Raw genomic sequence first — 57,671 nt, 5'->3', positions numbered from 1 at the left:
GCGTTGATCGGCGCGATATTGATTGTCGTACCGATCTGGTTCTACAACGACTCCACGCCTTTTCCCGGAGCTGCGGCGCTTTTGCCGGTTCTCGGGTCGGCGCTGCTGATTGCGACGCCAAGCTCGATCGTGGCTTTTGCACTCGGTTCGCGGCCGTTCGTTTTTATCGGCCTTGTCTCATATTCCTGGTATCTGTGGCATTGGCCTCTTTTGAGCTTCGCCAGCGTCGCATCCGTCTGGCCATTGCCGCAATCGACGGCTTTGCTTATCGTTGGGATCTCATTTATCTTGGCGGTTCTGACGTATTATCTCGTGGAGAAGCCGTTTCGGCGCCCGGGTCTTTCCAATGGCCGCACACTTTGGCGCTACGCAACGGCCCTGGCGGTTTTCGCGCTTCCTTTCGCGCTGACCGCGCTACTGGCTGGCGTTCCACAGAGATTTGGTTCACAGGTTGCCAGGATTGAAGAGATCGCAGGCGGGCGTGAAGCGTGCCTCGTATCTTATGGTGCAACCGCCCCAGCTCTCGGCAGCAACTGCCAACCTGCAGGCAATACCGAGCCTGCGATAGCCTTGATCGGCGACAGCCATGCGGCTGCACTTGCGCCCGGATTGCGAGCCATCGCGCAAGAGCGGGGTTACCAGCTTTACGTCTTTACCAAAACATCCTGCCCGCCGCTGACAGACGCCACGCGCTATATGCCCAACCATCCGCTCCATGCTGCAGAATGCTCGGCTTATAACGCCAAAGTATTGGGTTTGCTGCGTGAAAACGATGCGATCAAGAAAGTTATTCTGGCCGGGTACTGGTCTGCTCCGATGCGTGAGGCAGAGACCGGTTCGCGCTATATCAGCCCGGGCGCCAATGGCGCAGAGCAGGCCGAAAACCAAAATGGGCCGACCCTGGAGTCGGCACTTGCATCGCAGGTCGCCCAATTGCGGGCCATGAACAAGGATGTGGTCCTTCTGCAAGACGTTCCACTGTTCAACTTTAACCCTGTCCGTGCCGTGCTCCAGCGTGCGATACCCTTCAGAGCGGCGTTTGGAAGATGGCTCGACGGCGATCGTGATCTGACACCATATGATGCTCCGATGAAAGCTGTCGCGAATTTCAACGATCCGGTCAGGGATATTATCGCGCGTGTCGCGGAGAAATCACCGCCTGGCGTGGCCCTGGTCGATCCTTTCAACGCGCTTTGCCCGGGAGCTCGGTGCAGTTTTTCCGCCGCCGACGGCGCGCCGTTGTTCATAGACAACCAGCATCTATCGACGGTCGGCTCGGAAGTTGCCGCCAGGGCAGTCCTTCCGGCGGATGACGAGGAGAAAATGAGGACGACGTCTTTCTCTGACAAACAGTCTCGGATGACTGGTATTGTGAGGCATATTGATACGCCGGTCCGCTGAACTCGCTTCAGCTCCTGTTTGAACAGTGGTGACCTTCACCTCTTCACATTCCGCAACGAATGCGCCCAAGCGCCGATTCAATTAATGCGCTGTCATCCGCGGCCTCGACGCCATGGGATCGACCAGTTGAAAAATGGGCGGCTTCCAGGGCGCTGGGAGCCGTGCGTCTAGAGCTTTTCCGGGTTAGATTGAAGCATTCTGTTGGCTCAAACGGAGTCGGATGGTCGACCGGCCGGCGCGCGTCGTAGCCCAGCTCTACGGCCAAGCCTGCCGGTCGATCAGCCGGCCCGTTTCAGCCAACCCGGAGGGCCGGGCATCTTTCGGCCAGGATCAGAGGCGATCGGCTCGGACGTACCGAGGGGTATGTCCGTCGCCAATCGCCTCTGCCCTGACGAAAGCCTGCTCCGGCAGAATGCTTCAATCTAACCCGGAAAAGCTCTAGGCATCGTGCCTTCCGAAAGATCGCTTCCAACTTTCAGGCCAAGGCGCTAAGCCGCAACAACCTTAGCTCTGAGGCTGATGGATTTGAGATGGCGCCCCAGTGGCTTTTCGATGAACGTATAAATCAAAGCACCGCCACCGGCAGCGATCCCAAAATAATCAAAACTTCTATCCACTGTGTGTGTTCATCGACGAGCCACCGCTCTTCATTCTGCTTAGCGGAAGCGAGACAACCAAGTATGGCCAGAGAATGACTGGCGCCAGCATCATTCCCGCTTCCATCATTGAGCCAACCACGATCAGAAGAATGATTGCAACTTCCTTGGAGTGTGTGGCACGAAGCTCGGTAGAACGTTGGATCGTTACTAGACGGCCGCCCAGGCGCTGAAGAATAAAGGCTGTCCAGGCAATCATGCCCGGTACCCCGATGTTGAGGGCAAGTTCCAAGTAGGTGTTATGGGTGGAGCGTGCGTCGAAGGTCAGCGAGACATATTGCTCCATAATTTCCGGCTGACGGAAAACGGCAAAACCGTAACCAAAAAGAGGGCGATCGTATACCAGAGGCAGCAATTGGTCCCAGATATTAGTGCGTCCGGAAAAGGTAAGGTCTTTTCCAAATGCGTCCGCAATCATTTGTGCAACGCCAAGATAGGCGAAGGATGCCGCCACTCCCAAAATAATGCAGAAGAAGAAAACAATGAAGGAGCGCGCCAGTGAGTTTCTCACGGTTTGCATCATACGTGAGCCGGCCAATGTGGCCACGCCGATAGCCACCATAACAACCGCAGTCGAAGATTTGGAAACAACGATGAGTAGGAGAGTACACAGCAACGCCGCCCAGCGTAGAAGTTGGCTATAGCGTAATGGTCCTCTCGGCATTCCCAGCGACAGCATGGTTATGAAACTGACGGCACAAAACTGACCAAGGCCGTTCTTGTGGTAGAACAGACCCTTAACCATGCCGGCATAGGATCCTCCCATCACAGCATATCTTGGCAAGGCCACGGTATACAGGATGTTCGCAAAGGCCGCGAACATACCAAAGGTCGCCAGAAGCCGGAAGGTTTCAACGCTGCCGTATCGATGCCGGTAAAGCAACGGCGCTACTGTCAGCACGGCGACGGCGGCAACGCCTCGCACGGACGCGCTAAAACTGATGGAAAGTCCAAGGGAAATGATTGAGAGTATAATAACGACGAAAACAAGAACCGGGATCCTACGAAAATAGGAAAGGAAACGGTTTGGTTCCAATACGAAGTAAAGGCCGATCAGCGGAATGAGGCTGTACAGCATCAGTTTCTGCGCAAACGGATCAACAGATGCATCTTCATTGAAGTTTGAGGGATAGCCGTACCACATCCCGGTTGTTCGCAAGAGTGTTAGATAGAACATTCCGGTGAGGAGCACGCGGATAAGCGTTTCCTTTCTGATGCCGCGACGTGGCCGCGGTCGGACGACTGGCCGCAGGATGACTTCCTGGTCCGAAAGATAAGAATGGCCGAGACTCATCCGAGGGTACTCCTGCAAACAGTATCAGAAAGCGGCATTGGGCCTGTATTCCTGGTATGCGTGTCCGAGAATTCCGTTCACCATGCCGGCACCGCGTAGTACATGGGTGAGTGCCCGCATGCCCCAATAGGGTGAAACCAGGATCGCCGGCAGCATGACCAGCCCAAGCATCACTCTCGTGGCGCCATAGGCCGCGCGATAGAGCCGGCGCTTGAGGTTGCCGTGCAGGATCTCGCTGACGGCGAAAGTGTTGCCGAGCCGGTATTGTCGCTGCAGCACCCATTTCCATGTCATGCGGCTGGCGGGAACGACATCATAGACCAGTGCCTTGTCAGCCCAGAAAACCTGCATGCCACGACGAATTGCCTGATTGAAGAAGAGATAGTCAGTGCCGCCGGTGAAGCGCATTTTCTCTTCGAAGCGCAGATTCCATGAGCGGATCAAGGGATAATCGAACATGACATTGTTCGAAGCCGCATAGCAAATGCGCTGACCGTCCTTGTTCTTCTTGCGCTCGAAAACCCTTGCCTTGATGAAATATTCCGGCGGATTCTCGGGATAGACCGGCTGGACCGGACCGTAGACGCAATCGGCGCGATTTTTCTCCCGGGTCCCCAGCATCGCATCGAGCCAGCCATCGACCGGCCATTCGTCATCGTCGAGAAAGCAGAAGAGATCGGTGCCGGCAGGGGCTGAATCGAGCGCGCGATTGCGCGCAAACGGTATGCCCTGGTTCGGTTCGATGACATAGATCAGATCATAGGTGCCCGTTTGGCCGAAAGCCTCGACCGTGGCTCTTGCGCTGCCGGCGGCATCATTGTCGACGATCACCATCGTCAGATGATAGGGGCGAGCCGGATGCCTGGTCTGGCGTGTCATCACATCGAGCAGCTTGGCGATCCCGTCCAGCCGCCGATAGGTCAGCACGCCGACGGCGATGTTCAACGGCGACGCGCCTGACGGATCAGTTCCGGCAGATGAATGCGGAAAAGTGTCCTGCTGGTTCATGACTGTCCTCTCCGCAGCATAGTGCCCAAACGCTTGCGCGCGGCCATCAGGGCCACTTCGTTGACGGCATCATCGCCGAACGGACCGCCGGCCACGGTGTTGCGAGCTTCGCTCCTCAGTTTCAAAAGCGATGTCGTTTCGGCAATGCCTCCGGCGACCAGGCTCTTACCCAGCGCATGCAGCCCATCATAGCGGCGCGCCAGCTCCAATCCTGTGGCGATCATGATCCGTGGGCGCAGTGTTTTTGCCCTGCTCGTGCCCGTATAGCGGTTCGAGGCATGAATGCGCTGAAAGGTCAGCGGCGTTTCGACGATGGCTCCGCGACCAAGATAGGCGGCTGCAAACTTGATGTAATTGTCGCTGAGCACGACGTCGTTCGCGACGGACATCGGCAGGATCTGGGACAGGAGGTCGCGACGGAAGCTCAAGCCGGAGGTCGGCACCGGAAGCGAGGGAAAGCTGCCCCTGCGCAGGGTGTCCCGTTTGTCGAACAGCGTCACCTGCAACTTCGCGGGAGGCTGGTCGTCTTCGTTGGTCGTCACGCGGTCGAAACACCAGTCGATCTCGTTGCGGTCATAGACCTCGACAATGCGCGCGAGTTTGCCAGGCAGAAACGCATCATCGGCATCGAGGAGAAAGAGGATATCGCCGCTTGCAGCCGCAAACCCTGCGTTGAAGCTCGAGGCCTGGCCACCGTTTTCCTTCAATACGGATCGGATCTGCTCGCCGTAGGAAGCGAGGATCTCCCTGGAATCATCCGTGGAGCCATCGTCGACGACAATCACCTCGTAGTCGGGATAAGTCTGCGACAGGACACTGTCGATGCATGGGCGCAAGAACTGCCCGTAATTGAAATTGTTGATCAGCACCGAAAGTTTCAAATTACCGTCTCCTGGGCCAATCGATCACCGCCCCAGCGGGGCGTATCGGCGAATTCCGGCACGATAGCCGCGCATGTAGTAGTATTTCCAAATCGCCCAGAAACGCTTCTTCGACCGCGGCAGGAGATAGAGGAGGGCTGCACGGAAAGCCCACTGTGCACTTTCCATCCAGGTCGGCAATGGAACGCCGCTTATCCTCACGCCTTCCGGCACCTCATCAGGAAAGAGCGCCGGCATGCCGTAGCCAAGCCGCTCGCCGCGTTTCTGCACCCAATTCTCGGTCACGCTCGACGCCGGGATCCAGTGGTGAACCACGGCTTCGGCGCATCGATAGGATTTGGCTCCACCCGCGGCCAGGCGGATGATGATTTCAGCATCTTCACCCATCGCGAACATCTTTCCCGGAAGAGGGCCGATGTCTTCTCGATAGCGTACGCTCGTCCCCAGCAACTCTCGCCGAACGATCGTGTTCGGGCCCCAAACCTTTGTCGGATCGCACGGTCCGCTTTGTGTCTCATCGACGATCGCGAATGTCGATCCCATGGGAATCCAGTCGATAAAGCGATCCTTCGGCTCCTCCTCCCAATCTGGAACGATTCTGCCGCCGAAGACGCCATAGCTCGGATGGGCTGCGGCACAGTCGACGATCGCTTTCAGCCAATTTGGTTCGGCGCGGATGTCGTCATCCGTAAGAACAACGAGATCCCCCTTCACCCGATCCAAGGCCAGATTCAGCGCGCTGGACTTTCCCGGCTTGCGCTGCTGCAGGATGGTGATCGGAAGTTTTTCGCTATACGATTTCAGAAGGTCGAACGTATCGTCCTTGCTATTGTTGTCGACAGCGATCAATTCCCATCGATCATGGGGAAGCTCCTGGCTCACCAATGAATCCAAAGTATGGCGCAGCCGGCGGCTGGCGCCATTATAGGATGAAAACAGCACGCTGACGAAAAGATCCGACATCAGTTACCAACCCTTTTGGTGAAGTCGAAAGAGGAAAGCCTCATGATTTGACTGCCTATACCTATTGGACGGATCGGTTTGCTATGCGGGATTCGACCGCGCCCCACCGAAGAATTCGCGCCGATAACCGCCGCCGAGAACCCTCAGCTTGCGAAAATTGCGCAACAACCGTCGCGGCTTCAGAAGTACGCCACGATTGAGAAAATACTGCCGCATCAAGCTCGGCGCGCGGCTGTGCGATCCGCCATGGGCGACCCGGTAGACTGCTCCCCGGAAAGGCAGTTTGGTCAGGGGCGCTCCGCGCTGGGCAAGAATGCCCGCAATGCGGACGTGGCTGCCCAGCATCGACTTGATCCAGTCGAGAGAGGCGTCTTCAAACCGCTGCGGCAGTTCATACAGATCGCCGCGAATGATCAGCGAGGTGCCGCAGAGATGGCTGAAGTCATCATGGCCGAGCAGAAAATTGCCGCCGTCGTCCCAGATGTAACCGTTGTCGATCGTCCATCCGTTGGCATCCCGGTTTTCCGATACATATTGCACGATCCGGGAGCTGACGAAATCGTCGTCATCGACAATCATGAAAAAGCGGCTGTCGGCCGCGGCCAGCATGCCGCTCAGAACGCGCCGGCCTTTGTCGGCGCGGAAGGCATCGAGGAAGTCTTCCTTGCTGCCCTTTCCGAGTTCGTGCATGTCGTTCGGCGGAAACGTCACACGAACGGCGGAAAATTTCTCCGGCAGATCAGGCAGATCGGCGCCTTCGTTAGCTACGATGATGCCGCGCCAATCGCCATTGGTCTGATTGGAAATGGAGGCCACGGTCTGGCTGAGATTTGCCTTCAGCTTGCTCCAATCGCGCGCGTTGTCCTGATGTCGGACCGGGATGATGAAGGTGACAAGTGGCATCGAATTCCCCCTTAAGCCCGCAGGCCCACAGCTTCTTTCTCAGCGACGCGCCCCTTGGCAGCCTGCTGGCGCGCCCACTCGATTCCGTCTTCGAGCGATGTCGCTTTGTAGGAAAGGTCGGTTCCGCCGGAGAAAGCATTCATGAAGCGACGGATCTTTCCATAGCTGTTGTCCAGCACCGCATGCGGACGGCCGAGCAGCAGCGAGCAGATATGAACGTGCAGACGGTCGGTCACGATAGCGCGGGCGCGCGAAATCTGACTAATGCCACGCTCGAAGCGGTTATGAGCCGCAGCATCCAACCTGCGCAAGGCAACTTCGCTCGGCTTCAATGCGAGATAAGCCGAGGCTACGCCCAACTTCTTGGCGATGTCCACCTTCCTCTTCGATTCCGTAATCCAGTCTTCCACAGGAATATCGGAAGGAATCTTGCGATCACCTCCGCCGACGCGTTCCGCATCCTCCCGCAACATGGCGAGGACGGGAATCTGCGTTGCCCTTTCCGGCAGCGGGCCGATGGCGAAGGCCATATCCGGGCACAGCCGCACGATGCAGTCGAAGTGCTTCTCGGAAAACTCCTTCGATTCTTCATCGCGCACCAGCAGTACGAAATTCTTGTGGCGTCCGATGGCCTTTTTGGACTGCTCGATGCGCTCGGGCGAACTGTAGTGGATCGATTGCGGGAACTGGACGATCTGCCGATCCGGGAAGCGTTCCATGATCATTTCGCGGAAGTCCTGGTGGGCGACCCAGATATCGCCGAAATTGCCGCCGCCGTGAATGAAGATCGGGCCTGTGGGCACGCGACGTTTCAGTTCGTCGGCGGAGAAGTCGTAGAGCCTGGAAACATAGTCCGGGCGCTTGCCGAAGCGGTCCCTGAGATAGGCCATCTCTCCCAGCCAGATCGCCGAGTCGCCGCAATTGCGGATGTCGGGAAAGTCGAGAATCGCAAGCGGTTCATCGCGCGAGACATAGTCCTTCAGGCAATCGTGGATCATGCCGTTGAGTTTTGCGATCAGCTCCGGTCTGGATTGGCTGGTCATTCTGCCTCTCTTGTTGATGTTCGTTTAACTTCACGCCGATTTGGGTACGGCAATACGTTTTGCTTTTGACAGGAACTTGACAACGATACGCTGAACTTCAGTTTCCGGGCCATTGGGCTTCTTCATCGCCACCCAAAGAGTAAAGCTCGATCCGGCGTAGATGATGCCGCCCGTGATGACGAGGAAGGCGAGATAGAGCGCCAGATGCAGCTTGTCTGTAGGCATGCTCAGAATGTGCGACAATCCCCAGACACCGGCGGCCATCAAGGCGACGCTGGCAAGCGCGCGGAAGTTGGCCGCGAGCTGCTGGAAGAACGGCAGATTGATCAAGCGCTTGACGAGAAGCATGTTGACCACGGTGGAAATCAGGCCGGTCAACACCCGGGCATAAACGACGCCCGGAAGCCCGGCCATCATCAAGCCGGCGATGATGATGGGGATGCGGACCACCAGCATCTGCGTGTCGCGGATGAACAGCATCTTCGTATGGCCCTTCGCCATGCCGAGCGGCTGGACGAGCGAGCCGAGGGTCTGCAGGGCAAAGACCGATGCGAGCGCCTGGACGATGAAGATGGCGGGAATCCACTTCTCTCCCAGGGCAAGCCGCATCATCGGCTCGGCCACCACGGCCATGCCGATGCCCGCCGGAAGCGCCACCGCCGCCAACAGCGCCTGCGCACGCTGATAGGCTGCGATCAGCCGGACCGGATCGTTGCGGACCTTGGAGAAGCCCGGATAGATCGTCTGGTTCAAAGGCGCCGTGGCCTCGCGCGTCGGCAGCGTCGAAAGGGTGTTGCCGACCGTGTAGTGGCCGAGCTGCGTGGCGCCGAGCAACTTTCCGATCAGCAGATATTCGATCCGCCAGTTCAGTGTGTTGACGATCTGTCCGGCCGTCAGCCACACCGAGAACGAAAACAATTCGCGCGCGTGCCGGAAGGTGATGCGCGGCCAGAACGGCAGGACGGTGTAGGAAACGATGATATTGGTCACCTGATAGGCGAGGGTGCCGATCACGAGGGCCCAGTAACTCTGATAGATGGCCGCAATCGCCACCGTCACGATGAAGCCGACCAGCTTTTGCGAGACGTTGAGGACGAATTCCTGCCAGAAGATCAGATCGCGCTGGAGCATGACACGGCGTGGATTGGCAAGACCGCTCAGGAGCAGGCTGAAACTCAAGGCGAGCATGACGCTCGTCAGCCGCGGCTCATCATAAAATTCGGCGATCGGATAGGACGCGGCGGCAAACAGCAGCGCCAATATCGCGCTTCTCGTCACGCTCAAGGTCCAGACCGCGCTGAAGTGCGTTTCGCTGGGCGACTCGTGGCGGATAAGCGCCTGATTGAGCGAGAGTTCGGTGACCGAACTCAGAATGACCTGGATCGTCGTTGCAATAGCGACGAGACCGAAGTCAGCCGGCACCAGATACCAGGCGAGTACGAAGGTGCTGAGCGCCGAGAGCCCGTTGACGATGGCGCGGGACAAACTCAGCCACATGCTGCCTTGAATCAGCCGGTCGGTAACACTGCTCATGGGCGAACGGCTCCCGAGGTCGATGACGTTGACCATTTCAGCGGGCTGCAGGCCCATCCGGAGTGCTTCTTGCCCTTGCGGGAATGGAGAGTATTGGCGGAATTAGAAAGCATCATGCCTTATTGCCTCGTCACGGGGTCTGCGACATCAAAGGGCGCTGGCCGTCTTCTTGGAAAAATCCTGCTTCAGCCGATCCAGCTCGACCAGCATTTTCTCGTGGGCTCTTACGATAGCCTCGTCGGAGCTGAGCTGTCCTGGCTTCTCAGCCACCCGCTGCAACGTCTTGACGGTCGAGCCGAAAACATAGTTGCCGGTCAGCTGCCGGATGCGGCGGTGACGGAACGTGATGTTCTTCAACAGGTATGTGTTTTTCCGCACCAAAGATGCGCCTGCTTCGACGAGGTTCGAGGGGCCGATCGGATCGAAATCGATCTCCAGATCGAGCGCACTCGCCCAGTCATGCCACTTGGCGCGATTGCCCGGCGCGATCGGCCGGATCGCCCGCCACGGAACGCGCAGCGCATCTGATATAATGCAGCCATGCATTGCTTCGGAGACGACCTTCTGCGATGCGCTGAGTTCGGTCAGAACCTTTTCCACCGACCAGCGGGGATCGATATAATGGATGCCGGCGAGGTCGCAGACCTTGTCCCAGCTGCCGTACATGGCGCTTTCGTAGTGCGGCATAAAGGAGACGGGGTAGCGCTTCTCAACGCTCTTCGCATCCCAGCAGCTGCGCGTCAGGATGCCCGAATCGCCGATGGCGTAGCTCGGATCGATGCCGAGGACCTCGGCGGTCTTCTTTCCGCGCACGAAGTAGAAGGTCCAGTTGCCATCGACCTTCGGCGCGTTGGTGTAGCCGCCATAGCCCGAGCCGAAGACGATCTTCTGTATGTTCGGGTCGAAATTATCGTAGAGGATCGAACCGATGCCGAGAAAGAGCTGGCTCTCGTCGTCATTGAAGAAGCCGGGCAGCAGACGTTCCCAGAGCCAATGGTTCAGTTCGTCGCCGAAATTCTCGTGTTTCCCGCGATAGGCAAACATCTTCATCGTGCTTCTCCAGTCGGCAAGTGCGTCACGATCTGCGTGACCGTTTCGTCCTCGCGGGCCATGCGTCCGTAACGCGAAATGATCTTGATGTCGCTGCGGATTATCTTGGCCGGGTTGCCGGCCACGAGCGAGCGCGGCGGCACGCTCTTGGTCACCACCGAGCCGGAGCCGATGACGCATTCGTCGCCGATCTCCACGCCGGGCAGGATGATGCTGCGGGCGCCGATGAAGCAGCGTTTGCCGATCCTCGTGTGAAGGTAGAGCCCGCGTGTGAGGTCGTGGGTCAGGATGGCGGCTTCGAAGGCGACATAGGTTTCGGCGCCGATATGCAGTCCCTTCGGATTGGTCTTGTCGAAGCGCACGCTGAGTGAAAAGCTGGCGGTCGGATCGATGTCCATACCCCAGAATTTCGTATAATAGAGCCACTTGGCCTTAACGATCCCGTTCCGCAGCGGCCGAAATACGTTCAGTCCCCACTTCGGCTTCTTTCCTGTCTGCACCATCAAGTCCGACCCCGGCTGGAAAATTGGTCTAGTACGGAACTGTAATAGTCCTCTAGCATCCCCGTTTGACGACGTATGTCGAAGCGCTCGGCCACCAGAAGCGGTGCCCGCGCGCTGAAGGCTGTCCACAGGGACTGGTCGTTGAGCAGCCTTCCGACCGCTTCCGCCATGCCCGCGACATCCCGCTCCTCCACGAGATAACCAGTTTTCCCCTCTTCGATCGCTTCGCCCACGCCTCCCGAGCGGAATGCGACGACCGGAGTACCGACGGCTTCGGCCTCCAGATTGGCGAGGCCGAAGGCTTCCGCGTGACCATTGTCGAGCGTCACGCTGCCATGAAGATAGAGTTCCGCACTGGCGAGCAGATCCCTTATCTCTGTCTGCGACAGATTTTCATGGATCGTGACGCTTGGCAAGGAACGGCGCGCCAAGGCCTCGATTTCCTCCTTCAATGGTCCCTGTCCGACCATGACGAATTCAACCGGGGTGCCGGCGGCCGCCACGCGTGAAAGCGCGTCGATCATGAAGCGGTGGCCCTTATAGTCGACGAAACGGGCAATGGAAACCACCAGCCCCTTTTTTCGTGGACGCGGCTCCATTTTGAAGAGATCGAGATCGATGCCGATGTGATGGCGAAAGACGCGGTCGGCGCGGAAGCCGAGCGCCAGCAGCCGCTCTCGGATGAAATCGGAAACGGCGATGTTCCAGCTGTTCCAGCCTGCCATCTCGCTCCGGCCCTTGGCGAAGAAACGCACCTGATTGAAGCCCCCCGGTTTTTTCGGATCGCCGCGATAGGTGGCGTCGAAGCCATGAAACGTCGTGACGAGCGGCTTGCCGGCGGCGCGCGCGAGCGGACCGATGACATAGCCGTTCTTGCCGAAATGGGCATGGACAAGATCGGCTTGGCTGATCGCGGGAAAGAGAAAAGGCAGGCCGACCTGCGGGATTTTCAGAAGCAACTCGCCGGCCCGCGCAACGGGAGACCGACGAATGTCATGAACCGGGACAGTCGATTTTTTTGTATGGGCGGAAGAGATTCGCGAACCGGCAAGAATTTCAGCTTCGAAGGAGCGAAACGCCACTGCCTGGTTGAGAACAAATGCCTGGCTGGCAGGCAAAAATTTTTCCACGTAAATAACGGCTTTTCTCATGAATCTGTTCGCGTCTCCACTGTCTTGGCGATCACATTGCCTCTATTGCCCGCTTGATGCCGTCAATCGAACTTCTCGGATCGTTGTTTTCGTCGTAAAGATTAACGCGCTTCGTGCATGCCGCGCCGGGGTTGGTGTCCTTCTCGTCAAGCCCGCCATATTTCTCCGACATGCCCCAAACGGTGGCGCCTTTCAAGTCACCACGCTCGGCTGCGATGGTGATCACGTCACCGAAAATCTCGGCATAGGAGACCGGCGTGGAGCTTTCTTCGCGGTTGAGGAAATGGCAGGACGCATCGAGTTCGGTGATAAAAACCCCGACACCCATATCCTTCAGTGTTGCACAGAATTGGCCCATTCCCTCCGGATCGATCCGATCGAGACCGGGGCGGAAATGCGATTGCAGCCCGACGGCGCCGATCGGCGTCTTTCTGGCGACGAGATTCTCGACAATCTTCAGGATGCGTGCACGCTTCTGTTCGAACACCTCGGATTTTTTCTCCAGGTGCGTCTCGTTGAGAACCAGCATCGCGTCGGGATTGGCCTCGTGTGCCATGTCGAAGCTCATGCGGATATAGTCGTCGCCAAGAAGGCGTCGGAAAACGCAGTTCCGCAGATCCGGCACATCATATTCCAACGGCTCGTTCACCACATCCCACGCATCGATCGACTTCTTATAACGAGCGACAATCTGTTTTATATGACGGTTCATCGCCGCCCGAATGGTCGCAGCGTCGGTGATGGCGGACACCCAGTCGGGCGTGCGATACCAGACAAGCGTGTGTCCATAAACCCTCATGTTGTTTTTGCGTGCAAACGCAACGATTTGATCGGCGGGGCCGAAGGAAAAGACGCCTGGCATCTTTTCCGTTGCATTCCACTTCAGCTGATTTCGCGGCGTTACCGAATTGACGTTGTCGATGTAGATCTGCGACGCGATCGGATTGCCTACATCCTCCGGATCGATCGCCGAACCGAATCGAAACGATTTTCTGTCGGCCAGGGCGCGCAGCCCCGCGGACGGCGGCACCTGCGCCAAAGCCTGACCCGCGCGGGCATATAACAGGGCGAGCGGAACGGAGGCGAGGAAACGTCTTCTATTCATTCTTTCTCTCACTGTTGGCTGTGTTTAACGTCTTCGGCGGAATCGAAGGGCCAAGCTTGCGGATTACGATCCGTCGCGGCTTCGATCTTAATTAATACATCGGCACAACTTCCGATGTATTCTCAGCGGCGTGGATGACGACGGCAATTTTAGACTTCTCTGCGTAATCCAAGATATTAAACCGCTGCGGAGGGAGCTCGTTATGGAAGGTTGGTTTAACTATCTGATGAGCTATGCCGCTTTTTTTATGGCGACTGTTCGCAGCGGCGTATCCCCTTTTGACGACCGGCAGTTCGCGGCGTTTGTTCTCGGCGTTGTCGGCACCATTCTCATCCTGTTCGGCGCGCTCGTCAGAACCTCGTTGCGATTGCGTCGATCGGCACGCGTCGTTCGCTCGCTCAACGACGAACTTGCGCAGGCTATTCAGGACCTCAATGTAGAGCGTCTCTGGCGTCTGGCCGGCGGCCGAACGGCCAAGTCCAGACAGCTTGACGGAGCTTTACAGGATCCTGTCCCGGCATCACGGTGATGCAGGTCGCATCGCCTGAAGTGCGCCGCATGCGGCTCTAATTGCGATTTACTGCCGGCGGCTCTTGATGGGGAAGTTCCGGCTGCGTGCGGTTGGCCGCAATTGTGGGCTCTGGCACGGGAAGCCATGTTCTGCCGGAAAAGTAATTCCTCGCCCTTTTTTGGGGGCCCGACGTTGCATCCAGCGAGAGGGTAAAATTGTAGCGCTGCGGATTGAGCACTTCGTGGGTGAAGGCGATGTTGGCTCCGAAGCCGTCTTCCTTGACATCCTTCAGGTTTTTGATCGCATTCAGGGTCTCATGAAAATCGAGCCATTGCGGTTGACGCAGCATGGTTTCGAAAATGCGCAGGATAGCCGGATCGAGCTGGCCATTCTGATCCGTTCCGGGGTTGACGATCTTCACGCGCATACTGCTGATCGTGCCGGCGGCATCGCCACGAACAATGACGAAGATGGAATTCGCAAGCTGATCCTTTTCACGCTTGGCGCTGTGCTCGTAAACGCATTCGAACGTGTCGGCATTGAAGCTGGCCGCCGCCCATTCGCTGGTCTGAACGCCCGCTTGACGCAGCGCCGCGCACATTGCAGGCCCGGATATGCGCCATGTGCGCAGAAAGGCCGACGCGGTCTGTGCCACGGGCGGTTCGGTGGCATGCAGGGGAAGCTTATAGACCGCCGGCGGCGCCGGTCTTGCTGGAGCTTTGGGCGGCGGCGGCTTAACCTCAGGGGGGAAAAGGTCGAAGCCGAAATAATGGCCAACCGCCTTTAAATGTTTCATGTCGTTGGACAGAAGCACCGTTCCGATGACCAGCGAGAGGGAAATCGTCAGCAACAACCAGAAGGTCACGGGAATCCGCGGTTTTCCTGCCGGCTGTTTCGCATATGCGGGCGACGAATTATCGGGCAAGCTTGTCTTCTCCGGCACGCGAGAAGGATTTCGTTGGTCTGTCTGGATCCCGTCAGTATACATGATCCGGTTAAATATCTTTTGGCTTCGTGTCTGCAACCAGGGCCCTTTCATCCGCGCCCTCATGAAAAGCGCGCGATCGGTTCGCCGAGAGCGCTTCAGCAGCATTTCAGCCGAGAATTTCCAATGAAGCGTTCGGCAATTCGGCGAGGGGTATTCGCTGATCTTGCCGCTTCTGTGGTCACGTAAAGGGGCGTCGTCCAAACTGGATTGAAATAAATTCGAGTTTTTTGAAAAGATTGTTGAATTGACATAAGTATTTTCATCCACAGGTCGAGAAACTGAAGATATTCAGTGTAATTACGGGGGGAGTGCACTCAAGTTCTGCCATTCTCTCGCGCATGGCGTTTAAATTTTTGTGAGAAATTTCAAATTATGCTTCCAAAATATTTATCGGATGACGACTTTCGGCGAGTTCGATCAAATTTTCGACGTATTAATCGATAGGGATTGCGCTGCAACAGCAGAAAGGAGAGACCATGTCCATCGAGCTAGACGCAACCACCTACGTTCACGCCAAGCCGACAACTGCACATTCCTACATCTTGCCCAAGATCTTCGATGTGCTGGAGGATCATTTCGATGGTTCTGCGAAAAATGACGTCTTCGATCTCGGATGCGGCACCGGCGGGGCCGCCGCGGCTCTTACGAAAGCAGGATATGATGTCGTCGGCGTCGATCCCTCCAGCGACGGAATCGGCAAGGCCAATATCCGTCATCCCGGACTGGCGCTGAGCGTCGGCTCGGCCTATGACGACCTGGCCCGGGATTATGGCAGTTTCAGTGCCGTTATCAGCCTGGAGGTCGTCGAGCATGTCTACGATCCGAAGAGCTTCACCTCGACGATGTTCGATCTCGTCAAGCCGGGCGGCATCGCGGTGATATCGACGCCCTATCACGGTTATCTGAAGAATCTTGCACTGGCTGCGACGGGAAAAATGGATGATCACTTCATGCCGTTGAAGGATCATGGGCATATCAAGTTCTGGTCGAAAAACACATTGCGCACACTGTTGCTGGAGACCGGCTTCGATAACGTCCGTTTCGAATATGTTGGAAGAATTCCTGCCTTTGCCAAATCAATGATCGCCGTCGCCGACAAGCCGCTTTAGACGGTCGGCGCGACATTGCGCCGTTCGCCGCAGTAGTCCGGAGGTTGTTTCTACTGCATGCTGTGGTGAAAAAAACCGTGATGAAATATTTACTTTTAGTTGCATTCTTGCTTAAACTCTCCATTATACAGCGGGCGTATTGATGAAGCGGGAGACTTAAGCAGATGAAGGCCAAATCGCCGAATTCCATCGATGTCTATGTTGGCAACCGCGTGAGAGTTCGGCGAAAGACGCTCGGCATGACCCAGCATGGTTTGGCCGAACTTCTTGGCATCACTTTCCAGCAGATTCAAAAATACGAAAAAGGAACGAACCGGATCGGCGCCAGCCGCCTTCAGCGCATTTCCGAGATCCTTCGCGTGCCGGTCGGCTTCTTCTTCGAGAACGGCGGTTCTGGGCCGATCGAAGGCGAGACGAGCGAATTGAACAAGTTTTTATCCTCGAAGGAAGGGCTCGCGCTCAATAAAGCGTTCATCGCCATCGAAGATCCCAACATCAGGCAGAAGCTGGTGGCCTTGGCCAAAAGTCTGGCGATGACGGGATTGCCCGACGTCGATAGCGACCTGCAGGATCCGGTTGTACACAACTGAGGATGGACCGTGCTTCATCTGCAGACATTCGGCGATCTGCGGCTGACTGAGTCGGATGGCGAGCCGGTTCGCTATCCGGTCAAAGGTCTGTTGATGATGGCCCACATCTATGCGGGTGCGAGCCATGAACTCAGCCGTTATGAGCTGGCCCAGTTTCTATGGAGCGACGTTGAGCCCGAATTGGCGCGGCTCAATTTGCGCAAAATGCTGTCCCGCATCCGCGAGATGGACTGCGGACGCACCGACATAGCTTTCGATTTCACTGCCACGACGGTGTGCCTCAACAAGCAGGTGGTTTCCAGCGATCTGGATGTCTTTCGAGCCGGCGGCCCGCCGCTGGATCGATTACAGGCGATCGCCGAAACGACGCAGCGCGGCTTCATCGGAAATATCAAGCCGGCGACAAAGCAGATAGATGCTTGGATCAGGGCGCAGCGGGACGCCCATGCGCTGCAATTGCGTCAAGCATTGCTGGAGGCGTTGCCTGATGTGCAAAAGCCGGGCGCGGCGCGCATCATTTCCAGCGCCGCCCTGCAAATCCTCGAGCGGGATCCGAATGACGAGCAGGTCAGGGCATTGCTGCATCGGCTATCCGGCAGCGCATCGTTCGGCGAGAGATTGCCGGAGAGCGGCGGCCAAGCAAGGGTGGAGGTGAAGCGTCCCGAGCCCGGCAGCCAGTCGGCCGATATCGAACGCATATCGCCGATCCCGCGGATCCTTCCCCGTCTGGTGTTGCTTCCCCCGACGGCGAAGCACGCCGATGCCGGACTTGCACTTGCCAATGCCCTGATCGAAGACGTCACAATCGAACTTTGTGCGCTTCGGCATATTTCCATCGTCGCTCCGCATACGGCCGGACAGATCCGCCGCGACTCCGAAAAAGCGGCGGTGGTCGCCAAGCACTCGATCACGTATCTTCTCGACACCCGATTTTCCGAAGAGGGATTGTTCGCCCAGCTGATCTATTTCCCCACGGATGAGATCGTCTGGGCCAATCGCTTTAAGATGAACCCCGATATATTGCCGCGTCACAGGCGGGTTATCGCCCAGCAGTTGACCGAGTCGGTGGCGCGTGAGCTGGCTGAAAACGAGGAGGAACGGCTACGTTTCGAAGCCAATCCTGAGGCCTATCACGCCTATCTCGTCGGCTCCAGCCTGATGAGCAAGCTGACACTGCCGCATATCCGCCGGGCAAGGAAGGCGTTCAAGCAGTCGCTGTCGCATAGGTCGGATTTCTCGCCGTCATTTACCGGGCTGGCAAGAACTTTCACCAGCGAGTGGCTCGTAACGGCGCAGGGAAACAATGAACTGCTGCACCTGGCGGAGCAGCATGCGCTTCGCGCAATCGAGCGAGATCCGGGATCGGCGGCGGGCCATCGCGAGCTCGGGGTCACCAGACTTTATCTTGGTGATGTGGATGCCAGCGTCGCAGCCCTTCATCTGGCGGAAGAGCTCAGTCCGCATTTTGCCGATGTCATCTACAGTCATGCCGACACGCTTGTGCATGCATCCCGCCCCGGCGACGCGCTCGCCAAGATCAGAAAGGCAATTTCGCTCAATCCGATCGCGCCTGACGCCTATCTCTGGTGTGCCGCGGGAGCAAGTTTCTTCCTGGAACAGTATGAGGAGGCCATCGCCTATGTCGAGGCGATGAAAGACAAAGCGCCGGCCCATCGTATCGCCGCGGCCAGTTGCGCAATGATCGGCGATCGAAAACGGGCACTGTTCCATCGGCAGCGCGCCGAAAGCATCAATCCGGTATTCGACGTCGAGAAGTGGCTCGCCATCGTTCCCTTCAAGGAGCACTGGCAAAAAGAGCTATATCGGGAGGGCCTGTTGAAGGCTGGTTTTTAACAATAGCTGAGGGGCATACCATGGCGAAAGCTGTCATTATAGGAATACCGGGCGAGGAAGGGCTTTGGCTCGCCGATCTCGATGCAGGCACCGTCAAACCGCTCAATCCGACGGGGGAATTGGCGACTGCGAGCAGCCTGCGCAAAGCTGGCGGCATATTCGTGAAGGGCGTCGATTTGGCCGTTGCCGTTTCGTCGGCGCAGATCGCGCTTTCCGGTCATGTCGACGGCTGAGCCCGCATTCTGACGGACCGGTCCACATATCCCGACAGGATCATATCGCCGCGGGAAACTCTTTCCCGCGTCGAGCCTTTTTTAGCTCGGTTCGGCATAACAAGGGTTGCACGACATACCGGGCTTGATGACATCGGAATTCCCGTCTGGTGCGCCTATACTCCGAATTCGCGCTCAATCGTGATTGCTCAGGGAAAGGGTCTGACCGACATCGACGCCAAAGTATCCGCCGTCATGGAAGCCGTGGAACGGGCAGTTGCCGGCGACCCTTTCGTCGATCTTGCCCGCAATACCTCGTTCGGTCTGCAGGCGATGGGGCACAAGATCGATCCGCTGAACTGCCTGATCGCCATGCATAAACCCGATCTCGGGCCGGACGAGGAGACGGAATGGGTGGCCGGGATCAATATCCTCACCGGCGAGACGATTCATATCCCTTTTGAAGCGGTGCTGCTCGACCGCACGCGCGATGCGCGATACTGGATGTCATCTGACGGCTTGGCATCGGGAAACAATATCGAGGAGGCCGTTTTCCACGGTGTGCTCGAGCGGATCGAGCGTGATGCGCATGTGCTATGGCAGGTTGGCGCGGAAAGGCATCGTTATGCCGGCTGCGTCGACCCCCGCGGCTTTCAGGACGATGCACTGACCGGGTTGATCGACAAGATCGAAAAATCAGGATTGGCGCTCAGGCTCTTCGATATCACAAGCGACATCGCCATTCCCTGTTTCACCGCCATTCTGGGTCCCTGTGATTCCGTTCCAGGCCAGCGGGATCGCCACAGCGGCAGGGACATTCGCCTTGTCGAGGTGACCGGCGGTACGGGAGCCCATCCGTCTCCCGTGCGCGCGGCCATCCGGGCGGTAACGGAAGCCGCGCAATCCAGACTCACCTATATCAGCGGAGCCAGGGACGATATTTCTCCCGCCACGTTCTCGAGATCCTTGCCGCCGCTGATGCGGCGAGCCTTCGACGCAGTTCCCGTCTCGCCGGCTGCCGGTCCTGTCCGCCACCGAACGTCAGGACATCGGGATCTGGCGTATTTGCTGCAGCATGTGCTGGAGGCTTTGCGCAACAAAGACATCGGTTCGGTCATCGCCGTACGCCTCAGCGACGACACGCTTCCCTTTGGCGTCGTCAAGGTCGTTATCCCCGAACTCGAAAATCCGGAAGGGCTGCGTGCTCGCCAGTTTGGAACAAGGGCGCTCGCGAGAGCGATAGGCTTTTGAAGGTCATTTTCGCGGGTCCCAGTCTTCCCGATGCAGCCTCACTTGCCGGCGAGGGGATACGCGTCCTGCCGCCCGCCACGCAGGGCGATGTTCTGGCTGTGGTGGAACAGGGTGCCAATGTCATCGGCCTGATCGATGGCGGTTTCGAATACGCTGCACCGGTCTGGCATAAGGAAATTCTCCATGCTCTTTCGCTTGGCGTGACGGTCCTCGGGGCGGCAAGCATGGGCGCGCTGCGCGCTGCGGAATGTCATTCATTCGGGATGATCGGGATCGGCCGCATTTTCGAAGACTATCGCACGGGTCGGCTGGTCGACGATGCCGCCGTTGCGCTCGTGCACGCGCCGAGCGCGCTGGGCGGCAAGCCGCTGACGATACCGCTCGTCAATGTCTGCGCTACGCTCGATGCCATGGAAAGGAATGACTTGCTCCCAGATCAACTGCGCCAAGTCATCGAAGACGCCGCGAGTGCAATATTCTTCAAGAGGCGAACGTGGCGGGCAATCGTCGAGCAATGCGCTGGCGTAGCCGAGCCGGATCGCCCGCACCTTCTGGCCACCCTCGTGTCGCATTCCGTTGATCAAAAACGCATCGATGCACTGGAATTGTTAAAGGTGGTGCAGTCGACCGCCGATATTCGCGTGAATGCCGATTTGTGCTGGAAACTGCGCGAAACCTGGTTCTCCACACCGTCCGCATTGTGAAGCAAAGACGACGATCGTCACCGAGAGTTGTGTCACGCTTTTTTCACGGGCTCGACCACGTCAGCCCGCGTATCATTCCTTCCATTCGTTGGAGAAATGGGCATGGGCGTGACATCGACTATTAAACTAGATGGAGATCTAGGGGCGAAAGACGCTCTGGACGAACTGGTCGCACTGGCACGGATGATCGCCTATGCGCGACAGGTTGCTCAGGATGTCAAACTGCAATTCGCGACGAATTGCCTCGACCTTGCTCTTGAGGCGGTGAAGCAGGAAGTCGGGGAGGGGCTGACCAGAGAGTTGGCCGAATTGAGTTCTCCGGTTCCCCTGGTGAGCATAAAAAGTCATTAGAGCGGGTGCGTCCTATCGGACGCACAAAGGACGCTTTAACAACACCCTGATCTATGAATCGCGCTTTCCGAAAATCGATTGCGGCTCCGGGCCGATGTGCCGGGCGGCGCCTCGCTGCTTCAAAACTTTGGATAACCCGTGAAAATTAACGTGGGCTTCGAGGTTATGGGCGCCTTGTACCGGTGATGGGTCGCGAATAGTGGGGCTTGATCGATTCAAAAGACGGGTGCTGCCGGGGAATACGAGCTGCCCTGCAGGCCCAATGTATCGGCAATCATCTGAATTGTTGGCTTCGAAGAGGTCCCCGGCATTTCGCGGGCCGCCGGACGCTCGTTCAGAACTTATTCGACGCCCTGCATAAAAGATAGGTTCAAATGAATGGTAAGCGGTTTCGTTGACGTTGTCTCCGGGCAAGGAGACGGCGACGATTCTCGTTTCAGCGGTCGTCTGCCGACCGGCCAGCCTGGCCGATCCCTGATCTCAATGGGTCAAATTGCGCTTCTGTGCCAGCAGTAAAATGTAATCGTCGGCAATGTCCGCTATGGCCATTGCGACTTCCGCCGGATCGCACCCCTCGACCTTCGTGTTTGCAATGAACTGATAAACCGCCTTCTCAATCTGTTTCCGGCAGATCATCACGCGTTCATCATAACCAAATTCCGGAATCTGCGATGCCATATCACTCATCAGGTCGGCTCCTCACTACTTGCAGTGACCATGACACAAATTATAAGTTGAGCAAGCAAATGCTTTATGAACGGTTAATTCGACGGCGGGTGCGACCATTTCGACACAGGTTTGGCCATAACCGGACATTCAGCCCGTTGAGTGAGGTGAGGTCTTTCGTGCTGGAGGGTTCATCGTTCCATGTCGGGGGAGCCGCTCGACCGAAGCTGGTCGTCTCCTAGGCTGCGGCTTGTCATTCCGAGGGTCTCGGATCATCAGGAGAACTTGTCATGATCAGTCGAAGGCTGCCCTTGTACCGGTGTGGCCAGTGGCGTGATGAACTGTGATAGTCCTTTGATTTGCCGGCATATTAAAGTTTCATTCGTCTCCAGATCATCATTCGTTGATGTGAATTGCGTCGCCAGGTCTTTGGAACCGGCCAGTCCGGACACTGTCGGGCAATCGGTCGTGGCCGCCTCGTTTACAATGCCGGCTAGTCACGCCGCTGCCGACAAGGCAAACGGAAATAACGTCGGCAGTTTTACTCTTTTCTGAAAGAATTCATCCCTGTTGGCTGCGGGGTACAAAATTTAACAATCCCATGGATGAGTAAAATATTAATAAAAATTTACCAAAAGGTAAAAATATCTATTTCATGTAAAAGTTGTATTTAAATATCTATTATAAGCTGAATGAGGTTTTTCTAATAATTGCTGTAGGATGTAGTGACTGAAAAAATAGTATAGACAATGTAACGGACTATAATAGATAATAATATCGCCTGCATGACGACTTCTTGCTATGTGCCGGGGTCGCTGAGTGGAAGCATTCGGAATTAATTGCAATGTTGGCCGAGACGATGCGTTGTAAAACGGGAGCCTTGGTCCTGTCGATATCGCGGATTTCTCGTCGTCCAACGCAGGATTCACTGTTTATTCTGCGCCAACCTTCGCAAAGTTTGAGGACCCGCCGGGGTGGTGACGGGTCCTCGGATAAGATTGCCTGCACAGTACGAAGATATGATTGCTGTTAAAGTCGATGCTGTCACGGATTATTGTTGGATAGTTATGTTTTTCCCACAATTTATTGTCTTCTCGTTATGCCAACGTTTGTATTTTTTGAAGTTTGTACTTCAAAATAATGAGATGGTCGCCAGCGGAGTGGAAAGTGCCGGCCTTCCGAAGCATTTTCGTTCTCTCTCGATTGGCGGAGATTGCTCTATCTTCGCGAGGTCGCAACGGACTCTCCGCCGCACCGGTCGATCTTCGATAAGCGCCGGAACAAGGCCTTCGTCCGGAAGCGTGACCATCCGCCGACCAGCGGGATAAGGGGATCTAGTTCCTCGAATTTCTTAAAATACTTCTGCTTTGATTGCCTGGCCGGCCGGACTTTGGCCAAAGCCCTGTTTGTGGCTCTGTTGGCTTTTGAAAAGATCAGTTTGATTATGACGGCCACAGCAAGCAGGGGGCTATGATGATAGATGTGCCTAAGCGAGGTGGCGGCGCTGTGCCAATCTTTCAACGCTGCAAATTTTGAGAATGCATAAAGGTGAGCCGAGGTGTGGGCGCAGCTGACGACGAAAGCGGGAAGTTCCGGGTTGCGGGAGACACATTGCTCGGTCACTGCCAAAAGCGACCGCGCCATTCGAGACCTGTCGGCAGACATGGCTGCGGAATGAACGCGATAGCCCACCAGACCGAGTGGCACCGCCTCGATCTTGAAATGCTCGGCGGTGCGGAGTTCGAAATCGAAGTCTTCGCATCCTCCAATTCCTCGATCGGCATAGCTCGGATCGTAGCCGCCGATTTTGTCTATGACGGCGCGGCGCACCATGAAGCCGCTGCCATTGCCGACAAAGCGGAAGACGAGGTGGCGAATGAGGATGGATTCCCGAGCGTTGAGCGAAGAGCCGGACTTCGTGCAATATCCCTCGGAATCGACGAAACGGTGAAGGGCATATACTGCACCCCACGCGTCCGGCAGGGGATGGAGCGCTGACAGCATCCTTTCGACATAAGTGGGGTGCCATAGGTCATCCGCGTCGATGAAGGCTATATAGCTGGACCTGGATGCCTCGATCCCGGCATTGCGCGCCGCGGCTACACCGCGATTTTCGGTCGACAGGATCGTGATCCTCGGATCAGCTGCGGCGAACTCGCGACAGATCGATGCGGTATCGTCGGTGGAGCCGTCGTCCACGACGATGATTTCGAGTGCCGAATGGGTCTGGTCGACAACCGATCGAAGTGTGGCGGCGATGAACTCTTCGGCATTGTAGGCAGGGATGACGACTGCCACCGTCAATCCGGATAGAGGCTCAGCCGCCATAGAGCAACCCATCCGCTGTTGTGGCCGGACGCAGGTCGATCCGGTTCTTCATCAACCTTGCGACCGACGGGCGATGGCTGACGACGATCAGGGTCCGGCCGTCATATTCCCTGAGCAGTAGGGAGAGCACGCGCCCCTCCGTCTCCTCGTCGAGTGCGCTGGTCGCTTCGTCCAGGAGCAATATGTCGGGCCGACCGGCCAGCGCCCGCGCCAGACCGATGCGCTGTCGTTGCCCACCCGAAAGCCGGATCGCTTCGTCGCCCAGCCATTCGTCGAAGCCGTAGGGCAGATTCTCGATGAATTCGGTGGCGCAGGCCATATCTGCCGCCCAGCGGACATCCTCCTCAAGGATGTCGCGACGGAAGCGGATATTGTCGAGGACGGAGCCATCCATAAGCTCGACGTCTTGGCCCGAGACCGCGAGCAGGCGCAGCCAGCTGGATCGCTCGATAGTCGAGAGGTCCTTGCCATCGATCGTGATCCGGCCTTCGGTCGGCTGAATAAGGTCGAGGAGCATGTTGATGATCGTCGTTTTGCCGGAGCCGCTGGGTCCGGTCAGAGCCGTGGTCTCGCCTGCCCTGATCGAGAAGCTGGCATGACGCACGGCAGGCACTCTGGCCTCTTCGTAGAAGAAGGATACATCGTGGAAAACGATCTCCTGTTTTAGATGTCGCAGTTCCTCTCCGCCTGCAGTTTTCCTGGCGTCGTCCTGTTCCGCGATCAGCGCGAGCACGTTTTGCAGTGAGGCTTCGATTTCATGCAAGCGCAGCAGCTGGGAATCGAATTGCTTGATATGTGGCTGGAGCCTGTAAAGAAGTATCGTGGCAGACAGGGCGGCCCGAAAATCGACCGGCAGGACCTGCGAGGACAGGATGATCGTCAGGATCACCCCGAATGTCAACGTTTCGCTCAGAAGCGACGTTGCTGCCCCCATCCGATCCGAACGGCGCCAGGTTTCCCCCACTGTCTTGGACAAGGTTTCGAAAATACCTTTGTGGTCGTCTTCCAGACCGAAGCTCTTCACCGCCTTTAACGTCTGCAATGTGGTCCAGCTCAGATGGGTCAATTCTTCCAGAGCCGAAAGACTGGCGGCGCCAAGACGGCGATAGGCAGCTGCAAACAAGCCGAGGCTGAGGTTATGGACGACGCCGAACATCACCGCGAGCACAGCAATCGGCCATGCCATTACGAGCATTCCGACCCCGAAGATGATGATGGTCCCGAGACTGATTCCCAGGCGCACAAGGCCGGTATGAGCTGAGGCCACGGAATAGGATTCGGTGGCGATGACATTGATCAGATCGCTGCGCTCATAGCGTTGAAATCGCTGGAAGGGGATCGTCAGAATCTTTGCATAAAGACGGTGACGAATACTCTCGCTGATCTGATGGCTTACGGTGCTTGCGATGATGTCGTTGACGAAGCCCAGAATGATCCTCAGGATGATCGCGCAGATCAGCACGGCGACTAGCATCGACTTCGTGATGGAAGATTCCAATCCGCCAAAGTATGCCGGTAGCCAGGCGACGGACCCGGAAGCAGGGCTTTGTTGGCTGAGGGCAAAAACGAGGCTGACCAGCAAGGTTATCCCCACCATTTCCGATAGCCCGGTCAGGATACCGATGACGATCAGGACGGAGGTTTTCAACCGGAGCGAGGGAACGAGCTCCAGAAGTTCGCGGAAACGCGCTGCGACAATAACGTTGAAGGCGCCCCACGACCTGCGGAGAACGGGTTTCCGTAGCGTCATCATAAATGATCCATCCGGGACTTGATGAGCTCGCCTGTCCTTATTGTCGGCGTGGCTGCGACAAGGTCGTAAAACGACGTGCCGCTGATGGGGAGCGCCACGCTTTTCGGAGCCGCCCCTTTCGGCCACGCGTGCGACCTACGACGTATCCGTTTCAACAGTTTCCTGCGCTGCCGCTTCGCTTGGCCCCACAGATGCCTGACAGCCTGGCCGACAAGCCTTGACGGGAATCTCCTGACAAGGAGAGACGCCACTTTCCTGACCTGCCCGTAGTTGCCGCCGGCAAACGCCTTCTTGAAATACCAGCACGCCGTGTGGAATTCCGCCCGGGTGGCGGCGGCGGCAAGATCGGGATGGCGCCGCTTCACGTCTGCCATCACCAGAGCGTGGGATTTCAGCATGCGCGAGGCGTTGCTCGACATGTTGCCTGCGGTAAAACGATAACCGGTCAGGAAATCGGGAGCCACTGCAAAGGGTAGTCTTTCAGCCAATGCGAGATAGAGCTTCAGGTCCTCGCATCCCTCGGCTCCCTGATCACGCAGGGCAGAATCATAACCCCCGCATGCCAGGACTTCCGCCCGCGGCATGAGGGGGGTGCTGCCGTTGCCGATGAAATTTTCCCCGACCAATATTTCGAAGACATCGCCCTCATAGAGCACGGGACCCGAATGGCTGAAAATCACGTCGTTCCCGTCGATTGCCGCGTACCAGTTGTAGGCGACGCCGTGGCCTGTCGACAATTTCCCGAGCGCGCGGACTTGCATCTCGATTTTTAGAGGGTGCCAGAGGTCATCGGCATCGATCGGTGCGATGTAGCTGCCGCGGGCCTCTTCTATACCGTAGTTGCGGGCAAGGGCGACGCCGCCGTTTTGTTGGCGAAGGACACGAACGCGCGGGTCAGAAAGGCGATATTGTGTCGCCAGTTCGAATGTTTCGTCCCGCGATCCATCGTCCACGACGAGTATCTCGAGGTGTTCATAGGTTTGGGCCGAGACGCTTCGCAGCGTTTGCACGAGGGTCGCTTCCGCATTGTACGCGGGAATGATGACGGTCACCAAAGGAGGGTCAATGATCATGGCATTATCCGATAAAGGCGTTGGGATGACCCATCAGTTCGGCAAACGCCGTGATGGGTAAATCGCCGCGTACCTCAAGGCGCGGGAGTGACAGCAGCTTGTCCGAAAAGCCCGCTTTTGCAGGCCTGGTGGTGAAGCCAATTTGATATCCCGCCTCGGCCAGAATTCCGGGAACACGGAAATCGGTGCAGCCGAAGGGGAGAGCGATAGATGTCGTGGCCGCGCCGAGCCGGTTCTCCAGCGTCTTGCGAGAATGAACCGCTTCGGCCAGTAGCGTGGCGTTATCCAGCGCACTCGCCGGCGTGTGGGTTTCCAGATGAGACCCAAATCGGATGCCCTTTCGATGGAGATCCTCAATGTCGTTCCAAGACATTAGGGGGGCTGGCTCACCGTAAGCGGCATCCCAATCCGATCGGCCGCCCACTTTGTCCGTCACGACGAAGACGTCGGCGCTGAAGCCGTTCTCTACAAGGATGGGATAGGCTTCGGTAAAAAAGTCGAGATAGGCATCATCGAAGGTCAGGACGACCGGCCGCCCCTGTATCGGCTTTCCCACCTGAAGCAGATGGGCCAGCGCATCGGCCGTCAGCCCATAGTAGCCCTGCCGCCGGAGAAACTGCATCTGCTGGCGGAACATCTCCGGCGCGATCCGGAAACGCCGCAGCCGATCGGGACCTTCGCGCGCGATTCTGTGATACATCAACACCGGGATCGAGGTCGTCACTTCGTTCGACCACGCCGCCGCTCGTTCGACACCGGCCGGTCCCCAGATGATGTTTTTGGCCACCTCCGTGTCCAATGGGACACCGTGCCGTTCAATCCGGATTGTGTGTACGGACGTTTCACGCTTGCGGAACCGATGAATGGCGTAAAGCTCGGTCTCGATCGTTTCTTCCAGGGTAAGGTCCGGCAGGTTCGAAAAGACTTTCCTGATGGTGCCGACACCGAACGGATTGTCCCAATCGAAACCGGTCCTTTCGGGCTCGTCTCGCCGGAGATGGGCGTGAGCGGTAATCAGACAGCCGCCTGGCTTCAGTGCTGCGGCAATCTTTCGGCAGACCCGCTCCAAGACCTGTTCGTCATCCATGTAATAGAGGACTTCCGAGCAGACAATCAGGTCCTGTCCGCCAGGAATCTCGTCGCCTGCGAAGTCCAGGACACGAAACTCGGCATTCCCCCACTCTCGGCACCGCTCGGATGCTCTTTCGATCGCACGACGCGAGATGTCCGTTGCCGTCAGCGTCCCGACCTTTTGCGCAAGCTTGGCGGAGAATATCCCCTCCGCACAGGCAAGTTCCAATGCCTTGCCTATCCCTTCCGGGACAAGGCCCAGCGTCTGCTCGTATTTGACCTGTTCGTAGATCGACACGTAGTTCCATGGGTCGGGATGCTCAAAGACCCGTTCCCAATATTCCTCTTTGGAAGCGGCCTCTGACAAAAGGGCTTCCTTTCCCGTTTTTTTTCCGCGGCGCTCGGCTAACACCGCGCCATGCAAGCGCTCATTCTGCCAATCTGCCTTCGAAAGGCGCTGGTCATCCGTTTCCCCGTCGCCTGCCAGAGATTTTATAAGAGCTGCGTCGCGCGTTGACTGGACAAGGCGGCCGAGGCGTCCCCGCCGTCGTCCTCCCCGACGAAGAATCCCAAGGAAGCCTCTATAGTTACGCAAGGTTTCGAATAACCAGTGGCGCGCATAGGCGAAGGTCCTGGGCGTGGGCAGCCGACCGCCTGCATGCATGTCCCGGACGATCAGGCGAACCAATGCGCCGACCGACAGATCTCCCCATAGCGGCCCCACGTGGGCACCGATATGTTTCTGTCCGGACGAAAGCTGCAGTACCAGCGTATCGGCGTCGACGGCCTTGGTAATCTTCGCGAGCTTGTTGACATCGACGCCCACAGCCTGGACGCGTCCGAGCTTAAAAGAACGCGAGACGGCTTCTGATGAAAGCCGCCAGGCAAGAAGCTGCTCTGTCTTTCGTGCGGTTCCGGCCAGCGAATGGCTTTCGATGAGGGCGAGGAGCCGCGCGACTGCCGGTGCCCACGAGTCCATCAGGTCGATCAAGGCGGCAGTATTCTCAACCGATTGGCCCGTCTGCAACCCATGAAGGATGGCCACTGCCATCATGTCTTCGTGGCCCGAGCCATCGGGAAATTCCGGCAGAAGCTCGGCCAGGTCCTTGGGATCGGTTTCCGCACAAAGATGCATCGACGCGATCCAAATGAAGACGCGAAGCTGGCTAAGGGCCGGCTTCGGCCAAGCGTCGTCCTCGCCCTGCGTCGGCAAGCTCCGCTCAACTTGCAAGGCCCGCGCCCTTTCCGTCACGACAATCGCGTCCCGCATCATCCTGATTGGATCGGACGACAGAGAGCCGGCCTTCATGCGATAGAAGGCCAGGCATTTGTCCACCCGCTGGAATCGAGCCCCGGCGAACGCCATGCGAAGCCAGAGATCCCAGTCCTCGCAGGTTTGTAATGTGACATCCATGCCGCCCAGTTCCGTAAAAAGGCGCTTGGGAAAGACTGCCGTATGAATGGCCAGAGCGCAAATTGACGAAAATTGTTGGATTGCACGATCTCCGGTAAGATCATGCGCCTGCTCGATCTTCTGCATCCGGCCGTCGGCCGTGACGCGGCGATAGCTGCAATGGGCGATTAGTGGCTGAGACTGGTTGCTGGCGATCGGCAGCATGCTTTCGTTAAAGGCGGGATCCAGCCAGTCGTCGGCATCGAGCATGCAGAGGAGAGGCGCAGCGGCAAGCTGAGCGGCTGCATTGCGTGCGGCGGCGGCACCGGCATTCGGTTGACGGTAAAGCGTAATCCGCCCGTCCGCGTTGGCAAGGCTTTCAAGGACCTCCCAAGTCCCGTCGGTCGAGCCGTCATCCACCACGACCGCCTGCCAGTTCGATATCGTCTGATTTTGCAGGCTGCCCAGACAATCCGACAGCGTACCGGCGGCATTATAGGCCGGGATGAGAAAGGAGATCGCAGGTCTCGACGCCGTCACCATGGCTGCATTTTCCAGCGGCCGAGAAGATAAAATGCGCCCTGCAGGCTCCCCAGAACCTCTTCCTTCAGAAAGAAGTTGTCCGAAGTCGCTCCGCGTTCGAGCCGCTTCGCGAACCTTTTGAGATGATACCAGGGGAGCGACATCAGCATGCGGCGCAGATTGCCCAGCTTGCCGGTGTTCTGGTACTGGATCAGCAGCGCAGCGACATGGCCTTTCATATATTGATGGATCTGTTTTGCCAGCCCTTCCATGTCCTTGCGGTGAAAATGCCACGAAACCGCGGTCGGCTCGTAGCGGCAAGTATGGCCATGATGGAGAAGCCGATCCCAGAATTCGGAGTCGTCCGAACACCCAGCCGCCCCCGCGCCGAGTCGGACGTCGAATAATCCGCATTCATCGAACACTTTGCGACGAAACGCCTGGCTTGCTCCTGCGCCGACCATCGACATGGGATTTTTATGCCGCTTATGCCGGCGATAGAAGTGCCGATCGAAGTCCCTGCGCCGATAGCCTCGGCCGAACCCCCAGTGTCTTTCGAATATCAGCTGCGCGGGCGTGGAAAGCTCTCCGGGAAGGACGAGGCCGGTGACGCACCCGATTTCGGGCTGGTCGAACCCCTTCATCAGGTTCTCGAGCCATCGTTCGTGAAGCACCACATCGTCGTCCGTGAAGGCGACGAATTCCGTCGTTGCCGCGCGCACGGCAGCGTTTCGGGCATAGTCGAGGCCGATCCTATCCTCACGGACATAGGTGGCGCCGGCTGCCTCTGCGACACGACGCGTGCCATCGCCGGCCGATGCGTTGTCGACAACGACGATCTCGACCGGCGGAAGAGATTGTCTGGGGATGGATGCCAAGCAGCGGGCCAGCTCGTCGGGCCGGTCCTTGGTGCAGATCAGAATACTGACGTCGTTATTTTTGAGCGGGATTTGCGCGACCTGATGTGCATGCTCGACCGTCTCGGGCTGCACGACGCGCAAGGCGAGTGCGGCCGTGTTCTCTGGCTTGTCGACATAGGCCTGTCCTACAGGAATGCCATCCGACAGAAAGATCACCAACCCCTCGGAAAGGGCGGATGAGCCGGTATCGACCTCGGCCGAGGCGAGATCCAGATAGCGAATTGGTACGGGAAAGCGGATGTCCTTCAGATCAGCCGGAATTGGTTCTCGCATCAACGCTCTCTCGATCGCACCCTTGAACCTTGCGCATCGGCCCTAGATCGGGCTGATCTGACGGGCACGATGCGCCGGTTCAGAATATCGGCACCCTTCGCGCGTCCGAAAGGCCGCGCGTCGCCCCAAGCCGTCAGCATCAACGATGTGCGCTGCGCAGCTGTGATGATTGCTTCTCGGCCTTCATTTTTTCCCTGAACCATTCGAGCGTCAGGGCCACGCCTTGCTCGTAACTGATCTTACACGACCACTCGGGCATGACGTAGTTCGCATTGCTGAGGTCCGGCCGCCGGTTGGTGGGATCCTGCGGGGGGGAGGGCTCGAAGACGATCGGCACGCCGCCGACGAGGCGGGAGACATATTGCGCGACCTCGAGAACCGAAATCTCGCGATCGTTGCCGATATTCAGCGGCCCCTTATAGTCGGTTTGGTTTATCCAGAAATAACGGGCGAAGCCGTCGACGATATCGTCGACATAACCCCAGCTGCGGGACTGCAGACCGTCGCCGAATACGGTGATCGGGCGGCCCGAGAGCGCCTGGGTGATGAAGTTGGAGACCGCGCGCCCATCGTCGGCGCGGGTGCGGGGGCCATAAATGTTGAAGGGACGGATGACCTTGACGTCGAGCCCCTGGGTGCGCTGCATCTCGAACAGCAGCGATTCCGTGCAGCGCTTGCTCTCGTCGTAGGACGAGCGTGGCCCGGTACAGTCGACCTGGCCCTTGTAGGATTCCGGCTGCGGCGAGACAAGCGGATCGCCATAGACTTCGGAAGACGAGGTAAAGCCGAAACGACCGCCCTTCTTCAGAAGATCGAGAAGCCGCATTGCCCCGAGAAGATTGGCGGAAATCGTCCGCTTCGGCTCCTTCATATACCAGGGCGGCGATGCGGGTGAGGCAAGATGATAGATTTCGTCGAATTTATCGGAGGTCTGCAGCGTTTCGACATCCGATTTCACGAAGTGGAAACGCGGGTCCTTGATGTGCTCGATGTTTTCGAAAAGTCCGGTCCAAAGATTGTCTACAACGACGAGTTTCTGAAGGTCAGTCCGAAGCAGAAGTCGATCGCACAGATGCGATCCGATGAAACCAGCTCCGCCCGAAATCAATACAGTTTTCATTTGCATTGCCCCTGATGACTTCAAAAAAGTAACTGTCTATTAGCATTCCCTATAAGGACTGGCAATTGCTTAGAGAAATTCTAAGAAATACTCGCGCGTTAATCTTAATTATTAATTTGCAGTACTTAAGGTAGTATCACCCTGTGTACTGCGGGGCGAAGTTGCGGACTGACGGACATGCTGCAGCCGGCTCGACTACAGCATGTCCGTCAGTCGCCAAGCGCTCTCTATCATAAGGGTGCAGTCGCGCATCGGGCTAAGGTCCGACTCGAGACGATCACTTGATTCAGCGCATTGCCGTCGGTGTGCATCAAGGCCGACGCGCAAACAGCCCGCTCCGGCGTCCGTCACGCCGATTGCGCCCATTTCCGATCAGTCGACCGCAAGCGCGGTCAATATCTGATAGGCGGCGGCGACCCGATCCTGGTTGGGATAATTTTTATTGGCCAGGATGACGATGCCGAGGCGCTCCTTGGGAATGAAGGCGACATAGGCGCCGAAGCCGTTGGTCGAGCCTGTCTTGTTGATCCAGACGTCGTCACGCGGTTTCATCGGTGGCCTGAGCTCAGAGACCGGAATTGTCTTCAGCATAGCGGCCGAATTGCCCTCGAGCAGGCTCGCCAGGGTGGCGGGATAGGCATATTGCTCCCAGATCAGATCCTGGGTCATAGCCCCGACGCTGAAATATCCGGTATGGGTCCTGGCAATCGCCTGCTGCAGCGTTTCGTCGAGTTTGACCAGGCCCATATTGGCGCCGACGAAGCGGATCATGTCGCCGGCCGTCGATCTCACGCCATAGGCTTCGGAGGAAAGCAGAGCCGGCGTCAGCCGCGCCGGCTCGCCGCTGCGCTTATAGCCTTGAGCATAATCGGCCAGCCGCGACTTCGGCACCTTGATAAAGGTGCTCTTCAATTCGAGAGCGGCAAACAGTTTGCCTTCCATCAGGGCGGCGAAATCGCCGCCCATGGCCTTCGCCGTGATGTAGCCGAGCATGCCGATGCTCGGATTGGCGTAACTTCTCTGCGTCCCCGTCGCGTAGGAGGGCTGCCAGGCGGCGAAATAGGAAAGCAGCTGCTTTTCGGTCTTGACGTCATCGGGCAGCTGCAGCGGAAATCCGCCGGCGGTATGGGTGGCGAGATTGATCAGCGCGACATCGCCGAACGGCTTGCCCTTCATCGCCGGCAGATATGTGCTCACCTTGCCGTCGAGCGAAAATTCGTCCTTCGCGTCAGCGTAAGATGCCAGCGTCGCAGTGAAAGTCTTGCTGATCGATCCGAGTTCGAACAGCGTCGTCGGCGCCACCGGCCGGCCGGTCTCCTTCGATTCGACGCCATAAGTGAAGACATGCTGCTCTCCATCGACGGTGATGCCGACGGCAACGCCCGGGATGGCGTTTTTCTCCATGACCGGCTTGATCGCGGCGTCGACGATCGTCCGCACTTTCGCGGCATCGGCGGCAAAGCCGCTTGCGCAAGCACATGCCGGGATCAAAGCGGCCGATAAAATTCCTATCCCAATAATCTTCATATCAGTCATCCTCCAAAGGTCGGTCAACAGAGCTTGAAGCGCACTCAGACCGCGTTTAAAGGCGCTGTTTTCCGATCACAAACGATGATATCTCGCGGGAGATAAAAGAAAATCTAGGGCTTACATGGTTCGTCCATTCCTCCCGCTGAACAGTCTCCGCGCCTTCGAAGCCTCCGCCAGACATCTGAGCTTCACCCGCGCTGCAATCGAGCTCTGTGTCACCCAGGCGGCCGTCAGCCAGCAGGTCAAGGGACTGGAGAAGCGGCTGGGCGTGGCGCTGTTCCAGCGCCTTCCCCGCGGCTTGAAGATCACCGCGGAAGGCGAGGCGCTGCTGCCAACGGTCACCGCCTCCTTCGACCAGATGGCGAAGACGCTCGACAGGATCGAGGCCGGGCAGGTGCGCGAGCTCATGTTCCTCGGTGTCGTCGGAACCTTCGCCGTCGGCTGGCTCCTGCCGCGGCTTGCGGATTTCCAGCGCCGGCATCCCTTCATCGATCTGCGCATTTCCACCAACAACAACCGCGTCGATCCGGCGGCGGAAGGGCTCGATTTCGCCATCCGCTTCGGCAGCGGCTCATGGCACGGCACGCAGGCTGAGCGCCTGTTCGAAGCGCCGCTTTCGCCTCTCTGCATCCCGAAACTGGCCGACGAACTCCGATCGCCGGCAGACCTTGCCGGGGCGACATTGCTTCGCAGCTATCGCACGGATGAGTGGAGCACCTGGTTCCAGGCCACGGGCGTGCCGCCGGCCGCCCAGGTCAATGCCGGCATCGTCTTCGATTCCTCCGTCGGCATGATGGAGGCGGCTCTGCAGGGGCTCGGCGTGGCGCTCGCCCCGCCCTCGATGTTTTCAAGGCACCTCTGCTCGGGTGCGATCGTGCAGCCCTTCGCCACCGTCATCTCGCTCGGAAGCTATTGGCTGACGCGCCTGCAGTCGCGGCCGGTCACGGCGGCCATGCGCGCTTTTTCCGACTGGATCTTTTCGGAAATCGAAAGGTAATCCAGGGGAGCGCCCACCGGAATGGGCGCTCCGATTGAGGCGTCATTTCTGGATGCAAGTGTCGACCGTATCCTTGGTGCACTCGTCCAGCCCGGTAAAGACCGGATCATCGACCTTCTTGCCCGAGATCAGGTCCATCATCACGGTCGGGGCCTTGTAGCCCATTTCGAACGGCCGCTGGCCGACGAGCGCGGTTACCAGGCCTTCCTTGGCGATCGCCACTTCATCGCCAATGGTGTCGGCGGCGCCGATGACGAACTCGTTCTTGCCGATCTTGTCGGCCATCGGCTTGAACAGGTCGCGATAGGGCTGCGGGGCGCCGAACAGCGGCCAGCCGCCCATAATGCCGAAGGCGTCGAGATCGGGATTGGCGGCGAGGATGTCGGTCATCGCCTGCACGCCCTTAGCGCCGTCGTCATTGGTAAAGACCGGGCAGCCGGCCACCTCGGTCCAGCCGCCTTCGCCCTTCAGGGCATCGAGCCCTTTCTTGCCGCTCAGCGTATCCCGCATGCCCTGGGCACGGCGCAGAATATTGTCGGCGCCGGGATTGCCTTCGATGGTGCAGATCTTGCCGCCCTTCGGCTTGGCCTTCTTGATATATTCGCCGATCTTGGCGCCCATCAGATAGTTGTCGGTGCCGAGATAGGTCTTGCGCAAAGCCGAATCTTCGGCCGCCAGATCGGCATCGAGCGTCATGACGGGTACGCTCGGATTGGCGGTCTTGAGCGTCTGGGCGATCAGCTTGGCGTTCGACGGCGAGATGGCGATCGCCGCCGTATCGGCCTTGCCGAGCATATCCTGGACGATCTGCGCTTCGCCGGCCTCGTCCGAGGTCGATGCCGGGCCGGTATAGAAGCATTCATATTCGGCCGAGGCGTTTTCCTTGTTCCATTTCTGGCAACCCTGGTTGATCGCCTCGAAGAACGGGTTGTCGAGGCCCTTGACGACGATGACCAGCTGCTTCTTGGCGGCCATGGCCTCACCGGCCGTGAACGCCAGGACTGCAGCAGCAGCCAGCAATAATGCCTTCCTCATAGCTTCCTCCCTTTTTGAAAAGGCGGACGCCTTCGTCCGCCCTGTTATCAACCGGGATACCAGACGATACGAGGCTCCTCCCTTGAACGCCGGTATTCCCAGGCTGAATCGATGAGCTTTTCCAGATCGTAGACGGGGCGCCAGTCCAGGAGGAACTTCGCCTTGCTGTTATCCATCCAGTTCGAGTGGTATTCACTCGGGATGTCGACGGAGCCGAGCCCGCGCGTGCGGGCGAGATAAGCGGCGACTTCGCCGTAATCGACCGGCCGATCCATTGCGATGTTGAAGAGCTGGCCCACGGCACGCGGATTGTCGATCGCCGCCAGGATCGCGGAGACGAGATCGTCGACATGGACGAAATTGCGCTTCAGCGGCCGCCCGTCGGCATCGCGCAGCAGCGGCACCGTGCCGTCGCGCGCATAACGTTCCGCATCGGCCGGCGGCACCAGGCTCTTCCAATCCGGCCCGCCGAACACGTCGTCGCCGAAAGAGAGGGTAAACTTGAAATCGTCCTTCTCCATGATCCAGGGCGCGCGCAGACAGCAGCTGTTTATGCCGTATTGGATGGCGAACTGCTCCAGCATCACCTCTTCAAGCACCTTGGAGAGCGCGTAGCAGCCGGGATATGCCCGATGCGGCGTCTTTTCGGTCACCGGCCCGTCGTGACGATAGAAGAAATGGCCGATGCCGGCATCGCCGCCGATGAGGATGAACTGGCGCGCTGTCGGGTTTAGGCGAAAGGCCTCGAGCAGCCAGAACAGCCCCTTGACGGTAACATCCATCACATCGTCAGGCGTTTCTTTGCAGGTGGCGAGATGCAGCACATGGGTGACGCCCGCCATCGCCGCTGTCACGACGGCGCTGTCGGCGATCGAACCCTTGATGACCTCGATGCGGTCGGACTCTTCGATCACGCGGTTGTGGCAAAGCGCGCGAATGCGTGCATTGGAAAACTTCGGCTCGTCAAGCAGCCCAGATATGAAGCGCCGCCCGACCTTGCCCGTAGCCCCGGTGACAAGGATCAGCATGGTCTCTCTCCCAGCAACAGCTAATATCCCAGCGTTTCCGGCGTCAATCTGTATTTGCGCGGTGAAGTAGATTTTTGCTTGAGCGGGCCGGTTAGGCCGAGATTTTATTGACCATTCCTCGGCCATTTGCGTAAATGATCATAATCGCTTTTTCGGGAGGAGATCGGGAGAGCGAGATTGCAGGTGGCTGGCGTGCGGTGCGCGACGGCAGCCTGCGGGTTCCGGGGAGGGTGGTCGGCTGGCAGCGGTTCTCGAACTTACCAATATTTCCAAGCATTTTGGTGCCATCCAGGCGGTGAACGACGTGTCGTTTACGCTCGAAGCCGGCCAGGTCGTCGGTCTGATGGGCGATAACGGCGCGGGAAAGAGCACGCTGGTCAAGATGATCGCCGGCAACTTCCGGCCGAGCGAGGGTACGATGCGGCTCGACGGCAAGGAGATCGTCATGCACCGGCCGGTCGAGGCGCGCCAGCACGGCATCGAGATTGTCCATCAGGATCTGGCGCTCTGCAACAATCTGACCGCCGCGGCCAATGTCTTCCTCGGCCGGGAGCTCCGCCGCGGTGTCGGCCCGTTCCGCGTGCTCGATTACAAGACGATGTACCGGCGCGCCGGCGAGATCTTCAAGGAATTGAAATCGGAAACCCGCCCACGCGACCTCGTCAAGCAGATGTCGGGCGGCCAGCGGCAGGCGGTGGCGATCGGCCGCACCATGCTGTCGGAAGCGAAGATCGTGCTGATGGACGAGCCGACCGCTGCGATTTCGGTCCGCCAGGTGGCCGAGGTCTTGAACCTGATCCGCGAATTGCGCGACCGGGGCATCGCGGTCGTGCTGATCAGCCACCGCATGCCGGACGTCTTTACCGTCGCCGATCGGGTGATCGTCATGCGCCGCGGCCGGAAAGTCGCCGACAAATCGATCGCGTCGAGTTCGCCGGAGGAAGTGACGGGTCTGATAACAGGCGCCATCGAACAGGTTTGAGCGGCGCGACACGGGCAGAAAAGAAGGTCAGCAATGGCAGTTACCCTTGATCAGACGATTGCGCAGAGAGAGCGAAGCCGGCTTTCGGAGTTTGTCGGCAGCCAGACCTTCTGGGTGCTGGTCGCCGTCATTCTCGCCTGCCTTTTCCTGTCCTTCGCCACCGATTCCTTCGCGACGGCGAAGAACCTCTATAACATCACCCGCAACGTCACCTTCGTCGCGATCATTGCGCTCGGCATGACGCTTGTGATCATCACCGGCGGCATCGACCTGTCAGTGGGCTCGGTGCTCTGCCTCTGCAGCATGGTGCTGGCTGTCACCATGCATGCCGGTTATGGCATCGAAATCGGCATAGCGGCCGCGATCGGCACGGCGCTTGTCGTCGGCGCCTTCAATGGCGCGATGATCGCCTATCTCGATTTCCCGCCCTTCGTGGTGACGCTCGGCATGCTGTCGGTGGCGCGCAGCCTGGCCATGGTCGCCTCCAACAACACCGTGGTTTTCCAATTCGGCCCTGATCACGACAAGCTCCTGGCACTCGGCGGCGGCGCCTGGTTCCTCGGCATCGCCAATCCCGTCCTCTACATGATCATACTGGCGCTGCTGACCGGCTTCGTGCTGCGCTGGACGCGTTTCGGCCGCTATATCTTCGCCATCGGCGGCAATGAACACGCCGCGACACTGACCGGCGTTCCGGTGCGCCGCATCAAGGTCGCCGTCTACATGATCTCGGCGCTGTCCGCCGGCATTGCCGGCATCGTCCAGACCGGCTGGCTCGGCGCCGTCACCACCAATATCGGTGCCGGCATGGAGCTGCAGGTCATCGCCGCCGCCGTCATCGGCGGCGCGAATCTCGCCGGCGGCGTCGGCACCGCCTTCGGCGCCCTGGTCGGTGCGGCGCTGATCGAAGTGATCCGCAACAGCCTCGGCCTGCTCGGCATCAACGCCTTCTGGCAGGGGACCTTTATCGGCGGCGCGATCGTGCTGGCGGTGCTGTTCGATCGGATCCGGAATTTCAGGCAGAGCGAGTAGGCTTCATCGGCGTCGGCATATCGGCCACCGCTGATGCTCTGTAAAATGACGTATTTTGTCTTTCAGTGACTGGCCTTATAAGCAGTTCCGGTTTGGGATGCGCCGAAGAGTTCGTCTTGCTGGCGGCGCTGCTGCACCGGCCTATGCTGCCGGTGGACGGTACCGGATCGACTTTGCCTTTTCCAAGGCCCGGATCGTATCCTCGACCTCGAGGAGCACGCTGGTCTCAATAGAGCTGAGCGCGCCGCCGGCGCCGATCGCAAGCGTGACGGCCGCCATCGATACGTTGTCGGGCGCCTCCCACAAATTCCATCCGTCATGCTCGCCGAAGGCGTACCAGAACCCGTGGAGTTTGCCGCCCACGGATTCGATATAGCTGCGTGCCGCCTCCCGGCGATCCTCAGGGTTTTCGATCATGCGCGCCCAGGTTTCGGGCGTGTAGCTGAAGCGCGTGAGATACATGGCCATGGTCTGCTTCCTCCGCCAGAGCGATAGAGTAAACGCCCAAGCCGGGTGGAAGGCGAGTCACTCAATGTGCGTATCGGATAGAGGCTGCTGCGGTTTGTTGATCTTTCCCACGCGGAAACTCGTTGCTCCGTAGGTATCCGGCAAAAACCTGTGACAAGAGCCGATATGCCTGGCTACTCTATTTTCAATTGGCTTCGAGGCTTCAGAAAGCGAGGGATGGACCATGGATGTCGATTTCACCGGCGGATGTCAGTGCGGCGCGATACGTTATGCGCTGAGCCAAAGACCGCAGAATGTCCATGTCTGCCACTGCCGCATGTGCCAGAAGGCCGTCGGCGGACCGTTTGCGATCATCTGCCCGGTTCTGAAGCCGGCATTTCGGGTCACGCGCGGCACGATCAGCTATTTCATGAGTTCCGACGTTGGGCGGCGCGGCTTCTGCGCCGCCTGCGGCACGCCGCTGACCTTCGATTATCCGGATGGCGACGACATCGGCGTTCTTGTCGGCACCTTGGATGATCCGAACCAGGCACCTCCGGAAAATCAATACGGCAATGAGAGCCGCGTTGTCTGGTATTCCGGGCTGAGAGATGTTCCCGGTGACTCTCCCACCTATGCCGGTAACCCGGAAATGCGTCTGCGGATCAGCAGCACGAACCACCAACATCCGGATCACGAAACCGACGTCTGGCCGCCGGTCGACGCTAGGTGATGACGGGGCGGGCTCGGCGGCGAAAATAACGCCGCCGGAACCGCCTGCCGGTTTAAGCCTCGATGATGTAGACGATCGTCAAAGCATTCGGATCGACGATGACGATCCGGCCGTCCGCAAGGATGAAGAAGCGATAGCCTTCATATTGCGGCACGATCTTGACGATGCGTGGCGGCAGCGGTTCAAGCCGGACTTTCTTCGGGATTTTCACCCCGACGGAGACCGTGAAGTCCACTTCCTTCACCGGCTTGACACGGACCTCCTTTACGACCGTTCGAATTTCGGTCTGCTGCTCGACCGATATTTTGACGTTGGTTTTGGTGTTCGTCTGGTTGTTGGTCGTCGTGTTGTTGTTGACGTTGGTTTCCGACGAGCTCTTGTTTGTCGTCGTCGCATTCTGATCGCTCGGCTGCTTCGACGTATCGCCGCTCTGCGTGGTGGTGGTGCCGGATTTGGCGGCGGGCTTCTGTTCGGTCGTGGTGGCGCCGCTGGCGTCCGGCGATGCGGGCTTGGTTTCCGTCGAAGCCTTGCCCGGGGTGCTTCCGCTCGTCGAGCTGTTGTCGTTCGAAGGCTGTTCAGCGCTCTTTTTCATGTCGGAGCCCTGGCCGGATTTCTGCTGTGTCGTCTGACCCTTGCCCTGCGGGCAGGCCCCGGAAGCATCGGGGGTGCAGTCGGTCTTGCCGGCGCCGGATTGCGAACCGGAATCCGTGCTTTGAGAACCGGACTGGGCTTGGCCGCTGCTCTTGGTCGTGTCCTGCTGGGCCGCGGCCGGCAGTGTGGCAAGCGGCGAGACGCTGAGCGACAGCGCAGCCAGAAGCATGGTGAGATGGTTGCTTTTCATGATCATTCTCCGAAGTTCGAACACGCGATGCCGCCCGCATCCTCATGCGTGACATGCGCGCCCTGATTGTTGGAATGGCGGCTTTGCCGCCTGTTGGTCACTCGATGACCTGGATGACGGTCCGCGAGGAAGGTTCGACGATCACACGCTGATCGTTGACGATCGCATATGCATATTTCGGATCGTCGGGAATTGGTGTCACGACGACGGTCTCCGGCAGGGGCTGCCCGACGACGACCTTCTCCTTCACCACGACGCGTTCAGCCGGGACGGGAGCCTGCTCGACATAGGTCACCACCTTTGGCGGCGGCGGATCGATGACGCTGCCTGCGACTCCGCCGACGATGCCGCCGACGGCGGCACCCACCGGGCCGCCGACGATCGCACCCGTCGCGGCGCCACCGACCGCACCTGTGACCGTCGACTGCTGCGCAAAGGCAGACGCCGACGCCAGCAGGATGCCAGCGGCAGTTGTTACTGCTTTGATATTCATCTGTTGCTCCATTGATGCGGTTGGTTCCGCTGGAGTGCCAACCGGCTAATGGAGGAACGGTTCCGGAGTTAGGACTTGAGGCCGGGGCTTAGCCGACCTTGGTCCCAGCCGTCGACCCCTCGCTACTGCGTGGAGAAACGGCTCAGCATCCGGTCGTGGACATTCTCCTCACCGACGATCATCGCGGCAAGTGCTATGGCTTTTTCGCGGTCGGCGGGCTTTGTTATATAGCCTTCGAGCAGCACGACAGGGCCGAGCATCCTGACTTCGATAGCGCTGCTGTCGATGTCGGGATCAGCGGAAAGGGCTGCCTCGATTGTTGCGATGGTTGCTGCCGAACTGTGGCCTTGCGAAAAGCGCTCTTCGTGGTTGTTGTTGGGGCCGAACTTCATCTCCTCCTCCCGTTCCGCCCCTCCACGGACCTGCAGGTTACATGCATCTGTTATATGAACAGCAGGTGCCGCCCTTCCAGTCCGACTTAGGTCCGGCTTTTCCCCGGCATCACCTGGCTTAGATGCTTCCCGTCCGATTGAAGGACATCTCGGGAAGGTCCTGGTCGTCGCGAAGCACCGCCGGGACCTCCTGGCGAAGCGCCAACCTGCCGATCCCGGCGTCCGCGTTTCAGCGGATGGGAAAGGTTTCTTGTGGAGGGTAAATGAACGAATGGCAATACAGACGGTCGGTATCGTGGACTGGCACACGAGCGAAGACTTCGCGCCTCTGATGCTTGTAATGGGCGGCCAGGAAAAACACAGGCTGGTCCGGTCGCTCGGCGAGGTCGCCGGCGCGCTTATCGCCGCCTGGCCGACGGATGACGGGCGGGAATATATTGCGGCTGTAAAGACCTGCCTGGATGCGATCCAGGGCAATATTTCGCCCGATGTGGCGCGCGCCGCACTCATTCGCGCCGCGGAGGAAGCTGGAATACGGGTGATCGCGGTCGTTCACTGAGACAGTGAGATGAGCCGGCGGCATATGCACAGCGCCGTTCGGCCGGATGAAATGGTGGGGCGGCCGGCGATAGCTTGCCGCTGCCCTGCCGCAGCTCGCAATCGGATGTCAGAACGGTGTCTCGGGGGTAATGTGGATCGCACAGAGCATAGGGGTGCGCGGGGAGACAGGAGAGGCTCCCTCTGCGCGATCCGAAGCAAGAAACGCCCGCGGGTCGCAAGAGTTTCCGTACGGTGTCGTACAGAGTAAAGTACTTCTGAAAAAAAGCCCCGCTGGATTGCGGGGCTGCAAAGAGTTGGAAAGGACAAATGCGAAGTCGACTGAGCGAGGATCACATCCGCACTCTTAACTCGCCGGCATTGAAGAAGTTCCTGCGACTTATGATCTTGTTGATACGGCTCATAAACGCTGAGCGAGTGGTGATATATTTAAAACCTTGCGTTGGAACATTTTGGTCGCTCTGTCGATCTGATCGCAAACGGAGAGAAGAGCATCTCCGTTATTTCAGTGTCACCATTGGCTCTCCGCCTTGTCCCCACAGCAACTGAGCAATTCTCTGGCGCAAGCTTAGAAACGCCTTCCGGCCCCTATGCACCTGTCGTTTTCCTGTGGTCACCCCTCCGGGAGCGACGAAAACCGGCTGGCGTCGAACGGACCTGTGGCGGCGACCGGAACGGGATTCTCGTCTGAAGCCGCGACATTCGCCTCGCGATGGACCGTGCGTGGGGAAAGGCGAGGAGCGCTCAATCCAATCGCCGCGCCGGGAGAATGCAGCGCCCATTGCATCAGCGCCGCTTCGGACGTCGATCCAAGGAAATCTGCTTCTTCCCAGGACGCGGTCATCGGCAGGGAGGCGATCATGTCGGCGCCCTGCCTGGAGGTCTGCTGTGCGGCAACGACGGGATGGAAACGAGCGTGAGCCGGCAATGCGGGCCGTCTCTCCGGAAGTGCTGCAATCGGGCCGATCGAGGCAGTCACCAGTTTATCGTCCGCGCCCGCGTCGAGGGCGAGGGGGCGCATCGCCGGTATCGGAATCGGGAGAGATGAAAGGTCGGGAACGGAGCCTTTGTCATCGCGCTCGACCGCGCCGGTCTGCTGCGCCAGCGCATCCAAGGCCTGGCTTCTCGACGTCGGCAGCAGCGCCGTCACCAGCTTTTTGTCCGTGGTGCCGCCGCTCGGGGTGGCGGAGGCTCCCGTATCTTCGTCTTCTCCGGCGGTGCCGGCGATCTCGATCGCGCTGGAGCTGACGCGCTTCCTGTAGTTCGCAACCGCCTGATTATATCCCGGCAGGGGCCGGCCATCGGCCGGAAGATGCATCGTCTTCCCATTCGGGAATATGCGCGCGAGTTCCTGCCGGGACATGCGGGGCCAGGCCCGGACATTGCCGACGTCGAGATGCACGAAGGGCGATCCCGAGGTCGGATAATATCCGACACCGCCGACCTGCATCTGCATGGCAATGGCACGCAGTGTCGCAAGCTTCACGCCGGGAATGTAGAAATCCATCGCCTTGCCCAGCATGTGCTGGCTCTTCTTGGCGACGCCAGTGCTGCGCGAGCGGTTGCGCAGCATGTTGTTGGTGGCAGGGGAACGATAGGCGGAGACAACGTGGATATAATCCTTGCCGCCGCTCTTCTTATACACCTCCCAGACCAGGTCGAGCAGCCGCGGATCCATCCGGGTCGGCTCATTCCTTCGCCAGTCGCGCAGAAAGCGATTGATCTGGGCGAGGCCCCTTGAATCGAACTTTCCATCCCGCTTGTACGTAATCGTCGCCCTTTCGCCCGTATGGGTAAAGAACAGCTTCAGCGCCCGATCTTCCGCCGAGGCGAGGGATGCAGAACCGGCAAGTGCCGGTAGCGCAAACAGAGCCGGCAGAACGGTCTGCGCCGCGAAGCGTTTGGCACGCGACAGGAGCGCGGCAATTCCGCCCAAGGCTTCACCCGATAAACCCTGTGAATACTCCAACACGAACAATCCCGTCCCACACCAAACATTCGACGACGGGCGGAAACCTCCGCATCCATCAGGCCTAGTAAAGCCAGCTTATGGTCAACAAAATGCTAACGAGCGCATGTGGAGGTTTGGCGAATTGAAGATGTGGGCCGCCCGAGGCGTCAAGCTCGTGAATGTGCGCACCACTTTAAGCTTGATCTGGGTGAGGCGGTTTGGATCGAACCTTCCGTCGCGCCCCTCTCGCCCGTATGCGTGAAGAACAGTTTCAGGGCACGACCTTCCGCTCAGGCTGGCCGTCGCCGTCTGATCATCTTGCCCGCCTGCGGGACCTGAATGAGCAACAAAAGGGACTATCAAATGCCGGCCAACGGCGAAACAGCCGGGCCATTCAAAGCGGTGCCGTCGACGGCGAAATGTGAGCCATGGCAAGGACAATCCCAGCAGCGCTCAAGGGAATTCCAGTGCACGTGGCAGCCTATGTGTGTGCAAGATGCCGATTGTTTGTAGAGCACCCCAGCCTCTGTTCGGAAGGCGGCGATCTTGGTCAGCCCCTCCCGGACAATGGCGCCTTCACCAGGCTGCAACTTGTCGACGGAATCGAGTTCGCCAGGCGCGACATACTCTGCGAAATTCTTGATCGCCGTCGCATTCTCCATCAGGTAATCGCCGATCGCCCGGGGCGTCTTCCGCGAGGGCTCGTAAAGTTCCCGCCACGGACTGTCGCCATTGAGCACGAGATCGCGGATCAACAGTGAAGCGACCACGCCATGGGTCATGCCTTCGCCGGAATCGCCGGTGATGACGAACACGCGTTGATTGCCGGGATTGCGGCCGATGAAGGCGGCGTAGTCGATCGTCTCCATCACCTGCCCAGACCAGCGATGGGTCTCGGCTCCAATATCCGGCATCAGACGCCGGGTCCAGGCCGTCAAGGCGGCGAAGCGCTCTCCGGCATCGTCGACGGCGCCTGTTTTGTGGTCTTCACCGCCGACGATGAGAAAGTCCGTCGCGCCGTCACCGGGTTGCAGACGCACGTAATGATAGGGATCTTCCATGTCCCAATAGAGCCCATCTGCGATCGCCCCGCGTTCGATCTCGAAGGCCATCGCATAGGTCCGATACGGCGCTTGCTTGGTGTGAATGGCGACACGGTCATTGATCGGCGAGTTGGTGGCGACCACTGCCCATTTGCCGGTAATGCTGAAGCCGGAGTCCGTCGACACACGAACACCGCCTTCGGTCTCTTCGACCTGCTCGACCACTGTGTCGCAGAAGAGTTTGCCGCCGCGAGCGCGAATGCCCGCCGTCAGCCCACGGAGATATTTGAGCGGATGGAATGTCGCCTGACTGGCATAACGAAGCGCGGGTGTCGCAGAGCACCCTGCAAATGGCAGGCCTGTGACTTTTTCGACCGCGGCGCCGATTCGCAGTGCGGCGTCGAATTCGCGTTTGAGATCGGTTTCCTCTCCTTGGGACGATGGAAACAGGAACCCGTCGACACGTCTGAAGTCACAGTCGATACCTTCGGTCCCCCGGATCGCCTCTATACGGTCGATCGCCGCCGATTGGCTCTCATAGAACCGGCGAGCCAGGTCGCGCCCTCGAAGATCAATCAACTTGGAGAAATAGTCGTCGCATATGGATGACAGATGCGCGGTCGTGCGGGCCGTCATGCCGCTGCCTATCTGGCCGCGATCGATGACATCAACCTTCTGTCCTGCAAGGGCGAGTTCGTAGGCTACCGACAAGCCGGCAATTCCGGAGCCGATGACAACGACATCGGCCTCATCATTCCCAGTGAGTGGAGTGGCGTCGGGCATAACCCTGAGCGAGGCCCACAAGGAGACAGTTCTTTCATCGCTCACATTCATGGCGCACATCTCCGAACAAGTATTTCCTAAATTGAAGAAGGCACGCAAAAGTTCCGCCGGACTCTGCCAAACCTGCCCATCGGCAGACGGCGGCGAATGGAATCCGCCACGAAGCCCGAATACCATCGACAGCCTATTGCGGCGGAAGGCCGGCGCGCGCAAGGTCTGCTGCGGCGTGATCCATAATAGAAGGATCTCGGAAGTTCCAGGTCTGCCGCCACGACTGGATCGTCGCAGTCGGAGTTGACTTGAGCATCTTCTCGACGGCGGCTCGGGCGTCTGCCTCGCGTCCAAGACGCACATAGGCGATGGCTAGTTGCAATGGTGCGTCGGCGAAATCCGTTGTCTTCAGGACCTCAACTGCGTTCTCGTTTTTGCCAAGCACGATGTAGATAAAACCTCGCACATAGTTGAAAAACCAAGATAGCGCAGGGTCCCGCGCGGCTGCAGCGTCGGTCAGCTCCAGCGCCTTTTCGGGTTGACCGGCTTGTAGAAAGATACTTCCTGCGTCGGTAAGCGTGAACGCATTATAGGGTGCCGCCGCGATGGCCTTGTTCATTGCCGCAAGAGCGCCATCATGGTCCCTTTTGAGGGTCAGGAGCCAAGCGTTGAGCCAGTTTGCCAGTCTCGCCACTTGCGGGCTCAGATTCTTGTCTGCGAGGGCCTGATTGACCAGTCGCTCCGCCTCCCGAAGATCTTCCTGTGGGTCAGAACTGTAGAGCAGCGCGGCGTTCAACCAGTGAGACCACCCCAATTCGACGGTCAAAAGAGGGGAGCCAGGGAATGCCAGCAGGCCCTGTCGTGAAATCTCACCGGATCGTTCGATACCTTCCTTCGTGTAGAGGTTCAATTGGCTTTCCGCGCGCAAGTAGTAGTCGTATTCAGCAAGATTGGTGCCATCCTTACCCCAGGCCTGACTGTAGTCCGCTTTGCGAATGGCTCCGTATTCGCCCGTCATCGCGCCCACGATCTTGCCGGTCAATTCATCCTGAATCGCCCATGGGTCAGTTCCCGCCTTATCGAAGCGGTCCGCCCAGACATGGTCTCCCGTTTTAGCGTCGATAAGCTGTGCAACGATGCGCACTCTATCGCCTTCTTTACGCACGCTGCCCTCGACGACATAGCCGACGCCCAGTTCCTTGCCGATCTGGCGGATGTCGCCTTGCTTGCCCTCGTAGGCAAACGACGAAGTTCGCGAGACGACCGCAATGTCAGAAAAGCGCGAGAGGATCGCGATGACGTCGTTCGCCAGCCCTTCTCCCATGTACCCAAGGCTCTTGTCGGCACTGAGATCAGCGAAGGGCAATACGGCGACAGAAGGAATCGTACGAGGGCCCGCAGGAGAGACCATGGTCAGCGGATTCTGTAACGCCATCCATGCGGCCACCAAGGCGACGATGGTTGCCACGGCCCCAATGGCCCACCATCCTCGGCCCTTCCCGCGCTTGTGTCGAATGCGTCGGCGTGGCGCGGCGTCGATGCGCACTTGGTAGACATCGACAAGCTCTTCGATGTTCTTGACCTTCTGCCGCCCAACGGAATCGAAGGTAAATGCAAGTTTGTTCTCGACCTCCTTCGCCACCTTGCCGGAAACGCAGATCCCGGCCGGTGGCGCGAGTTGCTCCAGCCTGGCCGCGACATTTACGCCTTCGCCATAGCGGTCGTCACCGTCCACGATCACTTCGCCGATGTTGATACCAATGCGGACGTTGAACCTGTCCTCCTCAGGAACAGAGGCGTTGCGCTCGGTCATCCCGCGCTGCAAAGACACGGCACATTCGACGGCGTCGACCACGCTGCCGAATTCCGCGAGGAGGCCGTCGCCCATGAGCTTGAAGATGCGCCCATGATGCCGCGCGATCTCGGGCTCGAAAAGCTCGGTGCGGCGCGCTCGAAGACGGTCAAATGTGCCCGCTTCGTCTTGTTCCATAAGTGCGGAGTATCCGACCACGTCGGCGGCTAGAATTGCAGATAACCTGCGCTCCATGTCTCAATCCCCCGACATGAATTCTCCCCAGACATTATACACGATTTTGCCGCATGTTTCGGCGATGGCTAATAAACATCCGTCGGAGCATTCGGCCGGTGGCGCCCGATGCCGCTGCGGCTCTAAAACCGGGAATGGAACGGCACGGTATCGGATCGAAGATCACTGGAATGCATGCCGCCTCGATCGGCTGCAGCGACTTCCGCTATAGGAATGGAAAGCGGAGGACGCTCATCGTCTGCTTCCATGTCATGCGCGACGAGAACCAACTCATCGAGGCGATGGGCATGCCTAAATCCGGATCTAATTTGATGGAGGAGCGGCAGACGTGGCGCCAGCGTTCGGCTGAGAACTCGCCGTTTGTTCGGCTTGCGTGGCGTGCGGCGGTACCAGGAAATCGAGCAGACCGTCGCTCCGCAGATCGGCGGTTCTCTTTTCCAGAATGTCGCCAATCAAGGTCGTCAGAAATTCTGCCGTCATATGGTTCCAGTCTATGATGAACGGAACACCCTTGCTGCTGGTCAGGCACTTCTCCTTGTCGTAATCGCAGTGAAGCTTGACGATATCGATGTAGGTGAACGGAAGACCGGACGGGAAAAATGGCAGTTGCTCCAAGGGCTGGTTGGCCGGCGGATAGCTCGCTTCCCGCAGGCATATGGAGGCATCGGATTTTCTCTGAAACATCAGTCCCAGGCACGAGTGCAATTCGTCGAGCTGGAAATAATTTCCGAAAACGAAAACGCGCGCGTTATCCGAATGGCTTTTCATCCAGGAAATGAGCTCGAACCTGAACGGGTTGACGGGGTATTCGAAAGGCCGAAGGCTGGTGAGGAAGATTGCTTTGGTTCGGCTGAGCAGCGATTTGTCGTTGATATATTTTTCAAAGGGAATGCAGTATTTGTCGTAAATGCTGGCGCGAGAGGGAGCCTTAATAATATCGTTCTTGATTTCCACCATGCAGTTCAAGTAGCTGACCGCGACGATCTGATATCGGTCGGTATCGATGTAATTCTTCAGCGCGATCGACCAGTTTCTGGCGTGCGAGTCCCCAATGATGAAGATAATGGGTTTTTCAGCTTGAATGTTGTCGTTCAAGCTTAGAAAAGTGCTTTCGAGCCGCGCCTCGTTCGCCTGCGCGACAGGTGAATAGACGTCATCCAATCTGTTGGGAAAGCCGGCCATATGGATTGCTGACAGGACAGCAGCCGCGATGGTGGCAACCGATGTGCTCAGGGTGATCCACAGAGCGCGGCTTCTCCTGGTGTGGCGCAGGGGCTTTTCGATGACGACGAAGCTGACGACCGAGACCAACACCGTCACTGCGACGGCGAGAAGCTTGTCACCATTATCGAAATGCAAGCTTGTCAGCCGCGTGAAGGCGAAGACCGGATAGTGCCACAAATATAAGGAGTAGGACACCAGTCCGGTGAGCGCCGCAGGCCGAGAAGCCAACAGGCGCCCGACCGCGTTCTCACGGCTGGCGAATGCCAGCACCAGACAGGTTCCAAAGACCGGGATGACAGTGACCAGGCCAGGATGAACCGTGCCCCTTTTAAACAGGATGAGCGAACCGAGAACGAGGATAAGCCCGGCCGCTGCGAGCAACGGCTGGGGGCGAGGCCGTCCACGCCTCAGCTCGTAATAGGCGAGAAGTGTTCCGGCCAGCAGTTCCCAGGCCCGGGTGAGTGGCGAATAGAAGGCCTGCTGCGGATCGTGCCGTACCGTGACGAAACAGAATACAAAGCTGAGGGCTGCCGCGACCAACACGCATGGCAAAAACCTCGATTTCAGGTATCTGCGCACGATCAGCAACAAGACCGGAAAGGCGATATAAAACTGCTCTTCGACGCTCAACGACCAGGTGTGAAGAAAAGGCTTGAGAAGGGTATTGGGCTCCCCGTACTGGGCCGCAGTGAAATAAAAATAGATATTCGATCCGAACAGCAGCGACGAACCTACGGAGTTCGCGTAGTCCGTGAGTTCCAATGGCAACAAAAAATAATAGGCGAAGGGCATCGTCGCGAAAATGACTGCGAACAATGCCGGCAGAATTCGCCGGGCGCGCCGGGCATAGAATTTCAGGAAATCGATACGCCCCGTCGCTTCGATTTCCGTCAGCAGAATCTGGGAAATCAGGAAGCCGCTGATCACAAAAAATACGTCGACGCCAATGTATCCACCCTGAAGCAAGGTGTGGCCGGCAACCGTGAACTCGGCGTGATAGAGAATAACCGCGATCACCGATATGGCCCTTAGGCCGTCAATCTCTGGTCGGTAAACCTTCAATGCTAACGCCTGCCTTGGATATCGAGAGCGTAGTTTGGTCGCGCGCAGGGGTGGCGCTTTTGGGCTGACCTAACACAGAGATCTTCGAGGGAGAACAGTACGGCCTGATAAAAGCTTTGGGGGCGGGGCCGATTTCAATCTTTATTTTCTGTGCTGTTGTAAATCGGCATTCCGGAACCCTCGATGGGCAATCGGAAGGAGCGATGCAACCGCAGTTACCTTCGCAACAGGCTGCCTTGATTTCTGGCGTGTCACTGAGGGCGCTCGCCCCTGAGGCGTTCATCGCCGGAGACAGGCTGCCAACAACAGTCGCAGCAACGAAGACCGGGGTGATCGAGACCGTACGGCGGTCCAGCCCGCTTTCGAGGAGTGGAAAAGGATGAAGGCGATCGGCTCGGGATTTCAGGGCTGATCGCCTTCGCCGGCCTCACAATCGGCGGCATTGTCGCATATATGAGTGACGGGGCGGTGACTTGGGTGCGGCACTGGCCAAAGATCAACTGAACAGTGTCGTGCGCTCTGGATAAAAAAAGCCCCGCCGAGACGGGGCAATTAGTTGAGGACGAAACCGCGCGTCGGAAGTCAGAGGCTTGCGAGCGCAGGCATCTTGCGCGGTCTCAATGCGATAACGCTTGGCGGCCATCCTAGTTCCTGTGCGGTTTGGGACAGATTATTTGCTCTCGATGCTACGAGTTCTGTTTGCACAAAAAGAAACCCCGCAAGAGCGGGGATCAAGGAATGGGGGTGTTTGTGGGCACAACGCGTCGGGGCGCTGCGACGACTACTTTGCACAAGCTGGAGATTTTTTCAATAATATTACTTTTAACAGTTCTGCGTCCACAAATGTCTTTTACAACTAATGGATCTATTTTTGGATTTCGCACGAAAACACAAATTGACTTCTACTTGCAGTAATATTTCGTATCATTGGGGCGGGCTGCTCAGCGATCACTTGCTCACCCCAAGCATTGTATCTCCTGTACGTTGGGCGGCCACTCTCGCTCTCACAATCAGCCACACCAATCCTTGCGCTGCTTGGGGCTCCAGCTGCGAGCGAAGCCTTCAAACCGGCGGGCCGACAGCTTCCACTGAAGCTACTCGACAGCACGACACCGCGGCCGGCGCAGCTATCCTGCGCTATGAGCCGGTCAAGGCGCCACCTCCACCGGCCGCGGCAATGCCGCAGCCATCAGGCTTTGGTTATTCCCTCGGCGGCCCGCCCCGCCGCTCCAGCGCCGTCTTGCGGATGGTCTCCGCGATCTCCGGACTACTGCTCGACAATATCTGGAAATCCACGGCGTAGAGCGACAGCAGCGATACCTCGGTTGCTGCGCTGACCGTCGCTGAGCGAGGATCGCCACTGATCAGCGCCATCTCGCCAAAGAAGTTTCCGGCACCGAGTTCCACTGGATGGTCGGGTGTCGCCACGGTGACCCGCCCCTCGACAATGAAGAACATCTGATCGCCAACATCGCCCTTGCGGCAGATCACGGCACCTGCGGGGACAATGCGCGGTCGCAACGCCCGAACGATCTCGATCAGTGCAGCGGAACCAAGCTTCTGGAACAGGGGTACGGCAGCGACCAATTGCCAGTTGCGAACGAAGTCTTGGCGGCGAACCTCTTCGTAGAAGCCGGTGGCGAGGATGCCGGCCCAAAGAGCAAAAATACCGATCCCGCTCATCATCACCAATCCGGCCAGAACTCGACCTGCAAGACTCTGCGGGATCTCGTCACCGTAACCGGTGGTCGACAGCGTCACGACCGCCCACCACATCGCCTGCGGAATGCTGCCGAACTTATCGGGCTGGACGTCTCGCTCGATGATATAACCGGCCAACGCAGCGCCAAAAAGAACGATGCCGAACACCGATGTCACGCCAAGCAGATTGCGCGATTCATTCGCGACCACCTTTGCCAGCAGCCTGAAGAAGGTCGAGTCGCGCAACGGCTTGAGAAGCCAAACGGCGCAATAGAGGTCTCGATCACGGGACCCAACCAACAAGAATGCAGCAGCCGGAACCAGAACCGCGAGCAAATCGATCACGAGGGCCGTCATATCCCCCGACAAGCGGCGCCGTCGTGAAAGCAATGTGCCGCCCAGTTGGAGAACATAGACCAGCCAAATTGCCGCAAGTAGCAGCTCAAGGACAAGCCTCTCCTGTCCAGTAAGGCCCTGCGTCGTCAGTGCGGCAACGACCAGGAGACCGATTGTAGCGAACAGCGCATTGAGCGGCGTCGAAATCTTTGAGAAAGGCACTGCCGACATTACATACTCCCCACGCCCGGCATTCGTGGACAATAGATACCTTCGGGCCACACACAAGGGAACGGGGACTGATGCAATGTGTCTTCGCAGCAAAGAATTTGGCAGCCGGAATCGCGTTACAACATTTCACGGGAATGTAGATCATCCGAACAGCGAAAGGGAGCGCGTGACCTTGCTGACTGTGCGACACTAACGGTGCAGCGGCTATATCAAGGGTCGGCCGCAAACGCACGTATGCAGGGGCGAATTCTTCAACTATTTGATTAAAATTGGTTTTTGGAAAGCTCCTTCCGAGCTTCCGGTGAGGTCGGTCACCCCTCTCACACGGATGCCGAGCCATTTCCAAGATGGCAAGCGTGAGAAGTGGTGGCGCACCCGACAGGAAACGCCCGGCGCAGGGGCTTCCGGTATCTTGAAATCAAACCCACCTTGCCAAGATCTAAGCTAAGTAATGTGACGAAAGGTGAAGAAGTAAAGTCCGCAATAAGCCGGTTCAGGTGGTCAACAATCCGCCGCGCGGTGGCGTTTTTCTCGTAGTTCCTCCGGCGCAGGCTCTCTTTGGAACCCGTGTAGCTCGCCAAATTGGATCTTCATGGAAGGTGCGGCAACTGATTTGCTCCTCTGAGGCTGTCGCTCGAAGGGCGGCCCCTCGCGGGCACGGCGCTCTCAACGTATAGCACAGTCCGCCCCGGTGCATTCTCATAAACCGCAAACGTGGCGGCGTGCTGGCCGCCCACCTGTGAAAGTTGATAAGGTGGACTTTTCGGAAAAAGGCCCTACATCCGCTCTATCGTCGGCAACCGAATTCGTAGGCGCTGACGGCTGAGGGTTACTCTGTGCTCCCGCCTGCAAATTGCGGTGTGCACCTATGGGCAAGCCCCCCTTCGACCCGTTGAAATCCTCCCGCGCTCTCATCCAACGCTCATACGAGTTGCTGGCGTCCACCAGTCGGCTCGTCTCATCGGAACGGCGGTTCCAGGAGTTGGCCGAAAACGACCGCCCAGACCCAGCGTCTAGTCAACGCGAGGCCGTCTCCCCGGAAAGTTGAAAGCTTATGCTGGCGGTGTGGAGCGTACTTCGGTGGGCGCTCGAATTCGTCAGCAAAGTCTTTGGGAGCGCAACTGTGCTAAGTGCACCAGTCATTCCGCTGCTTCTGGCTCCATGTCCTGGCAAAGCCTTCCTCCTCCCGATCTCTCCCCATACGCTCGGTAGATGTTGACGAGCGGCCGGTGCGATTCTGTCCCCCCACGTTGCCTCATGCTCGTGTTGCGTAGCAGGGTTACGAAAAAAACGGCGCCGTCTCAACGGTGACTTGCTCTCCCAAAAAATACTTCGGCAAGCTGTATGCTTGCTGTGGCACATTAAGAAGAGTTCGTCCTAAAGAGCCATCGCTGCTTTCAACTATACCAGACCAGTGAATGCAGATTTACAAGTTTAGGCAATTGATCATCTTCAAAAGCGCGCCATCCTTCTGCGTGACAGTGGCGGCTGTACAAGCTTCGAATAATCATATGACGAGTAAGGTGAAGTCATCCTTAGAATGCTAACAGTCGCCCTGGCCGCGATGATCGCCATGTACTTTCTCGGCGGCATGAGCGCGAGACATGAGATCTTTCCTTGGCCACAACTTTCCGCGCTGAAGAAAACAGCTGTCGGAGAGAAGCCGCCGGCTCCAAGCCGTTATACTTTCGACGACAAGGAACGACTCATTGCCGATGAATCAAAAACCGCTGTGACCTGCCCCGCTCAAACTGATCGAACTGCTGTCCTACTCATTCTTGGCCAATCGAACGCGGCCAACTACGGTGGACAACGGCACCGGTCGGATTATGGCGCTCGCGTTGTAAACGCCTTTGACAAACGGTGCTTCATCGCGGCGTCGCCGCTTCTTGGCTCGACCAATACCAAGGGAGAGTACTGGACGCTTCTTGGGAACAAAGTGATCGCGTCGGGACAAAACGACAGCGTCGTCCTCGCACCTCTCGCATACGGCGGATCAGAGGTCGCACGATGGGCGACAGGCGGTGACCTCAATCCTGTGCTGGTCGATACAGTGAAACAGCTTCAGGATTCCGGTTATCGGATAACGAGCGTCCTCTGGGTGCAGGGAGAGGCGGACCTCGTTATGGGCACCACTTCGGAGGCCTATCAGAAACATTTCATGTCGATGGTCGACACATTGCGTCAGCACGGCGTCGAAGCACCCGTTTACATTTCGATCGCATCGAAATGCCTCGAACCGAGCAACGGCGGCTTCAAGGCACACATTCCGGACAATGCGATCGTACGGGCGCAACTGGCCCTATCAAAAAGCGGTCACGGTATCCGAGAGGGCGTCAATTCTGACGCGGCACTCGATGGAGACGACCGCTACGACGATTGCCATATCGGGGGCTCAGGCGCGGAGAAAGTGTCGCAGGCCTGGCTGAACCTTCTGCGTGGCGAGAGCCACCTGGAAAGCACGCGATAGTCTTGTCAGCAATTCCCCAGATCTGCGCGAAGCCTTCCTGCAGTACCGGAGTCCTGATAAAGCGAAATGCCCCGCCAGGACGGGGCATTTCGTACCAGGACTGATGCGACCTTATCAAGGATGCCGCACGAAGGGGAGCGGCAGGTAGAAGGATGACATGGTGCAGAAAATCGTCAATCTACCTGAATTTGCTAATCCTACTGCGACGCCCGCCTTGTGTTGAGATCAACCCGACGTAGGGCCTCAGGCCCAATTTTTCTGGCGGTGCTTACGCGGCGCGCGATCGGCCAAATCGTCATCGCTTTGGCATCGAACGGTTTCATCGTTCCGCGCGGGTCTGGATCTGGAGACAGCCAGCGCTCGTAATCCTCGGGACGAAGAACAACTGGCATGCGATTGTGGACTGCCGAGATCATCTCGTTTGATCGGCAGGTGACGACAGCGAAGCTCCGGATATCGAGGCCGGCCGGGTGGCGCCATTCTTCCCAGATGCCCGCCAGCGCGAACATCGAACGGTCCTTCATAGCAACAGCGTAGGGTTGCTTCTTATAAATCCCGTCCTGCCATTCAAAAAAGCCGCTAACCGGCACCAGACAGCGGCGTGACCGGTAGGCATCTTGGAATAGATCATTCGAGGCTATGTTTTCACAAGGCGCGAGGGCGGGCAGCTGGTGACGCGGTCGTTCCATCCATGACGGAATGAGGCCCCAGCGAGCGATGGCAAAGGCAGGCTTTGGCCGAACACAATCGCGTCCCACGTCCTGAATGATGATGTGATAAACTTCGGCGGGAGCGCCGTTGTAACGAGGGAGGCGCTCGCCCAGGTCGTAAACCTTACCGCGCTCGGCAAAGCTGAAACTTTGTGCCAGCTCGTCAAAAGACTGACTAACGTAGATGCGACGACACATGCCTTAATCCGTAGGGGGTACCAGATATTGCGATATGTGCCGCCGCTGAGAGACGTCAATGCCGAGGCGGCAGAAGGTGCGGTTCCGGCCGACTTTGACGAGCCGGCAGCGTCGACGGCCGTCAGTGAGGCGCAGAGGATCAATCCAGCAATCATCGGTCAAGGTCCCCGCGCTCGGCCGCCTCGAGTTTCTTCCTCAGGACGGCTTCTGCTCGCCGCTCGCGGAGGTAATGAGTTGTCTATGTCGGGGAGTGGGAAACGGCTTCAAGAAGCGTTCGCTACCGTGAGCAGATGGACAAGCTGATTTTCGGCGAGCCCGCAGTCGATACCGGGAGGAAGCGCAACGCAGTCTACATGCGTCCGGACCTTGTTGCTGAGATCGAATATCCAGGCTGGACGCATGACGAGATGCTGCGACATGCGTTGTATAAGGGACTGCGGGAGGCGCAGGATCACGCCGCGGTTTATGAGATGGCGTGAGAATTACAGCCTCACGCAATTGAGGCAGCTTAGGCATCGCTGCACGAAAGGAAAAACAACGACGCTGCGGCGCTTCTGAGCACACGTATGCAAGTCTGCTTAAAAGCAATTTTGCTTCTGGCCGCTATTGGTTTGAAGCCAGCAGCCGTTATCTGCGGCATAATCCTTGAGGAAGACAATCCCTTCGGACGGGGCGCCCTCTTTGCGCCACCAGCGCTGTGAGTCTGCGTAGCTGCTCAATTGGTGGTCGTAAGTCACCCGTAAGTATTGGAAAAGCTGGCGCACCCGACAGGATTCGAACCTGTGACCTTTGGAATCGGAATCCAACACTCTATCCAGCTGAGCTACGGGTGCATGCCGAAGGCGGTTTGAATCGCCTGTCCGATGGGTGGTTCTTAGCCTAGCTTGCGGCCGGCTTCAATCGCGAAATTCTCAGAAATACCGATGCTTGAGGTTTGGCACGTGTTTTTATCTGTCGGCCTCCGAGAACGCATAAAAAACTCCGCCAGCCTTGCGGGCGGCGGAGCTTGGTTGTCTGGCAGGGCGCCGGTGGCGTCAGATCTGCATGGCGCCGGGGCCGGGGATAGCTTTCGGCGGCACCTTGCCGAGGATGATCATGCCGAGCACCTCGTCCTTGGTCACGTCCTCGGTGCGGGCGTGGCCCACCACCTGGCCGTTCTTCATCACCGAGACGCGGTCGGCGAGGTCGAAGACATCGTGGATGTCGTGGCTGATGAGGAAGATGCCGATGCCTTCCTTCTTCAGCTGCTTGATCAGCTCGCCCACCTGCGCCGTCTCCTGAGGGCCGAGGGCCGCCGTCGGCTCGTCCATGATCAGGATGCGGGCGTTGAAGAGGATGGCGCGGGCAATCGCCACCGATTGCCGCTGGCCGCCCGAAAGCGCCTTCACCGGCTCCTTGAAGCGCTTGAAGTTGGGGTTCAAGCGCCCCATCACCTGGCGCGCCGAGGCCTCCATCGCCACGTCGTCGAGCGTGCCCCAGCGGGTCTTCAGCTCGCGGCCGAGATAGAGGTTGGCGGCGGCGTCGACATTGTCGGCGACGGCAAGCGTCTGGTAGATCGTCTCGATGCCGTATTTCTTGGCGTCACGCGGATTGCGGATGTCGGCCGGCTCGCCATTGATCAGGATTTCCCCCGAGTCGCGCTTGTAGGCGCCGGAGAGAATCTTGATCAGCGTCGA

General features: G+C 58.2%; 47 protein-coding genes, 1 tRNA gene and 3 pseudogenes (2 of these 51 cut by a window edge). 17 read left to right on the top strand and 34 right to left on the bottom strand.

Annotated features, from left to right (window positions below; translation table 11 throughout):
* Positions 1–1,401, top strand: the 3' portion of a protein-coding gene (locus AMK02_RS16295) for an acyltransferase family protein (RefSeq protein WP_064804396.1). The gene continues 696 nt to the left of window position 1, outside the view; 1,401 of the gene's 2,097 nt are visible here — the last part of the coding sequence; its start codon lies off the left edge, out of view; the stop codon is at positions 1,399–1,401.
* Positions 1,402–2,010: 609 nt separating this feature from the next.
* Here the strand turns inward: AMK02_RS16295 and AMK02_RS16290 are convergent.
* The 11 genes from AMK02_RS16290 to AMK02_RS16240 form a co-directional block, all read right to left on the bottom strand.
* On the bottom strand, positions 2,011–3,351 hold the full coding sequence (locus AMK02_RS16290) for an O-antigen ligase family protein (RefSeq protein ID WP_082240324.1): 1,341 nt from the start codon (positions 3,349–3,351) through the stop codon (positions 2,011–2,013).
* Between the two features lie 24 nt (positions 3,352–3,375).
* Positions 3,376–4,359: a glycosyltransferase gene (locus AMK02_RS16285; protein WP_064804394.1), complete on the bottom strand. Its 984-nt coding sequence runs from the start codon at positions 4,357–4,359 to the stop codon at positions 3,376–3,378.
* The gene (locus AMK02_RS16280) at positions 4,356–5,240 is read right to left on the bottom strand and encodes a glycosyltransferase family 2 protein (RefSeq protein ID WP_064804392.1); all 885 of its coding nucleotides are present in this window, start codon (positions 5,238–5,240) and stop codon (positions 4,356–4,358) included. The genes AMK02_RS16285 and AMK02_RS16280 overlap by 4 nt, the downstream gene beginning before the upstream one ends.
* Positions 5,241–5,264: 24 nt before the next feature.
* Complete coding sequence (locus AMK02_RS16275; protein WP_064804390.1) at positions 5,265–6,203, bottom strand: glycosyltransferase; 939 nt, start codon at positions 6,201–6,203, stop codon at positions 5,265–5,267.
* Positions 6,204–6,284: 81 nt separating this feature from the next.
* The gene (locus AMK02_RS16270) at positions 6,285–7,106 is read right to left on the bottom strand and encodes a hypothetical protein (protein ID WP_064804388.1); all 822 of its coding nucleotides are present in this window, start codon (positions 7,104–7,106) and stop codon (positions 6,285–6,287) included.
* 11 nt (positions 7,107–7,117) lie between these two features.
* Entirely contained in the window at positions 7,118–8,149 is a 1,032-nt protein-coding gene (locus tag AMK02_RS16265; RefSeq protein WP_064804386.1) for a polysaccharide pyruvyl transferase family protein, read from the bottom strand.
* A gap of 30 nt (positions 8,150–8,179) precedes the next feature.
* Positions 8,180–9,682 (bottom strand): lipopolysaccharide biosynthesis protein, encoded by a 1,503-nt coding sequence (locus AMK02_RS16260; RefSeq protein ID WP_064806277.1) that lies wholly within the window; start codon positions 9,680–9,682, stop codon positions 8,180–8,182.
* A gap of 147 nt (positions 9,683–9,829) precedes the next feature.
* Complete coding sequence (gene pssM / locus AMK02_RS16255) at positions 9,830–10,732, bottom strand: exopolysaccharide glucosyl ketal-pyruvate-transferase (protein ID WP_064804384.1); 903 nt, start codon at positions 10,730–10,732, stop codon at positions 9,830–9,832.
* Positions 10,729–11,235 (bottom strand): acyltransferase, encoded by a 507-nt coding sequence (locus tag AMK02_RS32580; protein WP_064804382.1) that lies wholly within the window; start codon positions 11,233–11,235, stop codon positions 10,729–10,731. The genes pssM and AMK02_RS32580 overlap by 4 nt, the downstream gene beginning before the upstream one ends.
* Positions 11,235–12,386 carry a glycosyltransferase gene (locus tag AMK02_RS16245; RefSeq protein ID WP_064804380.1) on the bottom strand — a complete coding sequence of 384 codons (1,152 nt, stop codon included), beginning with the start codon at positions 12,384–12,386 and terminating at the stop codon, positions 11,235–11,237. The genes AMK02_RS32580 and AMK02_RS16245 overlap by 1 nt, the downstream gene beginning before the upstream one ends.
* A gap of 31 nt (positions 12,387–12,417) precedes the next feature.
* The gene (locus AMK02_RS16240; protein WP_064804378.1) at positions 12,418–13,491 is read right to left on the bottom strand and encodes an endo-1,4-beta-xylanase; all 1,074 of its coding nucleotides are present in this window, start codon (positions 13,489–13,491) and stop codon (positions 12,418–12,420) included.
* 202 nt (positions 13,492–13,693) lie between these two features.
* Here AMK02_RS16240 and AMK02_RS16235 point away from each other — a divergent pair.
* A pseudogene (locus AMK02_RS16235) lies at positions 13,694–14,039 on the top strand (hypothetical protein).
* Positions 14,040–14,057: 18 nt separating this feature from the next.
* Here the strand turns inward: AMK02_RS16235 and AMK02_RS16230 are convergent.
* Positions 14,058–14,927 (bottom strand): DUF6030 family protein, encoded by an 870-nt coding sequence (locus tag AMK02_RS16230; RefSeq protein ID WP_064804376.1) that lies wholly within the window; start codon positions 14,925–14,927, stop codon positions 14,058–14,060.
* A 539-nt stretch (positions 14,928–15,466) separates the two neighbouring features.
* Here AMK02_RS16230 and AMK02_RS16225 point away from each other — a divergent pair.
* The 7 genes from AMK02_RS16225 to AMK02_RS16195 all read left to right on the top strand — a co-directional run bounded on the left by AMK02_RS16225 (position 15,467) and on the right by AMK02_RS16195 (position 21,061).
* Positions 15,467–16,099 carry a class I SAM-dependent methyltransferase gene (locus tag AMK02_RS16225; RefSeq protein ID WP_064804374.1) on the top strand — a complete coding sequence of 211 codons (633 nt, stop codon included), beginning with the start codon at positions 15,467–15,469 and terminating at the stop codon, positions 16,097–16,099.
* Between the two features lie 164 nt (positions 16,100–16,263).
* Entirely contained in the window at positions 16,264–16,689 is a 426-nt protein-coding gene (locus tag AMK02_RS16220; RefSeq protein ID WP_064804372.1) for a helix-turn-helix domain-containing protein, read from the top strand.
* Positions 16,690–16,698: 9 nt separating this feature from the next.
* Positions 16,699–18,543, top strand: coding sequence for a hypothetical protein (locus AMK02_RS16215; RefSeq protein ID WP_064804370.1), 1,845 nt, complete (start codon positions 16,699–16,701; stop codon positions 18,541–18,543).
* Positions 18,544–18,563: 20 nt separating this feature from the next.
* Positions 18,564–18,776 (top strand): hypothetical protein, encoded by a 213-nt coding sequence (locus tag AMK02_RS16210; RefSeq protein WP_064804367.1) that lies wholly within the window; start codon positions 18,564–18,566, stop codon positions 18,774–18,776.
* Between the two features lie 42 nt (positions 18,777–18,818).
* Positions 18,819–20,006 carry a YcaO-like family protein gene (locus AMK02_RS16205; RefSeq protein WP_064804366.1) on the top strand — a complete coding sequence of 396 codons (1,188 nt, stop codon included), beginning with the start codon at positions 18,819–18,821 and terminating at the stop codon, positions 20,004–20,006.
* Entirely contained in the window at positions 20,003–20,710 is a 708-nt protein-coding gene (locus AMK02_RS16200; protein WP_064804364.1) for a TfuA-like protein, read from the top strand. The genes AMK02_RS16205 and AMK02_RS16200 overlap by 4 nt, the downstream gene beginning before the upstream one ends.
* Positions 20,711–20,812: 102 nt before the next feature.
* Positions 20,813–21,061, top strand: coding sequence for a hypothetical protein (locus AMK02_RS16195; RefSeq protein WP_064804362.1), 249 nt, complete (start codon positions 20,813–20,815; stop codon positions 21,059–21,061).
* Positions 21,062–21,541: 480 nt separating this feature from the next.
* Here the strand turns inward: AMK02_RS16195 and AMK02_RS16190 are convergent, their stop codons facing one another.
* The 8 genes from AMK02_RS16190 to ampC all read right to left on the bottom strand — a co-directional run bounded on the left by AMK02_RS16190 (position 21,542) and on the right by ampC (position 33,707).
* The gene (locus AMK02_RS16190) at positions 21,542–21,748 is read right to left on the bottom strand and encodes a hypothetical protein (protein ID WP_004676311.1); all 207 of its coding nucleotides are present in this window, start codon (positions 21,746–21,748) and stop codon (positions 21,542–21,544) included.
* A 1,197-nt stretch (positions 21,749–22,945) separates the two neighbouring features.
* Positions 22,946–24,055, bottom strand: a complete 1,110-nt coding sequence (locus AMK02_RS16185; RefSeq protein ID WP_064804360.1) for a glycosyltransferase family 2 protein — start codon at positions 24,053–24,055, stop codon at positions 22,946–22,948.
* The gene (locus tag AMK02_RS16180; protein ID WP_064804358.1) at positions 24,045–25,808 is read right to left on the bottom strand and encodes an ABC transporter ATP-binding protein; all 1,764 of its coding nucleotides are present in this window, start codon (positions 25,806–25,808) and stop codon (positions 24,045–24,047) included. The genes AMK02_RS16185 and AMK02_RS16180 overlap by 11 nt, the downstream gene beginning before the upstream one ends.
* Positions 25,805–26,881, bottom strand: coding sequence for a glycosyltransferase family 2 protein (locus AMK02_RS16175; protein ID WP_064804356.1), 1,077 nt, complete (start codon positions 26,879–26,881; stop codon positions 25,805–25,807). The genes AMK02_RS16180 and AMK02_RS16175 overlap by 4 nt, the downstream gene beginning before the upstream one ends.
* 4 nt (positions 26,882–26,885) lie before the next feature.
* Positions 26,886–29,888, bottom strand: a complete 3,003-nt coding sequence (locus AMK02_RS16170; RefSeq protein WP_064804354.1) for a glycosyltransferase — start codon at positions 29,886–29,888, stop codon at positions 26,886–26,888.
* Positions 29,882–31,060: a glycosyltransferase family 2 protein gene (locus AMK02_RS16165; RefSeq protein ID WP_064804352.1), complete on the bottom strand. Its 1,179-nt coding sequence runs from the start codon at positions 31,058–31,060 to the stop codon at positions 29,882–29,884. Before AMK02_RS16165 ends, AMK02_RS16170 begins: the two co-directional genes overlap by 7 nt.
* 139 nt (positions 31,061–31,199) lie before the next feature.
* Positions 31,200–32,180 (bottom strand): NAD-dependent epimerase/dehydratase family protein, encoded by a 981-nt coding sequence (locus tag AMK02_RS16160; RefSeq protein ID WP_064804350.1) that lies wholly within the window; start codon positions 32,178–32,180, stop codon positions 31,200–31,202.
* A gap of 372 nt (positions 32,181–32,552) precedes the next feature.
* Positions 32,553–33,707, bottom strand: a complete 1,155-nt coding sequence (gene ampC / locus AMK02_RS16155; RefSeq protein WP_082929673.1) for a class C beta-lactamase — start codon at positions 33,705–33,707, stop codon at positions 32,553–32,555.
* A gap of 124 nt (positions 33,708–33,831) precedes the next feature.
* Here ampC and AMK02_RS16150 point away from each other — a divergent pair, with 124 nt between their 5' ends.
* A complete protein-coding gene (locus tag AMK02_RS16150; protein WP_064804346.1) occupies positions 33,832–34,707 on the top strand; it encodes a LysR family transcriptional regulator in 876 nt (291 codons plus the stop codon).
* 42 nt (positions 34,708–34,749) lie between these two features.
* Here the strand turns inward: AMK02_RS16150 and AMK02_RS16145 are convergent, their stop codons facing one another.
* Both AMK02_RS16145 and AMK02_RS16140 read right to left on the bottom strand, forming a co-directional pair.
* On the bottom strand, positions 34,750–35,742 hold the full coding sequence (locus tag AMK02_RS16145; protein WP_064804344.1) for a sugar-binding protein: 993 nt from the start codon (positions 35,740–35,742) through the stop codon (positions 34,750–34,752).
* Between the two features lie 47 nt (positions 35,743–35,789).
* A complete protein-coding gene (locus AMK02_RS16140; protein ID WP_064804342.1) occupies positions 35,790–36,770 on the bottom strand; it encodes an NAD-dependent epimerase/dehydratase family protein in 981 nt (326 codons plus the stop codon).
* Positions 36,771–36,957: 187 nt separating this feature from the next.
* Between AMK02_RS16140 and AMK02_RS16135 the strand changes: the two genes are divergently transcribed.
* Together AMK02_RS16135 and AMK02_RS16130 are read left to right on the top strand one after the other, a co-directional pair.
* Entirely contained in the window at positions 36,958–37,752 is a 795-nt protein-coding gene (locus tag AMK02_RS16135) for an ATP-binding cassette domain-containing protein (protein WP_189637021.1), read from the top strand.
* A gap of 33 nt (positions 37,753–37,785) precedes the next feature.
* The gene (locus AMK02_RS16130; protein ID WP_064804338.1) at positions 37,786–38,784 is read left to right on the top strand and encodes an ABC transporter permease; all 999 of its coding nucleotides are present in this window, start codon (positions 37,786–37,788) and stop codon (positions 38,782–38,784) included.
* Between the two features lie 141 nt (positions 38,785–38,925).
* Here AMK02_RS16130 and AMK02_RS16125 read toward each other — a convergent pair whose 3' ends face one another.
* Positions 38,926–39,252, bottom strand: a complete 327-nt coding sequence (locus AMK02_RS16125; protein ID WP_064804337.1) for a GYD domain-containing protein — start codon at positions 39,250–39,252, stop codon at positions 38,926–38,928.
* Positions 39,253–39,475: 223 nt separating this feature from the next.
* Here AMK02_RS16125 and AMK02_RS16120 point away from each other — a divergent pair, with 223 nt between their 5' ends.
* On the top strand, positions 39,476–39,964 hold the full coding sequence (locus AMK02_RS16120) for a GFA family protein (protein ID WP_064804335.1): 489 nt from the start codon (positions 39,476–39,478) through the stop codon (positions 39,962–39,964).
* A gap of 52 nt (positions 39,965–40,016) precedes the next feature.
* Here AMK02_RS16120 and AMK02_RS16115 read toward each other — a convergent pair whose 3' ends face one another.
* The 3 genes from AMK02_RS16115 to AMK02_RS16105 all read right to left on the bottom strand — a co-directional run bounded on the left by AMK02_RS16115 (position 40,017) and on the right by AMK02_RS16105 (position 41,690).
* Complete coding sequence (locus tag AMK02_RS16115) at positions 40,017–40,805, bottom strand: DUF1236 domain-containing protein (protein WP_064804334.1); 789 nt, start codon at positions 40,803–40,805, stop codon at positions 40,017–40,019.
* A 97-nt stretch (positions 40,806–40,902) separates the two neighbouring features.
* Entirely contained in the window at positions 40,903–41,298 is a 396-nt protein-coding gene (locus tag AMK02_RS16110; RefSeq protein WP_064804332.1) for a DUF1236 domain-containing protein, read from the bottom strand.
* Between the two features lie 122 nt (positions 41,299–41,420).
* Positions 41,421–41,690 carry a BON domain-containing protein gene (locus AMK02_RS16105; RefSeq protein WP_064804330.1) on the bottom strand — a complete coding sequence of 90 codons (270 nt, stop codon included), beginning with the start codon at positions 41,688–41,690 and terminating at the stop codon, positions 41,421–41,423.
* A 271-nt stretch (positions 41,691–41,961) separates the two neighbouring features.
* Here AMK02_RS16105 and AMK02_RS16100 point away from each other — a divergent pair, with 271 nt between their 5' ends.
* Complete coding sequence (locus AMK02_RS16100; protein WP_210303071.1) at positions 41,962–42,249, top strand: DUF982 domain-containing protein; 288 nt, start codon at positions 41,962–41,964, stop codon at positions 42,247–42,249.
* 612 nt (positions 42,250–42,861) lie between these two features.
* On the opposite strand, the gene AMK02_RS16095 is transcribed toward AMK02_RS16100, so the two are convergent.
* The 4 genes from AMK02_RS16095 to AMK02_RS16080 all read right to left on the bottom strand — a co-directional run bounded on the left by AMK02_RS16095 (position 42,862) and on the right by AMK02_RS16080 (position 50,349).
* On the bottom strand, positions 42,862–44,220 hold the full coding sequence (locus tag AMK02_RS16095) for a DUF882 domain-containing protein (RefSeq protein ID WP_064806274.1): 1,359 nt from the start codon (positions 44,218–44,220) through the stop codon (positions 42,862–42,864).
* A gap of 338 nt (positions 44,221–44,558) precedes the next feature.
* Positions 44,559–46,076: an FAD-dependent oxidoreductase gene (locus tag AMK02_RS16090; RefSeq protein WP_064804328.1), complete on the bottom strand. Its 1,518-nt coding sequence runs from the start codon at positions 46,074–46,076 to the stop codon at positions 44,559–44,561.
* A 133-nt stretch (positions 46,077–46,209) separates the two neighbouring features.
* The gene (locus AMK02_RS16085) at positions 46,210–48,063 is read right to left on the bottom strand and encodes an adenylate/guanylate cyclase domain-containing protein (RefSeq protein WP_064804327.1); all 1,854 of its coding nucleotides are present in this window, start codon (positions 48,061–48,063) and stop codon (positions 46,210–46,212) included.
* A 303-nt stretch (positions 48,064–48,366) separates the two neighbouring features.
* Entirely contained in the window at positions 48,367–50,349 is a 1,983-nt protein-coding gene (locus AMK02_RS16080) for an acyltransferase family protein (RefSeq protein WP_064804325.1), read from the bottom strand.
* A gap of 346 nt (positions 50,350–50,695) precedes the next feature.
* Here AMK02_RS16080 and AMK02_RS32170 point away from each other — a divergent pair.
* Positions 50,696–50,853 (top strand): annotated as a pseudogene (locus tag AMK02_RS32170) (DUF1515 domain-containing protein); the annotation flags it as partial.
* A 696-nt stretch (positions 50,854–51,549) separates the two neighbouring features.
* Here the strand turns inward: AMK02_RS32170 and AMK02_RS16070 are convergent.
* A complete protein-coding gene (locus tag AMK02_RS16070; protein ID WP_064804323.1) occupies positions 51,550–52,617 on the bottom strand; it encodes a cyclic nucleotide-binding domain-containing protein in 1,068 nt (355 codons plus the stop codon).
* 1,540 nt (positions 52,618–54,157) lie between these two features.
* On the opposite strand from AMK02_RS16070, the gene AMK02_RS16065 reads away from it, so the two are divergent.
* Positions 54,158–55,087 (top strand): sialate O-acetylesterase, encoded by a 930-nt coding sequence (locus AMK02_RS16065; RefSeq protein WP_442966360.1) that lies wholly within the window; start codon positions 54,158–54,160, stop codon positions 55,085–55,087.
* A 197-nt stretch (positions 55,088–55,284) separates the two neighbouring features.
* Here the strand turns inward: AMK02_RS16065 and AMK02_RS16060 are convergent, their stop codons facing one another.
* On the bottom strand, positions 55,285–55,995 hold the full coding sequence (locus AMK02_RS16060; RefSeq protein WP_064804319.1) for an SOS response-associated peptidase: 711 nt from the start codon (positions 55,993–55,995) through the stop codon (positions 55,285–55,287).
* A 198-nt stretch (positions 55,996–56,193) separates the two neighbouring features.
* Between AMK02_RS16060 and AMK02_RS32165 the strand changes: the two are divergent.
* Positions 56,194–56,474: pseudogene (locus tag AMK02_RS32165) on the top strand (non-homologous end-joining DNA ligase); the annotation flags it as partial.
* A 277-nt stretch (positions 56,475–56,751) separates the two neighbouring features.
* Here the strand turns inward: AMK02_RS32165 and AMK02_RS16050 are convergent.
* Positions 56,752–56,828, bottom strand: a tRNA-Arg gene (locus AMK02_RS16050).
* Positions 56,829–57,029: 201 nt separating this feature from the next.
* Positions 57,030–57,671, bottom strand: partial view of an ATP-binding cassette domain-containing protein gene (locus tag AMK02_RS16045; RefSeq protein ID WP_064804315.1) — the 3' portion only. It continues 141 nt past the right edge of the window; 642 of the gene's 783 nt are visible here — the last part of the coding sequence; its start codon lies off the right edge, out of view; the stop codon is at positions 57,030–57,032.

Origin of the sequence: Rhizobium sp. N731, assembly GCF_001664145.1 — a bacterium.
GTDB lineage: Bacteria > Pseudomonadota > Alphaproteobacteria > Rhizobiales > Rhizobiaceae > Rhizobium > Rhizobium esperanzae.
This window is presented reverse-complemented; position numbering and strand designations above follow the sequence as displayed.

What these genes read in the sequence shown, in the direction of transcription:
- AMK02_RS16290 (WP_082240324.1), bottom strand. Translation starts at nt 3,351, where the DNA reads ATGAGTCTCGGCCATTCTTATCTTTCGGACCAGGAAGTCATCCTGCGG.
- AMK02_RS16285 (WP_064804394.1), bottom strand. Translation starts at nt 4,359, where the DNA reads ATGAACCAGCAGGACACTTTTCCGCATTCATCTGCCGGAACTGATCCG.
- AMK02_RS16275 (WP_064804390.1), bottom strand. Translation starts at nt 6,203, where the DNA reads ATGTCGGATCTTTTCGTCAGCGTGCTGTTTTCATCCTATAATGGCGCC.
- AMK02_RS16270 (WP_064804388.1), bottom strand. Translation starts at nt 7,106, where the DNA reads ATGCCACTTGTCACCTTCATCATCCCGGTCCGACATCAGGACAACGCG.
- AMK02_RS16265 (WP_064804386.1), bottom strand. Translation starts at nt 8,149, where the DNA reads ATGACCAGCCAATCCAGACCGGAGCTGATCGCAAAACTCAACGGCATG.
- AMK02_RS16260 (WP_064806277.1), bottom strand. Translation starts at nt 9,682, where the DNA reads ATGAGCAGTGTTACCGACCGGCTGATTCAAGGCAGCATGTGGCTGAGT.
- pssM (WP_064804384.1), bottom strand. Translation starts at nt 10,732, where the DNA reads ATGAAGATGTTTGCCTATCGCGGGAAACACGAGAATTTCGGCGACGAA.
- AMK02_RS32580 (WP_064804382.1), bottom strand. Translation starts at nt 11,235, where the DNA reads ATGGTGCAGACAGGAAAGAAGCCGAAGTGGGGACTGAACGTATTTCGG.
- AMK02_RS16245 (WP_064804380.1), bottom strand. Translation starts at nt 12,386, where the DNA reads ATGAGAAAAGCCGTTATTTACGTGGAAAAATTTTTGCCTGCCAGCCAG.
- AMK02_RS16240 (WP_064804378.1), bottom strand. Translation starts at nt 13,491, where the DNA reads ATGAATAGAAGACGTTTCCTCGCCTCCGTTCCGCTCGCCCTGTTATAT.
- AMK02_RS16225 (WP_064804374.1), top strand. Translation starts at nt 15,467, where the DNA reads ATGTCCATCGAGCTAGACGCAACCACCTACGTTCACGCCAAGCCGACA.
- AMK02_RS16220 (WP_064804372.1), top strand. Translation starts at nt 16,264, where the DNA reads ATGAAGGCCAAATCGCCGAATTCCATCGATGTCTATGTTGGCAACCGC.
- AMK02_RS16210 (WP_064804367.1), top strand. Translation starts at nt 18,564, where the DNA reads ATGGCGAAAGCTGTCATTATAGGAATACCGGGCGAGGAAGGGCTTTGG.
- AMK02_RS16195 (WP_064804362.1), top strand. Translation starts at nt 20,813, where the DNA reads ATGGGCGTGACATCGACTATTAAACTAGATGGAGATCTAGGGGCGAAA.
- AMK02_RS16190 (WP_004676311.1), bottom strand. Translation starts at nt 21,748, where the DNA reads ATGAGTGATATGGCATCGCAGATTCCGGAATTTGGTTATGATGAACGC.
- AMK02_RS16185 (WP_064804360.1), bottom strand. Translation starts at nt 24,055, where the DNA reads ATGGCGGCTGAGCCTCTATCCGGATTGACGGTGGCAGTCGTCATCCCT.
- AMK02_RS16180 (WP_064804358.1), bottom strand. Translation starts at nt 25,808, where the DNA reads ATGATGACGCTACGGAAACCCGTTCTCCGCAGGTCGTGGGGCGCCTTC.
- AMK02_RS16175 (WP_064804356.1), bottom strand. Translation starts at nt 26,881, where the DNA reads ATGATCATTGACCCTCCTTTGGTGACCGTCATCATTCCCGCGTACAAT.
- AMK02_RS16170 (WP_064804354.1), bottom strand. Translation starts at nt 29,888, where the DNA reads ATGGTGACGGCGTCGAGACCTGCGATCTCCTTTCTCATCCCGGCCTAT.
- AMK02_RS16165 (WP_064804352.1), bottom strand. Translation starts at nt 31,060, where the DNA reads ATGCGAGAACCAATTCCGGCTGATCTGAAGGACATCCGCTTTCCCGTA.
- AMK02_RS16160 (WP_064804350.1), bottom strand. Translation starts at nt 32,180, where the DNA reads ATGAAAACTGTATTGATTTCGGGCGGAGCTGGTTTCATCGGATCGCAT.
- ampC (WP_082929673.1), bottom strand. Translation starts at nt 33,707, where the DNA reads ATGAAGATTATTGGGATAGGAATTTTATCGGCCGCTTTGATCCCGGCA.
- AMK02_RS16150 (WP_064804346.1), top strand. Translation starts at nt 33,832, where the DNA reads ATGGTTCGTCCATTCCTCCCGCTGAACAGTCTCCGCGCCTTCGAAGCC.
- AMK02_RS16145 (WP_064804344.1), bottom strand. Translation starts at nt 35,742, where the DNA reads ATGAGGAAGGCATTATTGCTGGCTGCTGCTGCAGTCCTGGCGTTCACG.
- AMK02_RS16140 (WP_064804342.1), bottom strand. Translation starts at nt 36,770, where the DNA reads ATGCTGATCCTTGTCACCGGGGCTACGGGCAAGGTCGGGCGGCGCTTC.
- AMK02_RS16130 (WP_064804338.1), top strand. Translation starts at nt 37,786, where the DNA reads ATGGCAGTTACCCTTGATCAGACGATTGCGCAGAGAGAGCGAAGCCGG.
- AMK02_RS16125 (WP_064804337.1), bottom strand. Translation starts at nt 39,252, where the DNA reads ATGGCCATGTATCTCACGCGCTTCAGCTACACGCCCGAAACCTGGGCG.
- AMK02_RS16120 (WP_064804335.1), top strand. Translation starts at nt 39,476, where the DNA reads ATGGATGTCGATTTCACCGGCGGATGTCAGTGCGGCGCGATACGTTAT.
- AMK02_RS16115 (WP_064804334.1), bottom strand. Translation starts at nt 40,805, where the DNA reads ATGAAAAGCAACCATCTCACCATGCTTCTGGCTGCGCTGTCGCTCAGC.
- AMK02_RS16110 (WP_064804332.1), bottom strand. Translation starts at nt 41,298, where the DNA reads ATGAATATCAAAGCAGTAACAACTGCCGCTGGCATCCTGCTGGCGTCG.
- AMK02_RS16105 (WP_064804330.1), bottom strand. Translation starts at nt 41,690, where the DNA reads ATGAAGTTCGGCCCCAACAACAACCACGAAGAGCGCTTTTCGCAAGGC.
- AMK02_RS16100 (WP_210303071.1), top strand. Translation starts at nt 41,962, where the DNA reads ATGGCAATACAGACGGTCGGTATCGTGGACTGGCACACGAGCGAAGAC.
- AMK02_RS16090 (WP_064804328.1), bottom strand. Translation starts at nt 46,076, where the DNA reads ATGAATGTGAGCGATGAAAGAACTGTCTCCTTGTGGGCCTCGCTCAGG.
- AMK02_RS16085 (WP_064804327.1), bottom strand. Translation starts at nt 48,063, where the DNA reads ATGGAGCGCAGGTTATCTGCAATTCTAGCCGCCGACGTGGTCGGATAC.
- AMK02_RS16070 (WP_064804323.1), bottom strand. Translation starts at nt 52,617, where the DNA reads ATGTCGGCAGTGCCTTTCTCAAAGATTTCGACGCCGCTCAATGCGCTG.
- AMK02_RS16065 (WP_442966360.1), top strand. Translation starts at nt 54,158, where the DNA reads ATGCTAACAGTCGCCCTGGCCGCGATGATCGCCATGTACTTTCTCGGC.
- AMK02_RS16060 (WP_064804319.1), bottom strand. Translation starts at nt 55,995, where the DNA reads ATGTGTCGTCGCATCTACGTTAGTCAGTCTTTTGACGAGCTGGCACAA.